This is a genomic window from Streptomyces sp. NPDC057002, assembly GCF_042673825.1.
Classification (GTDB): Bacteria; Actinomycetota; Actinomycetes; order Streptomycetales; family Streptomycetaceae; genus Streptomyces.
Genome location: NZ_JBHURZ010000001.1, coordinates 1,199,034 through 1,256,704 on the forward strand (window position 1 = coordinate 1,199,034; position 57,671 = coordinate 1,256,704).

Sequence of the window (57,671 nt, forward strand, 5' to 3'; positions counted from 1 at the left end):
GGCGTTGACCCATTTCTGAGCCTGAAGCACCATTTCGTCAGCCATTGCGGCAAGCAGCCCTTCGTCTTCTGTTACCGGTCGGTTTTTCCGGGGGGACGTCCTGGAGCCAGAACCGGTTGTACGCGGTCCAGCCCTTGTGCCCGCACCAACTGGCTCTGGCTGTCGGCGACCTGCCGGTTCTGGATCACCGACTCCACACCGGGGCACTCCTCATCACAGCTCCATCGACAGGTCACTGATGTGAAGGGATCTTCGCACCCCGGAGAGTGTCATGCCCATGAACTTTGCTTGATCTAGACCCGATGCCGTGTGGTCGGCGGCGGGTGTGCGTCAACTCCAGCCCCACGGAGCTCAATTTAGGTTAGGCTAAGCTAAATTTCTCGTGTTGGGTCCGGACCGCGTCGCGTGATCAGGGGGAGAGAATCACCATGGGCTTGCCGGCCGTCGGCTCCTATCCCATGCCGGATCGCTCCGCGATCCCCCGGTCGCACGTCTCCTGGCGGATCGACCCGGCACGGGCCGCGCTCCTGGTCCACGACATGCAGAACCACTTCGTCCGTGCCTTCCCCGCCGGCCGTGCCCCCGTGGTGGAACTCGTCGACAACATCGCGGCACTCAGGGAACTCGCCGACACCCTGGACATGCCGGTCGTGTTCAGCGCGGAGCCCGCCGGGCAGCCGCCCGCGCAGCGAGGGCTGGTCGGTGACATGTGGGGGCCGGGGATAGGGGACGAGCCGGATGCCGCGGCGATCATCGCGCCTCTCACACCCCGCCCCGGGGAGCACCTCCTGGCGAACGTGCGCCACAACGCCTTCCTGCGCAGCCATCTCGGCAGGCTGCTGCGCTCCCAGAACCGGGACCAGCTGATCATCTGCGGGGTGCACGCGCACCTCGGTGTCCTGCTGACCGCGGCGGACGCCTTCATGAACGACATCCAGCCGTTCGTCGTCGCCGACGCGGTGGCCGACTTCTCCGCCGAGGAGCACACCCTGGCACTCCGGTGGGCCGCGCGCACCGGAGTGGTCTGTACGACGGACGGTCTGCTGCGCGCCCTGCTCCTGCACCGGGAGCGGAGGAACGCGTGACGCCCGCGGCGCGGAGCACCGGTGCCTTCCTCGACAAACCTTGAATTGGAGTGACTCCGTGAGCGTGACCCAGGCCGACCCGGTCGCGACCCGTTTCCCGTCCCTTCCTCAGCCGCCAGGTGAGCTCCTGGGCAGCGCGGTCGTCGTCAAGTTCGGCGGCAACGCCATGGTGGACGCGAGTCTGCAACGGGCCTTCGCCCAGGACATGGTGGAGCTGTGGCACGCGGGTCTGCGCCCGGTCGTCGTGCACGGCGGCGGACCGCAGATCAGCGCGATGCTCGACCGGCTGGGCCTGGAGACCCGTTTCGAGGCCGGTCTCAGGGTCACCACCCCGGAGACCATGGACGTGGTGCGCATGGTGCTGACGGGCCGGGTCCAGCGGGAGCTGGTCGGCCACATCAACGCCCATGGGCCCTTCGCGGTGGGCCTGACCGGCGAGGACGCGCACACGATGACCGCCGTACGGCGACCGGCCCTGGTCGACGGCAAGCCGGTGGACATCGGGCTCGTCGGCGACATCGTGGACGTGAACCCGGCGATGGTGCGCGCCCTGCTGGAGCAGGGGCACATCCCGGTCGTCTCCCCCGTGGCACGCGGTGCGGACGGGCAGGTCTACAACGTCAACGCCGATCTCGCGGCGTCGGCTCTCGCCGTCGCCCTCGACGCCGAGCGGCTGGTGATGCTCACCGATGTCGAGGGGCTGTACGCGGACTGGCCACGCAGCACCGAGGTGATCGGACGGCTGACGGCCGGTGCGCTGGACGGGCTGCTGCCCGGGCTGGCGAGCGGGATGCTGCCGAAGATGGAGGGCTGTCTGCGGGCCGTCCGCGGCGGCGTGCGCAAGGCACACGTACTGGACGGCCGCGTGCCGCACGCGGTATTGCGCGGGGTTCTCGCCGAGACCAGCCCGGGAACGACCGTGGTTCCGGACGTGGTTCCCAAGGCGGTTCCCGACGTGGTTCCCGGCGCGGTCACCAAGTCCTGACCAGGACCCGTGCGTTGCGCCGCGGGTCCAGGGACTCCGCCCAGGCCCGCGGTGCCAGTCGGGCGGTCGTGGGCGTGAAGCCGTAGCGGAGGAACAGTCCGCCACCGCCGGTGGTCGCCGTGAACAGGGCGTCGAGTGATCGGGCGCGGGCCATGGCCAGCACCGCGCGCAGCAGCCCTGCTCCCGCTCCGCTCCCCTGCTGGTGCTCCGCCACGCAGAAGTTGTAGACGACGCCCGCTGGTCCGCCGTCTTCACCCCCTTCGGGATACGCCCGCATGCCCACGCACCCTTCCAGGGTGCCGTCCGGTGCCTCCAGCACGAGGAAGTCCGCGGCCTGGGCGGCGTAGAGGGAGACGGGGCGCTCGCGCAGCGCACCCGAGCGTACGAAGGGGAGGGACAGGGCGGCGAGCGCGGTGGCCTCGTCGGGGCGGGCGGTGCGCACCGAGAACGACGGCGTGAGAAGAGCGTGCGGCGGCGCGGCAGGGCGCGGCGTAGCCGTGGTCAAGGGATTCCTTCCTCGGTACCGGGCCCGGGCCCGGGATCAAACGCGCGGACGGCTCGGGCGGCCGTCGACATACGTCTCGACCACCTCGATGTCGCCTATGCGGGAGGTGTCGACGCGCCGGGGGTCGTCGCCGAGCACGACCAGGTCGGCGCGTTTGCCGGGGGTGAGACTCCCCAGGCTGTCCTCCCAGTGGCAGGCGTGGGCGCCGGCGACGGTGTACGCGTGCAGGGCCTCGTCGACGGTGATGCCCTCGTCCGGGCCGATGACCTGCCCCGAGGCAGAGGCACGCTCGACCATGAACTGGACGGCCCGCAGGGGCGATCCGTCCGCGACGGGACGGTCGGAGCTGCCCACCAGCGGAATGCCGTGGTCAAGGAACGCCCTGCCCCGGTACAGCCACGGTGCGCGCTCCACTCCCATGATCGACGCGTAGTCGTCGCCGAAGTACCGCAGGAAGTTGGGCTGGATCACCGCGCTGACGCCGAGTCGCGCGAAGCGCGGGAGCTGGTCGGGCCGGATCAGCCCGGCGTGTTCGATGCGATGGCGGGCCTCGGGCCGGGGCCGGAGGCGCTGGGCACGGTCGAGGGCGTCCAGGGCCACATCGGCCGCCCGGTCGCCGATCGCGTGCACGGCGAGCTGCCAGCCGGCGAGGTGGCCGTCCACGATGAGGTCCGTGAGCGCCTGCGGGTCGTCCTGCAACTGTCCGGTGTGGTCGAGCCCTTCGTACGGGTGGCTCAGCGCTGCCGTACGGGCCATCATGCCGCCGTCGGTGTAGATCTTCAGCGCGCCCACGGAGAGCCGGTCGTCGCCGAAGCCGGTGCGCAGGCCGAGGTCGAGGGCCCTGGGGATGCCGTCGGTCTCGTGTGCCGAGACCGGGCGCAGCCGGTCCCCGGACACCATGAGCTGCACGCGCAGCGGCAGCAGCCCCTTGTCCCGGGCGAGCTGGTAGGCGCCGAGTTCGACGGGGCTGTGGCCGAAGAGCGTGCCGCCGATGCCCGCTTCGGCGCAGGCGGTGACGCCCTCGGCGAGGCAGGTGCGGGCCGCCCGGCCGATCGCCTCGGCCAGGTCCTCCTGGGAGTGCGGCAGACGCAGGGCGCGGGCGGCGCCCATCGCCTGCTCGGCGAGGAAGCCGTTCTCGTGGGGGATGTCGGCGGGCAGCAGGTCCAGGACGGCCGTGTTGACGACGCAGCCGTGGCCGGAGTCGTGCAGCAGGAAGATCTTGCGTCCGTCGCTGACCTTGTCGAGGTCGGCGGCGGTCAGATGGCGGCCGAGAGCCCGCTGGTCGTAGCCGGCGATGCTCACCCAGTCGCCGGGCGCGCGGGTGCGGGTGACGGCTTCCGCCACGACCTCGAGCACGTCGTCGATCCGGGTGCGGCCGGCGATGCTCGGGGTGTTCTGTTTGAACCCGGTCCAGGCGAGGTGCACATGGGCGTCGATGAACCCGGGGAGCACGGTGGCGCCCTGCAGGTCGATCACCTCGCGGGCGGGCAGGGAGGTCACGGCCTCGTCGAGGCCCGCGATCCGGCCCTGCCAGATGCCCACGTCATGGGCGACCGGACGGTCCGGGTCCATGGTGAGGAAGCGGGCGTTGGTCAGCCTGGTGCACAGCATCGGTGAGGTCAGGCGTCCATCGTCGCGGCGAGGGACCGGGGGCGCAGGTCCGTCCAGTGGGTCTCGACGTACTCCAGGCACGCTTCCCGGGTGTTCTCGGCGAAGGCGATCGTCCATCCCCCGGGCACCTCGGCGAACGACGGCCAGAGTGAGTGCTGGCCCTCGTCGTTCACCAGGACCAGGAAACGGCCTTCGTTGTCGTCGAAGGGGTTGGTGCTCATGCTCGATGCCTCCTTGGAGGGCCAAGATTAGGTTAGGCTCGCCTAATTGACTGGAGCTTAGCCTTTGTCCCTTCCCTCTCACAAGGAGACGTTCATGCGCCTGGTCGCGGCCGATATGGAGGACGCCGACGCCTTCGCCGGGTTCGGGCTGCCCGGCGCACCCGGCACCGAGGAGTTCTGGGCCGCCGCGGGCGCGCCCGCCTCGAAACCCGCCGAGGGCGGTGGTTGGACGACCCTGTTCCTGTGGCGCGGGTCGGAGGCGAGGGTCGGCTTCGAGAGCTGGTCGGAGCCGGTCCCCCTGAGCCGTTGGGCCGACTCGGACTGCTGGTACGCCGAGGTGCGCATGCCCGAGCGGCTGCGGGTGACCTACCAGTTCCTGGTGGACGACGCGGCGTACGCCGACCCGTTCAACCCGGCAGGTGCGGGTGGTGACCGGTCCATCGCGGCGACGCCGGACGCCCCGGAGCAGCCGCACTGGCCGGTCGTCGGTGCCGACGAGGTGCTGCCCCTGCCGCGTACGCGGATTCGCTGGGCCAGTGAACGGCTCGGGGGGCGGCGGACCGTGCGGGTCCATCCGGTGGGTGGCGGCGGGCCTGTGGTGCTGCTGCTCGACGGGGACGACTGGCTGTATCTGCATCCGGCCATGACCGCGTTCGACTCGGCCGTGGCCGCGGGTGAGTTGCCGCCGGTGACGCTGGTCTTCTTGCCGGCCAAGGACCGGGCCGAGGAGTTCACGTGCCGGGCCGGGTTGTGGGAGGCGGTGCGGGACGAACTGCTGCCGTTGGTGGCGGAGTCGGGGGTGCGCGCCGATCTCGGTCGGCTGGTGGTCGCCGGGCAGAGCCTTGGTGGGCTGAGCGCGGTGTATGCGGCGCTGGAGTTTCCCGAGTTGGTGTCGCGGGTTGCTTGTCAGTCGGGGTCGTTCTGGTGGCAGCCGGGTGCCCTGCGGGCGGCTGATCCGTTGGGGGGTCCGGTCGGGGGTGTGATTGCCGAGCGGATGCGGGCGGGTGTTGATCTGTCGGGGCTGCGGGTTGCGTTCGATGTCGGGGAGCATGAGACGCGGATGTTGCCGCACTGTGAGGTGGTCGAGGCCTTGGTCGAACAGGGCGGGGCGGCTGTGCGGGTTTCTCGGGCGGCTTCCGGGCATGACCGGGCGGGGTGGCGGCACGCGTTGGTCAGGGATGTGGGCTGGGCCCTGGAGTAGTGGTTGTCTGCGGGCCGGTGGGGGCTGAGCGCGCAGTTCCCCGCGCCCCTGACGGGGGCGCGTTACCGCGCCACCGCCAGGCAGTACGCCTCGTCGTTGGCCAGCAGGTTCCGGTGGGTGTCCTCTGCTGTGATGACGCCGTCGGCCAGGACCAGAACGCGGTCGGCGGCGTCCAGGAAGGCCGGGCTGCTGGTGATCACTATCGTCGTGCGGCCCCGGCGCAGCTTCGCCACGTTGCGGGCGATGAGCTGTTCGGTGACCGCGTCGACGGCCGTCGTCGGGTCGTGCAGGACCAGGACGTCCGTGTCGGCCGCCAGCGCCCGGGCCAGGGACAGGCGTTGGCGCTGGCCTCCGGAGAGGTTGGCACCGCGGTCGCGGACGCCGTAGTCGAGGCCGTCGCGGTGCAGGGCGACGACGTCGGTCAGCATGGACGCCTCGACGGCCTCGGGGACCGAACCGCTGGTGCCCGAGGGGTCGATGTTGGTGCGCAGGGTGCCCGCGAAGATCTCCCCGTCGTACGGGTTCACGAGGATGTGCTCGCGGACCGCCTCGACCGACAGGTCGGCCAGCTCCTGCCCACCGACCCGGACGGCCCCCTCGTACGCGTCGGGCGGGACGTTCACGGCCAGGACGGCCGCCAGGTCGGCCGCGGCGCGCGGCTGGTAGGCGGCGATGGCGACGAACTCGCCGGCCGCCACCTGGAACCTCACCTTGTTCAGGGTCCCGTGGCGGACGCAGTCGATCTCCAGGTCCGTGCCCGGGGCCGGTCGCCCGGACCCCGGGGTCGTGACCGGCGGTGCCGACAGCACCAGCGCCATCCGCTCGGCCGACGCACGCGCGATCATCACGTACTTGGGCATCTCCGAGAACAGCTTGAGCGGTTCCATGATGAACTGCGCCAGGCCCACGGCCATGACGAGTTCCCCGATGGTGATCCGGCCGTCGAAGGCCAGCCAGCCCGCCGTCAGGGTCACGGCTCCGGCCAGGACCGCGTTGAGGGCCAGCGCGGTGCCCGCGTACACGCCGTTGACCTTGGCGACGACGACCGACTGGTGCCTCGCCTCGGTGCTGACCTTCCGGTAGGAGCCGAACGCCGCGTGGTTGCCGCCGAATCCGTGCAGCGGGCGCAGGCCGGTGATCAGGTCGGCGACCTTCGCGCCGGCCCGAGCCACCCTGGCCTGCTGTTCCTGGGTGCTGCTGCCGATCCGCCGGGACATCACGCTCAGGATCGACAGGATCGCGACGGTGCCCACGATCACCAGCAGGCCGAGCCGGATGTCGGCCAGGCCCAGCGCGACCGCCGCGACCAGCACCGCGACCAGCGAGCTGATCAGCAGCGGCACCACTTCGATGATGTCGGCGGTCTGGTCGGCGTCCTCGGTGGCGATGGTCAGGACCTCGCCGGACTTGAGGTCGACGTCCCTGGCCACCGGTTGCAGGCCGCAGGCCGCGACCTTCACCCGCCAGCGATGTGCCTCGGTCGTGTTGGCCTTCTGCAGGATCCGCATGCCGAACCGCCAGGACAGCGACACCGTCGTGATGATCACGGCCAGCGCGGCGATCGAAAGGGCGAGCGCGTCGAGGCTCCGGCCGTCCCGCATCGTGTGCTCGACGATCATGCCGAGCGCGATGGGGAAGGCCGTCTCGCCGGCCTGGTAGAGGCCCATGAGGAGGGTGCCGCCGGCCATGGCGCCGAGGTTGCGGCGCAGGGCCGTGCGGAGGATGGCGGCCCCGGGGCGGGGCCGCTGCGTGTCAGTTGTCATCGAGGTGGCGGGCAATCGCTTCGGGGGTTCGCAGGGTGAACAGGTCTCGGATGGTGATCACTGGGCCGAACTCGCGGCGGAGCAGCCCGACCAGGCGTACCGCCAGCATGGAGTGTCCCCCGAGGGACACGAAATCGCTCACCGCGCTCACCTCGTCGTCGTCCAGGTCCAGTGCCTCGGCGAAGTACTCGCAGACCACGGTCTCGGTCTCGGTCTCCGGGCCCCGCTCCCCCACCGTGGTCAGCGCGCCCAGCGGCTTGGCCTCGGGGAGCGCCTTGGTGTCAGCCTTCCCGTTCACCGTCAGCGGGATGCCGTCGACCTGGGCGTAGTGCGTCGGCCGCAGGAAGTCCGGCAGTCCGGCGCCCACGTCGGCGGCGACCGCCGCCAGATCTGCGCCGTCCAGCACGAGGTAGGCGGCCAGCCGGTAGGCGCCGTCGACCTGCGGGTCGGGCTGCGCGACGGCGGCGGCGAACCGGACCGCCGGGTGCGCGGCGAACACGGCCTCGACCTCGCCGAGTTCGACCCGGTGGCCCCGGATCTTGACCTGCTGGTCGGTGCGGCCCAGGTACATCAGGTTGCCGTCGGGCCGGCGGACCACCAGGTCCCCGGTGCGGTACATGCGCTCCCCGGGCTCGCCGAACGGGCAGGCGACGAATCGGTGCGCGCTCTGGGCGGGCTGCCCGAGATAGCCGCGCGCGATGCCGATGCCCGACACGTACAGCTCGCCCGGCACCCCGTCGGGCAGCGGCCGCAGCCACGGGTCCAGGACGTACACGTCCGTGTTGTCGATCGCGACGCCCACCACCGGGTCCTCGCACTCGAAGGTGCCGACGCCCAGGGTGTTGATGGTGTACTCGGTGGGTCCGTACAGGTTGTAGCCGACCGTGCCCTCGGTCTCCGCGAGCCGCTGCCACAGCGTCGGGGTGACCGCCTCGCCGCCCAGCAGCACCAGCGCCGGCCGGCGTTCCGGGTTGTCCAGCAGGCCCTCGGCCACCAGCTGCTGCGCGTAGGTCGGGGTCACGTTGATGACGTCGATCCCGTGCTCCAGGCAGTACTCCACCAGCGCGGGCGCGTCGCGGCGCAGCTCCTCGTCGCAGATGTGCACTTCATGGCCGTCGGCGAGCCACAGCAGTTCCTCCCACGACATGTCGAACGCGAACGACACGGTGTGCGCGATCCGGAAGATCCGGTGGCCGTGCTCCGCCAGCACCGGCTCGAAGATCCGGCGCTGATGGTTGATCAGCATGTTGGTGAGCCCGGCGTACTCGGTCACCACGCCCTTGGGCTTCCCGGTCGACCCGGAGGTGTAGATCGTGTACGCGGGGTGCCGCAGCCGGTCCGGGTCGTCCGGCGCGAACGTCACGTACGGCTCGGCCTCGGGAAGCGGCCGGTCCAGTTCGATGAGGTCGCCGGTCAGCCGGGGCGAGACGGCACTCACGGTGAGGATCACGTCCGGGCGGGCGTCGTCGACGATCGCGGCGATCCGCTCGTCCGGGTGGTCGAGCTCCAGCGGCACGTACGCGGCGCCGACCCGCAGGACGGCGAACAGCGCCGCGATCCAGTCGAGGGAGCGCGGGATCGCGAGACCCACGGTCGTCTCGGGTCCGATGCCGCGTCCGGCGAGCACACCCGCGATCGCGCGGCTGCGGTCACGGAGCTCGGCGAACGTCATCGTCGCGCCGTGGGCGACGAGCGCCACCCGCTGCGGTTCGCGGTCCGCGGCCTGGTCGAACCGGTCGACGACGGTGTCCGTACCGACGTCCGTACGATCCTCCCGCACGGGCTCGGGACCGAGCCCCCGCAGCGCGCCGACCGGCCCGGTCGACCGGGCCAGGTCCTGGAGCACGCCGAGGTAGTCGTCGAGGAGACGACGGGCATGGCCGGTGTCGCCGTCGCGGTACTCGAGCTTGACCGTGAGCCGGTCGCCGGGCGTGACGACCCAGGTGAACGGGTAGTGCGTGGAGTCGTCGGCCTTCACCGAGGTGATGCCGTGCCGGGCGTTCATCTCGGCGAACGCGTCCATGTCCAGGAAGTTCTGCAGCACGAACAGGTTGTCGAACAGCGTGTCGTGCCCGCTGGCCCGCTGGATCTCGCCGAGCCCCAGGTGCTCGTGCTCCATCGCCTCGACCCGTGCCGTCTGTACGGCCGACAGGTACTCGCGGACCGACTGCTCCGGCCGGGCCCGCGTCCAGGTGGGGACGGTGTTGAGCAGCACGCCGACGATGTCGTCCAGGCCCTCGCCGTCGCGGCCGGAGACGGTCACGCCGAACACGGCGTCGCTGCGGCCGGTGTGCGCGCCGAGCAGCAGGCCGAACGCGCCGGTCAGCACCGAGTTCAGCGTGACGCCGTGCACCCTGGCCGCTTCCCGCAGCGTCTCCGAGTGCTCGGCGGACAGCGTGTGCACGAGTGCGCGCGGCAGCTCGTCCGAGAGCGCCGGCGCCGGTCCGGCGAGCAGCGTCGGGCCGGGAAGGGCCGCCAGGTGCTCCGCCCAGAAGCGTTCCGATACGGCGGGGTCCTTGGCGTCGAGCGCCCGGGCGTACTCCTCGAAGCTCGGCGTGGCCGGCATCGGGTCGAGCGGCTCGCCCGCGAGGACGGCACGGTAGGCGTCGAACAGGTCCCGCAGGACGATCTCGCGGGACCAGCCGTCCCACAGCAGCAGATGGTAGCTGAGCAGCAGGCCGTCGCGGTCGTCGGGCAGCCGCACCACGGTCAGCCTGATCAGCGGCGGCTCCCCCGGGTCGAACCCGGTGTCGCGGTCCCGGGCGCGCAGGGCGTCGACCTCCGCGTCCGTCGACAGGGCGACCGTACGGACGTCGACCCGCCGGCCGGCCTTGAGGACCTGGACGGGGTTTCCGTCGTCGTCCGTGCCGAAGCCGGCGCCCACGACCGGGTGCCGTGCGATCACATGCGCCATCGCCTCGGCCAGCGCGTCGGTGTCCAGGCGCCGGTCGAAGGTGAACCAGCTCTGCGCGACGTAGTGTCCGGCCGTGCCCGCCAGCTGGGCCTGGAAGAACAGGCCGCGCTGGAGCGGGGTGACCGGCGCGGTGCGCTCGGCCGTCGTGGCGGCGTCGGCGATGTGCTCCAGCGCTCCGCGCCAGTGCCCGGTGATCTCGTCGGGTATGCCCTCGGCGAGGGTGAACTCGGCGAGCAGGCTGCCGGTCGCCTCGTCGGTCCAGGCGTTGACCTCGACGGCGTACGGGCTGCCCTGGTCGCCGGAGGTGAGGTGCAGTGCCTGGGACTCGCTGCCCCGGCCGAGGTAGTTGAACAGCACCTGCGGGCGGGCGGTGAGCAGCGGGGCCGTCTGCGGGTCGAGGTACCTGAGCTGACCGTAGGCGACGTGGGCGCGCTCGTCCGGCTGGCGTTCGGCGACCTCGCGGGCCGCGGCGACCGGGTCGGTGTGCGCGGTGAGCCGTACGGGGGCGATGGAGGTGAACCAGCCGACCGTACGGGTGTAGTCGTGCTGTTCGAGGACCGGGACCCGGCCGTGCCGCTCCATTTCGATCGCGAGATCGGTGGGCGAGGGCTGGACGCGGGTCAGCGCGGTGCGCAGGGCGCCGCACAGCAGCTCGGTGAGACCGACGCCGAGTGCGGCGGGGGCGGTACGCGTCAAGCGGTCGCTCACGTCGGGGGCGAGCACGACCGTGGTCTCGCGCAGTGCGCCGATCGTGGGCAGCAGTTCGGGGGCCTGGAGCGTGGTGGTCCAGTGGCCGAGGTCGTCGAGTGTGTGGGTGGAGTGGAGCGTCAGTGCGTCGGCGTACTCGGCGTACGACGTGGTCGGCGGGGCCAGGGACTCGCCGCGGAGGGCTGCGGTCAGGTCGTCGAGCAGGATCAGCCAGGAGACCGAGTCGACGGCGAGGTGGTGCACGGTGACCACGAGGGTGCGGGTGGCTTCCAGCCAGGCGAAGGCGATGACGTTTCCGGACTCGGGGTCGAGCCGTTCCGCGGCCGCGTTCGCCACGGCCGTGGCATCGGTGGTGTCCGGGCGAACGACGGTGACCTCGTGGGCCGGTTCGGTGCGCAGGGCCCATACGCCGTGCGTGGTGCGGAGGCGCAGTCGCAGGGTCGGGTGTGCTGCGACGACCGCGTTCGCGGCGCGCTGGGCGTCCGTGAAGGCGGTGCCTTCTGGGGCCTGGAGGGTTCTGGCCTGGGCGAATCGGGTGAGGGAGCCGCCGAGTTCGCGCTGGCGCAGGATGATCGGCGTCGCGGGCAGCGGGCCGTCCTCGCGGCGGGAGACGGCAGGGGCGGCTGCTTGCGGTGTGCTCGTCGACAGGTTGTCGGCCAGTGCGCGGGGGGTCTTGAGGAGGAAGACGTCCCGGGGTGAGATCTGCAGGCCGAGGGTTCGGGCCCTGTTCACGACCGAGATGGCGATGATGCTGTCGCCTCCGGCGTGGAAGAAGTCGGTGTCGGGGTCGACGGCTGTGCCGGGCAGGGTTTGAGTGAAGATCTCGACCAGTGCGGTGATGGCTGAGTTTTTGTCTGCGGGTGCGTTGGGGCTGGTCGCGCAGTTCCCCGCGCCCCCAAAGGTACGTTCGGTCAGGGTCTTTCGATCCAGCTTGCCGTTGACCGTCAGCGGTAGGGCGTCGGTCGTGAGGACCCGGCCCGGGACCATGTGCACCGGCAGCTTCGTGGACAACAGCTCGGTGAAATCAACCGGCACCCGGCCCACCACATGCGCGACCAGGTGATCGCCGCTGTCCGCCACCGTGACGGCCGCATCGATCACACCGTCGAGTTCCCGTACGGCGGACTCCACCTCGCCCAGCTCGATGCGGAAGCCCTTCAGCTGTACCTGGTCGTCGGCGCGGCCCGTGAACTCCAGCTCGCCGTCGAGGGTGCGGACGGCGAGGTCGCCCGTGTGGTACATGCGGGAGCCGTCGTTCGCGAACGGGTTCGCCACGAAGCGGCCGGCGGTGAGGCCGGGCCTGCCGAGGTAGCCGAGCGACACCTGGTCGCCCGCGACGTAGATGGCGCCGACCTTGCCGGGCGGCACCGGGCGGAGCCGGTCGTCGAGCAGATGGGTGACCAGGCCGGGGATCGGGCCGCCGATCGGGCTGACGTCGTCGCCGGGGCCGAAGTCCTCGTCGGTGAGCACCCGGTGGGTGACGTGGACGGTCGTCTCGGTGATGCCGTACATGTTGACCAGCTCGGGCACACCGGTGCCGTGCCGTTCGACCCAGCCGCGCAGCCGCCCGAGGTCCAGGGCCTCGCCGCCGAAGATGATCCGGCGCAGTGCGGGCAGCGGCCGGCCGGAGAGCCGGTCGGCCTCGATGAACTGGTAGAACGCCGACGGGGTCTGGTTGAGCACGGTGACTCCGCGCTCGCGGACGAGCCGGTGGAAGTCGACCGGGGAGCGCGTCAGCCCGTACTCGGGCACCAGCAGCTCACCGCCGTACGCCAGCGCGCCCCACAGCTCCCAGACCGCGAAGTCGAAGGAGAAGGAGTGGAACTGGACCCACACGTCCCGCGGGCCGAAGTCCATGTCGGGCTGGGTGTTGGCGAGCAGCGTCACCACGCTGGAGTGCGGCACCGCGACGCCCTTGGGCCTGCCGGTCGATCCGGACGTGTAGATCACGTACGCGGGGTTGTGCCAGCTCACCTCGGGCTCGGTGGCGTTGTCGCCCACCGGCGGCTCATCGCCCTGGACGAGCACCCGGGCCGGTACGTCCGCCCTGGCCAGCAGCTGTGTGAAGCGGTCGCGCTGCTCGCGGTCCACCAGGACGACCTGGGGGGCCGCGTCGGCGAGGATGTACTCCAGTCGGTCGTCCGGGTAGGCCAGGTCGAGCGGGACGTACGCGCCGCCCGCGCTGACGATCGCGACCAGGGCCACGACCTGCTCCAGGGAGCGCGGGACGGCTACGGCGACCCGCTTGCCCGGACCTACGCCTGCCGCGCGCAGGGCGGAGGCCAATTGGTCCTTGGTGTCGGCCAGTTCGCCGTAGGTCAGGGACCGGGTGCCGCCGTCGAGGCCGCACTGGGTGACGGCGGTGGCGGCGGGGTCGCGGCGCGCGGCGGCGTCGAACAGTTCGCCCAGCGTCGTGGGGGTGAGGGGGGCCGGGCGCCGCTCGCTCTCGGGTGCCAGGTCTCCGACCAGGGCGTCCGGCCGGGTGAGCAGGCCGGTGAGGGTGTGGGTGAACGTGTGCAGGACCGCCCGGGCGGTCGTCTCCCGCAGCAGTTCGGCGTCGTAGATCAGGTTGAAGCGCGGTCGTCCGTCGAGCGTACGCTCGACGACCAGCGTCAACGGGTAGTGCGGGGCGCCCTCGTTGACGAGGTCCGTGACGACCAGTGTGTCGTCGGGTCGTCGCAGGGCGGCGACGTCGGTCGCCACGTCGAACACCACGAGGGTGTCGAACAGAGAGCCCGCGCCGGCCTGGCGGCCGATCCTCGCCAGGGAGACGTGCTGGTGCGGCAGCACCGCGCTCTGGTGCTCGCGTACCGAGGCGAGCAGGTCGGAGGAGGTGGTTCCGTCGGCCCAACGGGCGCGCACGGGAATGGTGTTGATGAACAGGCCCACCATGTCCCCGATGCCGGGCACCTCGGCGTCACGGCCGGAGACGGTGGAGCCGAACACCACGTCGCTGCCGTGCAGGATGCCGCCGAGCGTCACGGCCCAGGCGCTGTGCACGGCCACGCTCAGCGGCACGCCGGCCTCGCGGACGGCGGCGTCGAGGTCGCCCTCCGGCTCCACGGCGATGTCGGTGAACCGGTCGGAGGGGGTGTGGTCCTCGGCGACCAGTGAGGGGCCGGTCAGGCCGGCGAGTTCGGCGTGCCAGACACGGTCGCTCTCGTCGTCGTCGCGTCCGGCGAGCCAGTGCACGTAGTCGGCGAAGCCGCCGATCGGGTAGACGGTCCCGGGGGCGTGGTACTCGGCCAGCAGTGCGCGGAGCATCGGCGGCACCGACCAGCCGTCGGCGATGATGTGGTGCACGGTCTGCACCAGGACGTTCCGGCCGGAGCCCGCGCGGACGAGCGTGAACCGCATCAGCGGGCCGGTGGCCAGGTCGAATCCGGCGCGGCGGTCCCGCTCTGCGAGGTCGCGTATCTCCTCGTCGGTGATGCCGGGACGGTCGACCGTGGTGAAGGGTGCCTCTACGCCGCTCTCCAGCACGGAGACCACGCGCCCGTCGGCGAGAGCGGTGAACCGGGCGGCCAGGTTCGGGAACAGGGTGAGCAGCCGGGTGGCCGCCGCGGCGAGCCGGTCGGCGTCCACCTCGCCGTCCAGGGTGAGGAGTTGCTGCTCGACGTAAGCGCCCGCCGAGTCGTCGTCGAAGACCGAGTGGAAGTACAGGCCTTCCTGGAGCGGGGTCAGGGGCAGGATGTCCCGCAGCTCCGGGCCGTCGAGGGCGTCGACGTCGGTCTGGGTGAGCGGCACCAGGGGGAAGTCGCTGGGCGTGTGGCCGCCCTGGTCGAGTGCGGCGAGGGAGGCCAGGGCCACCCGGAAGTGGTCGCCGATGGCCGTGATGTCGGCGTCGGTGAACATGCCGTCGGGCCAGGAGATGGTGGTGACCAGCTCGTAGTCGCCGGTGGAGGCGGCGGGTTCGGCGATCGCGTTGAACTCCAGGGCGCGCGGGAGGCGCATCTCCGGGTCGCGCTTCTCGCCCAACTGGCCGGTGGTGCCCGCGAGCTGCCAGTCGCCGGGGGCGCCGGCGGCGAAGCGGCCCAGGTAGTTGAAGAGCACCTGCGGTGCGGGGGTGTCGAACTCGCTGCCGGCGAGGTAGCGCAGGGCGCCGTAGGAGACGCCGTTGTCCGGCACCCGGGCGAGGTCTTCCTTGACCGCCTTGAGGGCGGCGGCCAGATACGCGGGGTTGGTGAGGTCGTCCGCCGTGCCGGGGTCGACGGTCACCGGGAAGAGGGTGGTGAACCAGCCGACGGTCCGGGACAGTTCCGGTTCGAAGCCGGCGGAGCCGGAGACGAACTGTCCCTCGCGGCCGTGGCCTTCGAGTTCGATGTGCGCGAACGTCTGGTCCTGGCCGAGGTCGCGGCGCCATCGGGCGAGGGCGACGGAGAGCGCGGTCAGCAGGACATCGTTGACGCCCGCGTGGAACTTCGCCGGGATCTCGCCCAGCAGCGCCGCCGTGATCTCAGGGCCGACCGAGACGGTCCGCAGCCGCTCGTGCGCGACGGTGTCGACCTCGGACAGGGCGCGCCTGCCGATCGGCTGGTCCTGTCCCGGCAGGGGGCGCCGGTAGTAGGCGCTGTCCGCGTCGAAGGCGGCGCGTTCCAGCAGCTGGGTCCAGCGCCGGAACGACGTGCCCACCGGGGGCAGTTCGATCGGCGTGCCGGAGGTGAACTGCCGCCAGGCGGTGGCGAGGTCCTCCATCAGGACGCGCCAGGACACGCCGTCGATCACCACATGGTGGGCGACCAGGACCAGTTGCCGTGCCGCGCGTCGCCAGACGGCGCGCAGCATGGCGCCGCCGTCGGGGTCCAGCCGCTCGGTGGCGAGCGCGACGCACCCCTCGACCGGCAGATCGCTCTCCTGCCAGGTCACGGACGCCCCGTCCGCGTCCGGGATGTCGAAGCTCCAGTCGACGCCGCGGACCAGCTTGGCGCGCAGCATGTCGTGGTGCCGGACGAGGGCCGAGAGGGTTTCGTCGAGGGCGTCCGCGGTCAGGTCCGCCGGGGTGTTGAGCACTACGGACTGGACGAAGCCGTCGACGGCGTCGGTGGTCTCGCCGAGCCACTGCACGATGGGCGATCCGACGACGGTTCCGGTGGCGATGTCGCCGTGGTCCGTGGTGGAGACGTCCTCGCGGCTCGCGACCGCCGCCAGTGCGCCCACGGTGGTGTGGGTGAAGATCTGCCGTGCCGTGACGTGGAGGCCCTCGTCGCGCAGGGCGCTCAGCAGGGAGATCGCCAGGATGCTGTCTCCGCCGAGCTGGAAGAAGTCCTGGTCGACACCGACCTCGTCGAGCCGCAGCACCTGCGCGACCGCGGCGCACACCGCGCGCTCGTCGTCGGTGGTGGGGCGGACGAGCGAGCCCGTGTCGATCGTGGGCTCGGGCAGGGCGTTGCGGTCGAGCTTGCCGTTGGCGGTGAGCGGGAACGCGTCCATCACGACGAGGTGGGTCGGCACCATGTACTCGACCATGTGCTCGGTCGCCCAGGTCTTGACCTCGTCGGCCCTCAGGTCCTCGCTGCCGGCGGCCGGGATGACGTAGCCGACGAGGTAGGTGCCGCCGGCCGTGTTCTTCTTCGCGACGACGCAGGTGTGCCGGACCCGGGGGTGTTCGGCGAGACCGGCCTCGACGTCCTCTATCTCCAGCCGCATGCCGCGGATCTTGATCTGGTTGTCGGCGCGGCCGAGGAAGTCCAGCGATCCGTCCGGGGCGAACCGCGCGAGGTCGCCGGTTCGGTACAGCCGGGAGCCGTCGGAGGCGAAGGGGTTGGCCACGAACCGGGAGGCGGTCAGGCCGGGGGCGTTGACGTAGCCGCGGCCCAGGAGGAAACCGCCCACGTACAGTTCGCCGCCGACCCCGACGGGGACCGGGCGCAACTCCTCGTCCAGGACGTAGAGCTGAGTGTTGGGGTTGGCCTTGCCGATCGACGTCGACAGGCGTTCCGCGGCGCCCCGGTAGATGACGTGCGAGACGCCGATCGTCGTCTCGGCGGGGCCGTAGCCGTGGTACATGGGGATGTCGAGCTTGGTGCGGAACCGCTCATACAGCTCGGGGGTGAGCACCTCGCCGCCGCACCAGACGTGCCGCAGGCTGTCCAGGCGGCCGGTGTCGCCGGCCATCTCCAGCAGCACGTCCAGCATGGACGACACCAGGTAGGTGAAGGTGACGCGCTGTTCGGCGATGACGCTCAGCAGATGGTGCGGGTCGCGTTCGCCGCCGGTGCGCAGGACCACCAGCCTGCCGCCGGAGACCAGGGGCAGGAAGATCTCGTTGATGGATATGTCGAAGGACAGCGGCGCCTTGAACAGGGACGCGTCGTCGTGGCCGAAGCCCAGGATCTCGTTGACCTGCCAGAGCAGCCGCTCACTGATCGCCTCGTGCCGGATCATCGCGCCCTTGGGCCGCCCGGTCGAACCGGACGTGAAGATGACATAGGCCAGGGCGTCGCCGAGGACGGTGACGCCGGTTCCCTCGGTGGGGCAGGAGGCGTACCCCCAGTCGCCGAGGTCGACGGCCACGGCCTCCGGTTCGGCCGGGTCGTGCTCGCCCGAGGCGTTGAGTTGCAGGACGACCCGGGCGTCCTCGATGACGACGGCCCGGCGCGCGGCGGGCCACTGCGGGTCGAGCGGCACGAAGGCGCACCCGGCCTGGAGTGCGGCGAGCAGCCCGATCACCATGTCGGCGGAGCGGGCCAGGGAGATACCGACGACCTGTTCGTGGCCCAGTCCGCGGGCGATGAGGTGGTGGGCCAGCTGGCTGGAGAGCTCGGCCGCCTGGCGGTAGGTCAGCGACCGGTGCTCGTCCACGATGGCGACGGCGTCCGGTCTGGTCCGCGCCTGCTCCCGGAACATCTCGACGACGGTCGGGCGGACCCGGTCGGCCTCGTTGTCGTTCCACTCGGCCAGGGTGCGGAGCCGGGCGGCCACACTGGACGGGCCGATGGTGCCGAGGGGCCGGTCGGGGAAGTCGGCCAGGTCGTCGAGCGCGAGCTGCGCGTCGGCCGGCGTGACGCCTTCCGGGACGGTGATGCTCCGGCCGTCCGGGCTCACGTCCCAACCGCCGGGCGCCGTCCCGCCGTTGTCGACCCATCCGAGGACATCGGCGAAGAGCGTGCCGGGGGTGAGGTCGATGCCGTCGGGGCTCTGCCCCGTCGCCCAGTACGACAGACCGATGGCGCAGGCTTCGGCGATGGTCCTGTCCGGGTAGTCACCTGTGCGCCGGCGGACATCTGCCAGGCGGGTGGGAGAAAGCAGTGCGAGACGAGCACGCGGTTCCATCATCGAAGACTCAGCGTCCCTTCCAGAATGTGGAGTTAGGCTAACCTAAATAAGGGTTGCCTAACTACCCTCTCGCCAGGCCCGCCACAGTCGTGCGTACCGGCCGCCCAGAGCCACGAGTTCCTCGTGTGTGCCCTGCTCGACGACGCGTCCCGCGTCCAGCACGGCGATCCGGTCGGCGGCCATCGCCTGGGTCAGCCGGTGCGCCACGAACAGCGTCGTCCGGCCCGCGCACGCGGCCAGTACGGCCCGCTCCAGCTCGGCGGCTCCCTCGCTGCCGGCCTCCGCGGTCGACTCGTCGAGCACCACCACCGGTGCCCGGCCCAGCACCAGCCGGGCCAGCGCGATCTGGGCGACCTTGGTGACGTCCAGGCGCTCACCGCCCTCGCCGACCAAGGTGTTCAGACCCTCGGGCAGCGCGTCGACCCAGCCGTCGGCGCCGACCGTGCGCAGGGCGTCCATCAGCTCGGCGTCGGTCGCCTGCGGCGCGGCCAGCCGCAGGTCCTCGGCGAGCGGACCGGAGAACACATGCGTCTCCTGCGTCAGGATGCTCACCAGGGCCCGCGCCCCGGCCTCGTCCAGGACGGCGAGATCGGTCGGCCCGACCCGCACGGACCCGGCCTGCGGGGTCCCTATGCCGGCGATCAGGGCGGCCAGGGTCGTCTTGCCCGCGCCCGTCGCCCCCACCAGGGCGAGCGAACCACCGGCGGGAATGGTCAGGTCGACGTCCCGCAGCACCGGATCCTCGGAGCCGGGATAACGGAACGTCAGCCCCCGTACCACCACCGGGTACGAGCCGGCCTCGGCCGCCGGGACGGACTCGTCGCCCACCAGCCGCTCCTCGGCGGCCTCCCCCAGCACCCCGACCAGACGGGTCAGGCTCGCGCCCGACTTCTGCGCCTCGTCGAAGGTGAACATGATGGCGCCCAGCGGGGTGAAGAGCCGGTGGAACAGCAGCGGAGCCGCCGACACCTCGCCCAGGCTGGCGGCGTCGGCCTCCAGCAGGGCGTACCCCACGACGAGGATCAGGACGAGCCCGATGAACTCGGCGCGGTTCTCGCGGCCGACGAACCGGCCGAAGAACCGGAACACCTCGATGCCGAGGTCGCGCACCCGCCACGACTCGCTGGTGACCTTCTCGCGGAAGGCGCCCTCGAGGCGGTACGCGCGGACCGTGTCGATGCCGTTCAGACCGCTGATGAACGCCTGCGCCCGGTCGGCCTGGGCCACCCGCTGCTTCTGGTAGAGCGGGGCGGACCGTGGCAGATACCAGCGCAGGGCCAGGGCGTACGCGGGCAGCGCGCCGGCGCCCGCCAGACCGAGCCGCCAGTCGAGACCGAACATGCCGAGGGTGGCGATGACGACCAGCACGCCCGCCGAGAACACGGTGGGCACGGCCGTGCGGATGCCCTTGGACAGCACGGCCACATCGTCACCGACCCGGGAGAGCACGTCTCCCCGGCCGACCTGTTCGATCCGGGCGCTCGGCATCCCGAGCACCGCCCGGACGGCGCCTTCGCGCAGCCGGGCGAGGAGATCCGCGCCCAGCCGTCCGATCAGATAGGTCGAGACCGCGGTGGCCGCCGCGCCGAGCAGCGCGGCGGCACCGATCAGTACCCCGATCGTGACCAGGATCGATCGTTCCTCGCCCCCGACGACCCCGTCGACCACCCGGCCGAGCAGGAGTACCGGGAGCACCTGGAGCGCCGCCCCCACGACCGTGGTGAGCACGGTGGCGGCCGTCAGCCAGGGCATCTCACGGCAGTGTGCCGTGATCCATCGGGTGGCCTCGCGTCCGGTCGTCGTGCGCAGGGTCGCCGGGGCGGGGCACGTTGCGGTGGTGCTCACTTACTGATCGACCGACTTGACGAGCTCGTCGATCGCGTACGGCATGGACAGCAGGGTGCCCTGGGAGATGGCCGCGCCGACCGCGGGTCCCTCGCTGTCGAGCAGGTACGACACGTTGCCCTTCTTCACGGCGTCCAGGTTGGCGAAGAGCTTGAACTTCTTCAGCGCCTCGGTGTCGGCCTTGTCGTTGATGACGAAGATGTGGTCGACGTCGACGAGGTCGACGCGCTCCGGCGAGAGCTGGGTGTAGAAGCTGCCGCCCGCGATCTTGTCGATCTCGGTCTGGTACTTGTAGCCGATGCCCGTGACGAGTCGTCCGCGCACGTCGGTGGAGGTGAACGGCGCCACCGAGTCCTTGTACCAGGACAGCGCGACGGCGGTTTCCTTCCCGAGCTCGGGGTGTTCCTTCTTGGCGGTGTCGAGCTGGCCCTGGATGTCCTGGACCATCTTCTCGCCCTCCTCGGCCTTGCCGAGGGCCTTGGCGATGTGGAGCGCGTTGTCCTGCCAGGGGGCGCTGAAGGGCTCCTTCTCGGCCTTGGTGCGCGCCACCGTCGGGGCGATCTTGGACAGCTTGTCGTAGGCGGCCTTGTCGATCTCGGAGTAGACCGCGACGATCAGGTCCGGGCGCAGGGCAGCGATCTTCTCGTAGTTGGGGCCGGAGTCGCCGTTCTTCATGACGACCTCGGGCTTGGTGTCGCCCCACTTGTCCTTCACCCAGGGCCACTGGGTGTTGATGTCAGGGCTCTTGCCCGGGGGGTTCGGGTACTGGTCGACCATGCCGACGGGCTTGATGCCGAACGCCAGGATGGTCTGGTCGTCGGTGTAGCCGACGGAGACGACCCGCTTGGGTGCCTTGTCGACGGTCGTGGATCCGAAGGCGTGCTCCACGGTCACCGGGAAGGCGCCGGCGGCCGCGGCCTGCGTGCCGTCGTTCTGCTGGTCCGTCTTGTCCGCCGAGTCGGAACCGCATCCCGCGAGGAGACCGACGCCGAGGGTGGCCGCGGTCAGTATCGCCGCCATGCGCCGCCAGGGCCTGCTGAGCGTCGTTCGGTGGAGGAGCATCCAAAACCCCTTGCTTTCGCGCTAGTTCGCTGCACCCTCGCCTAAGGGCAGGCAAACCTTACCGCGAGGAGTGAGGTGAGCCTAGCCTTACTTCTCCGTCTTTATCAGGATGTGTCCAACTGGACGTGTGTGCGACCGATCGGGACGATGAGCGGCCGGTCGCCCACCGGGTCGTCGATGACCCGGGCGCGCAGCCCGAACGCCTCGTGCAGCAGCTCGGCGGTGATCACATCGCGCGGGTGGCCCTGCGCCAGGACCGAGCCCTCCCGCATCACCACGAGGTTGTCGCTGTAGCGCGTGGCCAGGTTGAGGTCGTGCAGCACCATGACGACCGTGCAGCCCGACTCGTGCAGGTCGTCCACCAGGTCCAGGACGTCGATCGCGTGCGCCAGGTCCAGATAGGTCGTCGGCTCGTCCAGCAGCAGCAGATCGGTGCCCTGAGCCAGCGTCATGGAGATCCAGACGCGCTGGCGCTGCCCGCCGGACAGCGCGTCGACCGGGCGGTCCGCCAGATCGGACACGCCGGTCATGGCCAGCGCGCGCTCCACCACCTCGGCGTCGTCCGAGGACCACTGCCGCAGCCAGCTCTGGTGCGGATGGCGGCCCCTGGCGACCAGGTCGGCCACCGTCAGTCCCTCCGGGGCGACCGGCGCCTGCGGCAGCAGGCCGAGCTTCTTCGCCACGTCCCGGGTCCTGAGCCGGCCGATGTCCTCGCCGTCCAGGACGACGGAGCCCCCGGAGGGCTTGAGCAGCCGGGACAGCGTCTTCAACAGGGTCGACTTGCCGCAGCCGTTGGGGCCGATGATCGTGGTGATCACGCCCGGCGGTATCGCCACGTCGAGCTCGTCGATGACGACCCGGCCGCCGTACCCGACCGTGACGCCCCTGGCGGCAAGACGCGAGGCGTCGTCGACCCCGGTCTTCGTCCGGTTGATGGACTGTGCGACCACAAGCCCCCCTTACTTAGGTATGCCTGACTCTTGTACACCTATCTGAGGTTCGCCCGCACCAGCAGATAGACGAGGAAGGGGCCGCCGATCGCGGCGGTGACCACACCGACCGGGAGCGAGACCGGCAGCGCCGTGCGCGCGACCAGGTCCGAGCCGATCAGCAGCAACGAGCCCACGAGGCCCGAGGCCACCATCGGCGGTGTCGGGCACCGCGCCAGACGCATCGCCACCTGCGGCGCCACCAGCGCGACGAACGGGACCGGGCCCGCCGCGCTGACCGCCACACCGGCCAGCAGCACGGCGCACAGCAGCAGGACCGCTCGTACCGCCGCGTACCGGACACCCAGGCCGGCGGCGACCTCGTCGCCGAAGTGCATCGGCTTGAACTGGAACGCGACGAAGGACACCACGACGAAGAGGACGAGCGAGCACCACAGCGCCACCCACACCTCGCTCCACTCGCGGTCCTCCAGCGAACCGACGAGCCACGCCTGGGCCTTGGCCACGTCTCTGATGTCGGCCGTGACGAGCAGCCACGTCGTGATCGCCTCCATCACGGCGCTCACGGAGATGCCGATGAGGATGAGCCGGAAGCCGTCGACCCCGCGCCGCCAGGCCAGGAAGTACACCAGCAGGCCGGTGCCGAGCCCGCCGGCGAGCGCCGCCGCGGACAGGCCCATGGAGTCCACGACCGCGGCCGCGGTCCCCCCCGATACGGTCACGGCGAACACCGCGACCGCGCTGGCGCCCGGGATGATGCCCAGAACGTCCGGGCTGGCCAGGGGATTGCGGGCGATGGACTGCGTGATCGCCCCCGACACCCCCAGCGCGATGCCCACGACGAGCCCGGCCAGGGCACGCGGCATCCGCAGGTCCATGATCACGAACTGGTCGACCTGCTCGCCCCGCCCGAGGATCGTCGCGATCACCCGCGACAGGCTGATGGGGAAGTCCCCGACGCCGATGGACAGACAGAACACCAGGAAGGTCGCCGTCGCCAGCAGCAGCGTCACGCACAGGACCCAGGGCCGCCAGACGAACGACACCCGGCCGAGCCGTACGCCCGGCAGCACCGACGGCTTCACATCTGTCACGTTCATGCTTTCCTGAACTTTCCGCGCCACACCAGAACCGCGAAGAACGGGGCGCCGAGGAGCGCCACGAGGACGCCGGCGTCCAACTCGCCCGGCCGCACCACCAGTCGGCCCACGATGTCGCAGACCAGCAGGACGACCGCCCCGAGCAGACCGGCGTACGGCACCAGCCAGCGGTAGTCCGGTCCGGTCAGGTACCGGGCCACGTGGGCCACCATGAGCCCGAGGAAGGCGATGGGTCCGCAGGCCGCCGTCGCCGCGCCCGCCAGCAGGGTGATGGCGGCGATGCCGACGGTCCGGCTCAGCGCGATGTTCACGCCCAGTCCCCGCGCCACGTCGTCACCCAGGTTGAGCAGGTTGAGGGAGGGCAGCGTGGTCAGGGCCAGCACGAGACCGGCGGCGATGAAGGCGGTGACCGGCCAGATGACGTCGAATCCGACCCCGTTCAGGGAGCCCGAGTTCCAGAACCGCAGGGCGTTCAGGGCCTGCTGGTCCGAGAGCGAGACCGCCGTGGTCATCGCCGCCAGGAACACCGTGACCCCTTGTCCGGCCAGTGCGAGCGTCAGGGGGTTGCCGGCGCCCCGGCCGATGCTCGCCAGCCCGAACACGACGACTCCGGCGATCCCCGCCCCCAGGAAGGCGAACCAGACGTACTGGAACGGGTTGCCGAGCCCGAACACGGAGATCGCCACGACGACCGCGAACGAGGCTCCTGAGTTCACGCCCAGCAGGCCCGTGTCGGCGATCGGGTTGCGCGTGTACCCCTGGATCAACGCCCCGCCGACGCCCAGGGCGATGCCCGCCACGACTCCGAGAATCGTCCGGGGCACCCGCACGGTCTGCACGATGAGCCGGATCTCGGTGAGCCGCTGGTCGGACTCCGGGGCCGCGAACAGCCCGTGCCATACGTCGGTGGGGCTCAACGCGCGCGCCCCGACCGCCAGCGACAGCACCGCGGCGATCACCAGGAGCGCCACGAGAGTGCCCAAACCCACGACCCGCCGCCGACGGGCCTTCGACGAGCCCCTGGGCGCGGGGCGCTCCACTGCAGCAGTCGTGCCCATGTCGACGTACGTTATCCCTTGTGCGGTCGGCGACTTGACCTGGCGGCGCCTGTCCCTGCCCTGACGGGGCGCGGGGCCGTGTCGCCTAGCGGGCGGGGCTGCCGGTGTCGTCGGCGAGCGTCCGGGCCTCCTCGGCGGCGGGTCCGGAGCCACGGCCGAGGAGCGAGTCCAGTATCTCGCCCACCCTGATGGCCGTGTTGGAGAGCAGGGACGACGTGATGCCGTGCGTGTGCTCGGTGCCGCCCTGCAGGTAGATGCCGCACCGCAGGCCGGGGTCGGTGGCGATGCGGTAGTCGCGCTCGACGCGCACCCGGCCCTCGTCGTCGCGGGCGCAGCGGTCGGCGACCTCGCCGAGCAGGCCGGTCGGGTCGGCCTGGCTGTAGCCGGTGGCGAAGACCACGACGTCCGCGTCCAGGTCGGTCTCCTCGCCGGTGACGAGGGACGTCACGGTGGCGCGGGCGCCGGCCGGCGTCTCCTTGACCCCGGTGAGCCTGGAGACGTTGAGGAAGCGCAGGCGCTCGGTGCCCAGGACCTTCTCCTGGTACGACTGCCGGTAGAGGTCGTCGATGAGGTCGATGTCCACCACGGAGTAGTTGGTGTTGCCGTGGTAGTCCATCAGCCTGCGCTTGACGTCCTCGGGCGCCGAGAAGTACGCGTCGACCGCCTGGGGGTCGAAGATGCGGTTGGCGAAGGCGCTGTCGTCGGCGGGGCTGTAGCCGTAGCGGGAGAAGACGGCGCAGACCTCGGCCTCGGGGAAGCGCCGGTGCAGGTAGGCGACGTTCTCGGCGGCGCTCTGTCCGGCGCCCACGACGACGAACCGCTCGGGTGCCGTGCCCTCCAGTTCGTCGACCTTGGCGAGGAGTTCGGAGTTGTGCCAGACGCGGTCGCCGCGCTCGACGCCCTCGGGCATGAGGGGGCGCAGCCCGGTGCCGATGACGAGGTTGCGGGCCCGGTGGACCTCGAGCCCCTCCCCCGACCGGACGGTCACGTCGAGGTACTCCACGACGCCGTCACGGGTCACGGGCGCGACGCCGACGACCTCGTGGCCGTAGGAGACCATGTCGTCGACCTGGGCCGCCGCCCACTCGAAGTAGTCGTGGAACTCCACACGCAGCGGGAAGAGGTTCTTGTGGTTGATGAAGTCGATCAGCCGGCCCTTGCTCTGCAGGTAGCAGAGGAAGCTGTACTCGCTCGACGGGTTCCGCAGCGTCACCAGGTCCTTGAGGAAGGAGACCTGCATGGTGGCGTCGTCGATGAGCATGCCGCGGTGCCAGCCGAAGCGGGGCTGCTGCTCGAAGAAGTGAGCGGTGACTGCCTCCTGCCTGCCGACGCGCGCGTTGTGCTCGCGGAGCGCGATAGCCATGGCCACATTGGACGGTCCGAAGCCGATGCCAATGAGGTCGTGGACCGGTTGTGCGTCACCAGGAAGAACCTGCGACATGTCACTCCCATCGTGCGGGGCAGCCGCGTGTCAGGTGTGGAAGGAACGAAAGGCGGGCATGCCAACGGAGCGGCATGCCACGGAACTTAGGTGAGCCTAAGCTAAACCGGCGAAGGTGTCGACAGGACAAAACGGACTGCCGCCGGACGGGACCTCACCAACTGGGGCACCATGACCCCCCGTTGCAGACTAAGGTAAGCCTTGCTTTACTTGCCTCGGCCAAACCCTTGCTCTGAGGAGGAACCCCATGCGGGTCGTCATGTTCGGTTACCAGACCTGGGGGCATCGCACCCTGCAAGCCCTCCTGGAGTCCGAGCACGACGTCGTGCTGGTGGTGACGCACCCCAAGAGCGAGCACGCGTACGAGAAGATCTGGAGCGACTCGGTCGCCGATCTCGCCGAGGAGCACGGCGTCCCCGTGCTGATCCGCAACCGCCCGGACGACGACGAGCTGTTCGAGCGCCTCAAGGAGGCCGACGCGGACATCATCGTGGCCAACAACTGGCGGACGTGGATCCCCCCGCGCATCTTCGACCTCCCGCGCCACGGCACGCTGAACGTGCACGACTCGCTGCTGCCGAAGTACGCCGGCTTCTCCCCGCTGATCTGGGCGCTCATCAACGGCGAGCCCGAGGTGGGCGTCACGGCGCACATGATGAACGACGAGCTCGACGCCGGTGACATCGTCCGGCAGGAGGCGGTACCGGTCGGTCCGACGGACACCGCCACCGACCTCTTCCACAAGACCGTCGACCTCATCGCCCCGGTCACCATCGGTGCGCTCGGCCTCATCGCCTCCGGCCAGACCGAGTTCACCAAGCAGGACCGCTCCCAGGCGTCGTTCTTCCACAAGCGCGCCGACGAGGACAGCCGCATCGACTGGACCTGGCCGGCGGAGGACCTGGAGCGCCTGGTCCGCGCCCAGTCCGAGCCGTACCCCAGCGCCTACACCTTCCACCGCGGCAAGCGGCTCGACGTCCTGGCCGCCTTCGTGTCCGAGGGCCGCTACGGCGGCACTCCGGGCCGGATCTTCTACCGCGAGGGCGACGGCGTGGTGATCGTCGCCGGCGCCGACGCCCGCACCGGCCGCAACCAGGGCCTCGCCATCACCCGCGTACGGACCGAGGACGGCCGGGAGTTGCCCGCGGCCGAGTACTTCACCTCCATGGGCGGCTACCTCACCAACCGCCCCTGACGTGCCGGCCCCGGTACGGTCCCGGGGCCGGCCGCACATCGCCGCCGCGCGGACTCCGGTCCGTGCGGCGGCGATCGCGTGCTCGGAGGGAGCGGATCACGCCCGCCAGGAGTAGCCACGTTCCGGCCGCCCCGCGGCGCCGTAGCGCAAGGTCACCTCCGCGCTGCCCGTGCTGTGGAAATACTCCAGGTAGCGGCGGGCGCTCACGCGGGAGAGGCCGGTCAGGGTCGCACACTCGGTCGCGGACAGGGTGCCGTCCGTCGCGCGCAGGGCGCGCTCGACCAGTTCGGCGGTCTCCACGCTCATGCCCTTGGGCAGGGTGGGGGCGGGGGCGGGGACGATCGCGCCGGCCAGGACGCGGTCCACGTCGGCCTGGCCCCGTACGACCGTCGTCAGCAGGCGACCCCGCTGAGCGGCGTAGCGCTCCAGGCGGGGGCGCAGGTCCTCGAAGTCGAAGGGTTTGAGGAGGTAGTCGACGACGCCCCGGCGGACGGCGCCGCGTACCGTGCCGGCTTCCTGCGCGGCGCTGATGACCATGACGTCGCAGTCGTGTCCCGCGGTGCGCAGCCGGGGGATGACGTCGAGGCCGAAGAGGTCGGGGAGGTACAGGTCGAGGAGGACCAGGTCGGGGCGCAGTTCGTCCACGGCTTCGATCGCCTGCCGGCCGGTGTGGGCCACGCCGACGACACGGAAGGGCCGGACGCGTTCGACGAAGGTGCGGTGGACGCGGGCCACCATGAAGTCGTCGTCGACCACGAGGACGTAGATCGAGCCCGACGTGTCGCGCGCTCGGGAGGTCATGGGGCCGCTCCTTCCGCCGGTGTGCCGGTGAGCCGGCCGACGGTCACGCGTGCGGTGAACACCGCTCCGTCGGGGGTGTTGGCCACCGAGATCTCTCCCCCGTGCCGTTCGCAGACCAGCTTGGTCAGGGCCAGTCCGATGCCGCGCTCGCCCTCGCGCGCGGCCTTGGTGGTGAAGCCGTGGGAGAACACCTCGCGGGCCAGTTCGGGAGCCACGCCGGGACCGGAGTCGCGTACGACGATCTCCAGGCTGGAGGCGTCCTGGCGCAGCGCCACCTCGACCCACCGCTGCCCGTCGGGCGCGGCGGCGTCGACGGCGTTGTCGACCAGGTTGCCCACCACGGTCGCCACGTCGGCGGCGTCCTCCGGCGCCAGCCGTTCCAGCGCGGTGTCGTCGGAGATCCGCAGGCTGACCTTCCGTTCGGCCGCGAGGGACGCCTTCGCCATCAGCAGCGCGGCCACCGCCGTGTCCCGGACGCGGCGGCTGAGGGTGACGTCCAGGGACTGGCGGCGCTGGTTCAACGCGCGGATGTAGCGCACGACTTCGTCCTGCTCCCCGATCTGGATCAGCCCGGAGATGGTGTGCAGCTGGTTGGCGAACTCGTGCGCCTGCGCGCGCAGCAGCTCCGAGGAACTGCGGAAGGAGCCGATCTCCCGTTCCAGCCGGGCCAGTTCGGTGCGGTCGCGCAGGGTGGTGACGGAGCCGAGGAGCCGGCCGTCCTTGGTGACGGTCATCCGGTTCATCACCAGGACCCGGCCATGGCGGACGACGACCTCGTCCCGCCTGTCGGCGGCGGCGGTCACGGTTCCGGCCAACACGTCGCGCAGCCGTCCGTCGATGCCCAAGCCGTCCAGGCTCTGGCCGACGCAGTCCTCGGGCAGTTCGAGCAGGCGTCGGCCCATGTCGTTGACGAGGGTGAGCCGGTGCTGCGGGTCCAGGGCGATCACGCCCTCGGCGATCCCGTAGAGCATCGCCTCCCGGTGCTCGGCGAGCCCGGCGATCTCCCGTGGCTCCAGCCCGAGGGTCTGCCGTTTCACGCGCCGCGCGAGCAGCCAGGAGCCGGCCACGCCGAGCCCGCTGGCGATGCCCAGATAGGCGAGCAGGTACGAGGAGGCGCCGCTGAGCCGCTGCCACACCGTCGGATCGGCCTCGCCGATCATCACCGTGCCGAGGATCCGGCCGAGGTTCTCCTCACTCGCCCCGAGGACGGGGACCTGGGCGGCCAGCTCGCGGTTGCCGTCCAGGGTCAGCTGTCCCTCCCAGCCGCGCTCCCGGGTGGTGCCCGGCCCGAGCGGCAGCCGCTCGCCGACGACCGTGGGGTTGGTGGAACTGACGATCCGGCCGGCGGCGTCGGCCACCGTCACCGAGGTCACCCCGGACTGCGCCTGTGTGGAGTGCACCAGCGGGGCGAGCGTCTCCCCCGGTGCGGGACGCACCAGCTGGCTGCGCACCAGGGGGTTGGCGGCCAGCTGTTCGGCCAGCGCGCTCACCCGGCGTCCCTCGACCCGGGTGAAGGTGGCCTGCGACTGGGCGAGGGAGACCGCGGCGACGGCCAGCAGCACCACCACGACGATGGCGAGCTGGAGCACCAGCATCTCGCCCGCGAGCGAATGGCGACGAAAGGTGGCGACCACAACGAACTCAATCTTCTCTGCCGACACAAGCGGGGCGGCTCAGGTGCCGAGTCGGACAATCATGACGCCCACCAGCGGAAATCGAAAGGGAGGCGTCATGAGAGGCCCGGCGCGCGCCTTACCCGGCACTCTCGCCGTCCTGGTGCTGCTGGTGGTCTGCGCATGCGGGGCGTGGCCGGGCGGCGGGGACGCCGCGAACCTGCGGCTCATGGTGCCCAACACGCCCGGCGGCGGCTACGACACCACGGCCCGTACCGCGGCCCGGGTGCTGGAGGAGACCGGGATCGCCTCGGGCGTGCAGGTGTTCAACCTGCCGGGTGCCGGCGGCACGGTGGGGCTGCAGCGCGTCGTCGACGAGCGGGGCAACGGCGAGCTGGCGCTGCAGATGGGTCTCGGAGTGGTGGGCGCGTCACACGCGGCGGGTTCGAAGGTGTCCGTCACCGACACCACCCCGATCGCCCGCCTGATCGAGGAGGCCGGCGCGGTCGTCGTCCGCGAGGACTCGCCGTACCGCACGATCGGTGACCTGGTGGACGCCTGGCGCGAAAACCCCGGGCGGCTCAGGGTGGGGGGCGGTTCCTCCGCCGGCGGCCCGGACCATCTGCTGCCGATGGAGCTGGCCCGGGCGGTCGGCATCGACCCGCGGAAGGTCGCGTACGTCCCGTACGACGGCGGCGGCGATCTGCTGCCCGCACTGCTCGACGGCAGGGTCGACGTCGCCACCAGTGGGTTCGGCGAGTTCCTCGACCAGATACGCGGCGGCCGGCTGCGGGTCCTCGCCGTCACCGGTGAGCGGCCGGTCGGTGTGCTGGCCGGTGTCCCGACCCTGAAGTCTTCGGGGATCGACCTGGTGTTCAACAACTGGCGGGGCATCGTGGCCCCGCCGGGCATCAGCGACACCGAGCGGCGGCGCTGGGTGGACGCGCTGACCGAGCTGCACGGCTCCCGCCGGTGGCGGGCCGAACTCCGCCGGCACGGCTGGACCGACGTGTTCGCCACCGGCCGGACCTTCGAGACCTTCCTGGCCCGCCAGGACGCACAGGTCGCCGGACTCGTCCGCCGTCTGGTGCCGGAGTGACGTCAGGAGGGGTTCGCGGAGGGGCCGATGCCCTGCATCTCCTCGACCGTTCCGCCGAGTTTGGCGCGCAGGGACTCGTACATGCCGGGCTTGGCGCTGACCACCCAGCGCATGCCGACGAGGTACTTGCCCCCGTAGACGCGGGCCGACTCCAGCCAGGTCTCCTTGAGCTTCTCCTCGGGGAAGGTGGTGATGAGGAAGTCGCCCTTCTTGGTGTGGCACACGCCCTCGCGCAGTTCGTCCGCCTCGGTGCGGATCTTCGCCTTGCAGCCGGCCAGCCCGGCGATGACCTCGACCTTCGCCGGGGCGACGACACCGGCGGCGGGAGCGGCCGCCCCGCTGGGCGTCGCCGCCTTGCCGCTGCCGGCCGGCTTCTTGTCGTCACCGCCGCCGCATGCGGTGACCAGGGGAAGCGCGACCAGGGCGCCCACCGCCGCGGCGATGCGCAGCCGGTGGGCGCGGGACGGGGTCCGGCGGTTGGATGGTGCGTGCGGTTGCTGCTGGGACACGTCGCCTCTCCGGATGGGCGCTGTTCTGCCCTGTCGGGCAGGCGTGAGTACTCGCAAGAGGTACGGATGCGCGCCCGGAGCCGTTCACACGCTTTCGACGACCGTGCGCTCCGTCTCGCCGAACTGGGTGCGGTACAGCTCGGCGTACCGTGCGCCCGCCGCCAGCAGTTCCTCGTGCGTGCCCCGTTCCACGATCCGGCCGGCCTCGACGACCAGGATCTGGTCCGCCGACCGGACGGTGGACAGCCGGTGGGCGATCACGACCGCCGTCCTGCCTTCGAGGGCTTCGGTGAGGGCCTCCTGCACGGCGGCCTCGGAGGTGTTGTCGAGATGGGCGGTGGCCTCGTCGAGGATGACGACGCGCTGGCGGGCGAGCAGCAGCCGGGCGATGGTCATCCGCTGGCGTTCGCCGCCGGAGAGCCGGTACCCGCGTTCGCCGACCACGGTGTCGACGCCGTCGGGCAGGGACCGTACGAGGTCGTCGAGGCGGGCCCGGCGCAGGGCGTCCCACACCTCCTCCTCCGTCGCAGCGGGGCGGGCCAGCAGGAGGTTGGCGCGGACGGTGTCGTGGAAGAGGTGCCCGTCCTGGGTGACCATGCCGAGGGTCTCCCGCAGGGCCCGGGCACTCAGGTCGCGGACGTCGACGCCGCCGACGCGCACGGTGCCCCCGTCGGCGTCGTACAGGCGGGGCAGCAGTTGCGCGACGGTCGACTTGCCGGCGCCGGAGGACCCGACGAGCGCCACGGTCTGCCCCGGTTCGGCGCGGAAGGAGATGCCGTGTAGAACCTCGTCGCCGCCCCGCCGGTCGAGGGTCGCGACCTCCTCCAGGGAGGCCAGGGAGACCTTGTCGGCGGCGGGGTAGCCGAAGCGGACCTTCTCGAACTCGACCGCCACGGGCCCGTCGGGCACCCCGCGCGCGTCCGGCTTCTCCTCGATGAGCGGCCGGAGGTCGAGCACTTCGAAGACCCGCTCGAAGCTGACCAGTGCGCTCATCACCTCGACGCGGGCCCCGGCCAGCGCGGTCAGGGGCGCGTACAGCCGGGTCAGGAGCAGCGCCAGCGAGACGACCGCGCCCGGTTCCAGGGCGCCGCGCAGGGCGAACCAGCCGCCGAGGCCGTAGACCAGGGCCAGGGCGAGGGCGGAAACCAGGGTGAGGGCGGTGATGAAGGCGGCCTGGGCGGTGGCGGTCCGGACCCCGATGTCCGCGACGCGGCGGGCGCGTTCGGCGAACTCCTCCGATTCCTCCTCGGGCCTGCCGAAGAGCTTGACGAGGGTGGCGCCGGGTGCGGAGAAGCGCTCGGTCATACGGGTGCCCATCGCCGCGTTCAGGGTCGCCGCCTCCCGCTGCATCCGGGCCATCCGGCTGCCCATGCGCCGGGCCGGGATCACGAACACCGGCAGCAGCACCAGCGCCAGCAGGGTGATCTGCCAGGACAGGGTCAGCATCACGGCGAGGGTGAGCAGCAGCGTGACGAGGTTGCTGACCACGCCCGACAGGGTGTTGCTGAAGGCGCGCTGGGCGCCGATGACGTCGTTGTTGAGCCGCGAGACGAGGGCGCCCGTACGAGTGCGTGTGAAGAACGCCACCGGCATCCGCTGCACATGGTCGAAGACGGCGGTGCGCAGATCGAGGATGAGGTTCTCGCCGAGCGTCGCCGACAGCCTCCGGCCGAGGATGCCGAGTGCCGCCTCCGCCACCGCGATCAGCGCGATGAGCAGGGCCAGGCGTACGACTCTGCCCTCGTCGCCGGCCGAGACGATCACGTCGACGACGCTCCCGGCCAGGACGGGGGTCGCCACGGCGAGCAGGGCGGTCGCCACGCCGAGCAGGACGAAGAGGGCGATGCGGCGCCGGTGCGGGCGGGCGAACGCGCCGATGCGGCGCAGGGTCGCCAGGGCGAAGGGGCGGCGTTCCTGCTCGGCGTTCATGACGCTGTGCAGCTGTGTCCACGCTGTGGTCTCCATGCTCATGGCATTGAACGTAGAACCTCAAGCAATCTTGAGGTCAAGGCGCTCGCGCATCGGCCCCGACATCCCGCACAATCAGCCCGATCCCCCTCTTCCCGTCCCCGCCCGTTCCCCGCGCGAAGGCCTCTATGACGATCTCCTCCCAGCCGCTCCCCGCACGTAAGCCGCAGGCCCCGCTTCCGCAACCCGCCGTTGGCACGGCATGGGAAGCCTCTGCGGATGTGACAGCGGTACAACTCCCCGAAATCCGCCCGGGACGACTCCCCCGTCGCGTCCCGGTCCGCCGCCTGCGTCAGATCCTGTGTCTGCTTCCGCTCCTGCTCGTCACCGTGGTCGCGGTGCGGCACCGGTCGGTGCTGGCCGAGGGCTTCGCACACCTGGGCACCGCCGAGTGGCCGTGGCTACTGGCCGCGGTCGGCGCGACCTGTCTGACCTGGGTCGCGGCCGCCTGCACCCGGCAGGGCGCGGTCGTCGAACCGCTGCCCAAACGGCGGCTCCTCGCGACCCAGTTCGCGGCGGGCGCGGCCAACCACCTGCTGCCGACCGGGCTCGGCGCGAGCGCGGTCAATCTGCGGTTCATGACGGTGTGCGGGCTGCCGCTGGCCCGCTCCTCGGCCGCCCTCGCGCTGTACCTGCTGGCGGAGAGCATCGGCCGGGTGGCCCTGCTGGGTGCCCTCTTCTTCGTCTTCCCCGACGCGTTGCGGCTGAGCACCCTGGTCCCGGAGACGGCGTTCGGCCCGCTGCTGGCCGGTGCCGGCGTGGTGCTCGTGGTCGCGGCGGCAGTGGTCACCCTCGTCCGGCGGGTGCGCTCGGCCCTGGTCTCCTTCCTGCGTACGGCGTTCGGTGAGGCGCGCTCGGTGCACACCCGCCCGGCGCGGGCCCTGGCCCTGTGGGGCGGGTCCTTCGCCTTCCCGGCGTTGCAGGCCTCCGTGCTGGTGCTGGTGGGGCAGTCGCTCGGTCTTGACGTGCCGCCCGCGCACATGGCGGTGGCCTACCTGGCGGCGACGGTCGCCGTCGCGCTGGTGCCCACCCCGGGCGGGATCGGCTCGGTGGAGGCGGCGCTGGTCGTGGCGCTGGTGGCGGCGGGCGGCCCGGCCGCGGTGGCCACGGCCGTGGTCCTGGCCTTCCGGGTCGTCACCGTCTGGCTGCCGCTGCTGCCGGGCGCGGTGACTCTGGGGGCACTGGTGCGGCTGAAGGTGATCTGACCCGGGTAGCGTGCCGACTCCGTCGCGCAGAAGGGACTTCACCATGCCGGTGCGGATCGAGCGTCAGGGACATGTGACCACGGTCGTCCTCTCCCGCCCGGAGGCACGCAACGCCGTGGACGGCCCCACGGCCGCCGAACTCGCCGCGGCCTTCCGGGAGTTCGAGGCGGACGAGGAGGCCAGGGTGGCGGTGCTGTGGGGCGAGGGCGGCACGTTCTGTGCGGGCGCCGACCTCAAGGCGCTGGGCACCGGCCGCGGCAACCGGGCCGAGCCGGACGGCGACGGCCCCATGGGACCGACCCGGATGCGGCTGTCCAAGCCGGTGATCGCCGCGGTCGCCGGGCACGCCGTGGCCGGAGGTCTGGAACTGGCCCTCTGGTGCGACCTGCGGGTCGCCGAGGAGGACGCCGTGTTCGGCGTGTTCTGCCGCCGCTGGGGCGTGCCGCTGATCGACGGCGGCACCGTACGGCTTCCCCGGCTGATCGGCACCGGCCGCGCCCTCGACCTGATCCTCACGGGACGGCCCGTCCCGGCCGCCGAGGCCCACGATATGGGGCTCGTCAACCGTGTCGTCCCGCCCGGCCGCGCCCGTGCCGAGGCCGAGGAACTGGCCGCCGCGATCGCCGGGTTCCCGCAGTCCTGCCTGCGCGCCGACCGCGCCTCCGTCCTCGACCAGGAGGGCCTGGACGAGCCGGCCGCGCTCAGCACCGAGTTCCGGCACGGCGCGGGTGTGCTGGCCGAGAGTGTCGAGGGCGCCGCCCGCTTCGCCTCCGGCGCGGGTCGGCACGGATCGTTCACGGATCTGTGAGCGAAGCGGATGTGCGCGAGGCGGATCCGGCGCGCGCGACGGTACGTCATGTGCAGTAACTCACCCCCCGCTCACCCCCGTCTCCGGTACGAAACCCCTTACGGGATGCGGCAGGATGAACGATTGTGCCGACCCCGGGTCAGGGTGGTCGGGCGCGATCGGACTTCCCCGAAAACGAGCAGGTGACTACGTGACGAGACTTCACATCCGGCCGTCGACGACGGCGTTCGCCGCTGTTCTTGACCCCGGAGGTGACCGGTGAACCGGGCGCTCACAGTGGACGATCTGGTCTTCGCGGGCATCGCCCTGGCCTCGGGCCTGCTGGCGGCGTTCGCGCTGCGCATCCTGCTGCGCTGGCTGGGCGGGCACGCCGACCGCACCCGGTGGAGCGGGGACGACGTCATCGTGCACGCGCTGCGGGCCGTGGTGCCGTGGGCCGCGGTCGTGGGCGGCGCGGCGGGCGCGGCGGCGGTACTGCCGCTGACCCGGACGGTGCAGCATCACACCAACCAGGTGCTGACCGTGCTGCTCATCTTCGTCGCGACGGTGTCGGCGGCCCGGGTGGTGGCCGGCCTGGTGCGCACGGTCACCCAGTCCCGTTCCGGGGTCGCCGGATCGGCCACGATCTTCGTCAACATCACCCGGATCCTGGTCCTCGCGATCGGCTTCCTGGTGGTGCTCCAGACCCTGGGCATCTCCATAGCCCCGATGCTCACGGCCCTGGGCGTCGGCGGTCTGGCGGTCGCGCTGGCGCTTCAGGACACGCTCGCCAACCTCTTCGCGGGCATCCACATCCTCGCCTCCAAGACCGTCCAGCCCGGTGACTACATCAAGCTCAGCAGCGGCGAGGAAGGCTACGTCGAGGACATCAACTGGCGGCAGACGACGATCCGCAACCTGTCGAACAACCTCATCGTGCTCCCCAACGGTCAGCTCGCGCAGGCGAACATGACCAACTTCATGCGCCCCGAGGAGCAGCTGACCATCCTGGTGCAGGTCGGGGTGGCCTACGACAGCGACCTGGAGCACGTGGAGCGGGTGACCAACGAGGTCATCGCGGAGACGATGACCGAGGTGGACGGTGCCGTGCCGGACCACGAGCCCATCATCCGGTTCCACACCTTCGGCGACTCCCGCATCGGTTTCACCGTCATCCTGGGCGTCGGCGAGTTCAGCGACCAGTACCGGATCAAGCACGAGTTCATCAAGCGCCTGCACAAGCGCTACCGCGCGGAGGGCATCCGCATTCCCGCCCCGGCCCGCACGGTGGCGCTCCAGCAGGGCGCGGCCGTCATCCCGCAGCAGCGGACCGGTGAGTTCGAGCCGGGCGACATGACGGCCGCCCGGCTCGACTGAAGCCGCCTCTCCGAGGCGTTACAGCGTCGCGGAGTTGTCGTGGTGGTGGCTGTCCCTGCGGCTGCGCGGTGCCGCGAGGGACGGCTGCACGGGCGTCACGGTCCAGTCCGGGTGGCCCGGCATCCTGGGCGTCTTCGTCCCGTACAGCCAGTCCCGCAGGAAGCCGGTGAGGTCCTGTCCGGAGACCTCGGAGGCGACCGCGATGTAGTCCTCCGTGGAGGCCGCGGCGTCGCGGTACCGCTCCAGGAACGCGCGCTCGACGGCGCTGAAGGCCGCCTCGCCGATCTGCTGCCGCAGCGCGTACAGGACGAGCACGCCGCCGAGGTAGCGCTGGCTGTCGAACAGGTTGACCGCGTTGGGCGCCGCGACCGGCCCGGAGGTGTGGCGCCACTGGTCGCCGAGGGCGTAGGTGTCCTTCATCCGGGCTTCCATGGTGGTCATGCCCTTGGAGTCGGGCCAGCCGCGTTCGTAGCGGTACAGCAGCCCGTAGAAGTCGGCGTGGCCCTCGTTCAGCCACAGGTCGGCCCAGGTGGCGGGGCTGACGCTGTTGCCGAAGTAGGAGTGGACCAGCTCGTGCATCATGTGCGAGCCGATCTTGCTCTCCTCCTGGAGGAGGTAGTTCGGCTTGTAGATGGTGAGGGTCTGCGTCTCCAGGCCGGTGAAGTCGAAGGCGTTCGGGTCGTCCGAGTTGCACGGGAGCAGGCCGTACGTCTCGAAGGGGTACGCCCCGAGCCGCCGCTCGACCCAGTCCACCAGGGCCGGGGTGAGCGCCAGGGCGGGTTCCAGGGCGGTGGCGCGGGCGGTGGGGACGACGTCCCGCAGCGGCAGGCCGTGCGGGCCCTGCCGGTCCTTGATCACATAGTCGCCGACGGTGATCTGCACCACCTCGGTGGCGATCGGCGAGCGGGAGCGGTATGTGTACGCCGTCCGGTCGCCGGTCAGCCGCTCGGTACGCACGAGCCGGCCGCTGGCGACGCCCCGCAGTCCCCCGGGCACCGTGAGACGGAAGGTGAAGTCGGCCTTGTCGGAGGGGTGGTCGTTGCAGGGGAAGACGGTGTGCGCCAGGTCCGGCTGGCAGCACACCGCGAATCCGTCCGGGGTGGCCACCCAGCCGCCGGCGGGCGGCGGGGTCCGGCGCGGGTCGGCGCCGTAGGCCACGCACACGGTGACCCGGGCCTTCGCCGCGAGCTCACGGGCGGGGGTGATCCGCAGCTTTTCGGCCACCTGCTCGAAGGCGGCCGTGCGGCCGCCGACCCGGACAGAGCGTATGTCCAGGCCGCGCGCGTCCAGGGAGAAGCGGCTCAGAGCCTGGGTGGTGCGGATGGTCAGGGTCGCGGTGGCCTCGACGAGCCTGGTCGTGGCGTCGTACGCGAAGTCGAGGTGGTAGGCCGAGACGCGGTAGCCGTCGTTGCCGAGGGCGGGGAAGACGGGGTCGCCGAGGGTCTCGGGGCCCGGGGAGGCGTCCGTGCGCGCGGACTCCTTCGAGGTGGCCGCCTGGGCCGGGACCCCCGTGGTCAGAGCCGCCGCCGTGCCGATCAGGGCGGCCGCGGGGGCCGTCACTCTGGTGCGATATCTCATGGTCCGCTTTCGCTCGGACGGCCGGGTGGTCAGGTCCGGCCGTGGCATGGAGTGAGTGATCTCTCTCCATGACAAAGGAGCGGGCCGATCGGTTGCCCGAAACTGGCGGCGGACCCCTGTCGAGACGAGGCCGGTCACGAGATATCTTGATGTCGAGCAATGTTGCAGACGTGGAGCGGAGCACCCGGTGACTGACTCGACCATCATCTATACGCACACTGACGAGGCCCCCGCACTGGCGACGTATTCCTTCCTGCCGGTGGTCCGGGCGTACGCCTCGCAGGCGGGTGTCGCCGTGGAGACCCGCGACATCTCGCTGGCCGGCCGCATCATCGCCGTGTTCCCGGAGTACCTCACCGAGGACCAGCGCATCCCGGACGCCCTCGCGGAGCTCGGCGAGCTGGCCAAGACGCCCGCCGCCAACATCATCAAGCTTCCGAACATCTCGGCGTCCATCCCGCAGCTCAAGGCCGCGATCGCCGAGCTGCAGGGCCAGGGCTACGCGCTGCCGGACTACCCGGACGACCCGAAGACCGACGAGGAGCGCGAGATCGGCGCCCGCTACGACAAGATCAAGGGCTCCGCAGTGAACCCGGTCCTGCGTGAGGGCAACTCCGACCGGCGCGCCCCCGCCTCGGTGAAGAACTACGCCAAGTCGCACCCGCACCGCATGGGCGCCTGGACCTCCGAGTCCAAGACGAACGTGGCGACCATGGGCCAGAACGACTTCCGCTCCACCGAGAAGTCCGTGGTGATCGCCGAGGACGGCGCGCTGCGCATCGAGCTCGTCGGCGACGACGGCTCCACCACCGTGCTGCGCGAGTCCGTACCGGTGCTCGCCGGTGAGGTCGTCGACGCCTCCGTGATGCGGGTCGCCGCGCTGCGCGAGTTCCTGACCGCGCAGGTCGCCGAGGCCAAGGCCCAGGGCGTGCTGTTCTCGGTGCACCTGAAGGCGACGATGATGAAGGTCTCCGACCCGATCGTCTTCGGCCACGTGGTGCGCGCCTTCTTCCCGAAGACCTTCGCGCAGTACGGCGACAAGCTCGCCGCGGCCGGCCTGACCCCGAACGACGGTCTGGGCGGCATCTACAAGGGCCTGGAGGGCCTGCCCGAGGGTGCCGAGATCAAGGCGTCCTTCGACGCCGAGCTCGCCGAGGGCCCGGAGCTGGCGATGGTCGACTCCGACAAGGGCATCTCGAACCTGCACGTCCCCTCGGACGTCATCGTCGACGCCTCCATGCCGGCCATGATCCGCACCTCCGGCCACATGTGGGGCCCGGACGGCGAGGAGGCCGACACCCTCGCGGTCCTGCCGGACTCCTCCTACGCGGGCGTCTACCAGGCCGTGATCGAGGACTGCCGGGCCAACGGCGCCTACGACCCGTCCACCATGGGCTCGGTGCCGAACGTCGGCCTGATGGCGCAGAAGGCCGAGGAGTACGGCTCCCACGACAAGACCTTCGAGGTCCCGGTCACGGGCACGGTCCGGCTGGTCGACCAGAACGGCACCGCGCTGATCGAGCAGACCGTCTCGGCCGGTGACATCTTCCGCGCCTGCCAGACCAAGGACGCGCCGATCAAGGACTGGGTGAAGCTGGCTGTCACCCGTGCCCGCGCCACCGGTGACCCGGCGGTGTTCTGGCTGGACGAGACCCGTGCGCACGACGCCAACCTGATCGCCAAGGTCCACGCCTACCTCGCGGAGCACGACACCGAGGGCCTGGACATCCGGATCCTGTCCCCCGTCGAGGCGACGAAGCTGTCGGTGGAGCGCATCCGCCGCGGCGAGAACACGATCTCGGTGACGGGCAACGTCCTGCGTGACTACCTCACCGACCTGTTCCCGATCCTGGAGCTGGGCACCAGCGCCAAGATGCTGTCGGTCGTCCCGCTGATGGCGGGCGGCGGCCTCTTCGAGACGGGCGCCGGCGGCTCCGCCCCGAAGCACGTCCAGCAGCTGGTCAGGGAGAACTACCTGCGCTGGGACAGCCTGGGTGAGTTCTTCGCCCTGGTGCCGTCCCTGGAGCAGTTCGCGAAGGTCACGGGCAACGCCCGCGCCCAGATCCTGGCCGACACGCTCGACCGCGCCACGGCGACCTTCCTCAACGAGGACAAGTCCCCGACCCGGCGCGTGGGCGGCATCGACAACCGCGGCAGCCACTTCTTCCTGTCCCTGTACTGGGCGCAGGAGCTGGCCAAGCAGACCGACGACGCGGACCTGGCGAAGGCCTTCGCCCCGCTCGCCGAGACGCTCACGGCCAACGAGCAGAAGATCGTCGACGAGCTGATCGCCGCCCAGGGCAAGCCGGTCGAGATCGGCGGCTACTACCAGCCCGACCCGGCGAAGGCCGCCCAGGCCATGCGCCCGTCCACCACGTGGAACGAGACCCTGGCGTCCCTGGCCTGACGTCCGGACCCTCGTAGATCCACTGACTCCGCCCCGACCGGCACACTGCCCGGCCGGGGCGGAGTTCTGCATGGGTGACCTTGCCGCACGCCACTCACCAGGCCCTTGGAGCCGCTCCATGACCGACGCCCCGCACTCCTTCGAGCTGCCGGCCGGGGACGGCCGCTCTCCCGTGATCCTGCATGTCCCGCACTCCGCGCGGGAGATACCCGATGACGTACGCGCGGGCATCGTGCTCGGTGACGAGGAGCTGGAGCGGGAGCTCGACCACATCACCGACGCGCACACGGCGGAGATCGCCGGGGTGGCGGCCGGGCTCGCGGAGGTGACGCCCTGGCGGTTCGTCAACCGGCTGTCGCGGCTGGTCGTCGACCCCGAGCGGTTTCCGGACGAGCGGGAGGAGATGCGGGCCGTCGGAATGGGAGCGGTGTACACGCGGACCACGCACGGCGGGGTACTGCGCCCCGGGGACATCGATCCCGAGCCGCTCGTGGAGCGGTACTTCCGGCCGTACGCGCGGGCGATGACACAGGCCGTGGCGGACCGGCTGGCGGCCACCGGGCGGGCCGTGATCATCGACGTGCACTCCTACCCCAGCCGGAGGCTGCCGTACGAACTGCACGGGGACGGACCCCGGCCGGCGGTGTGCCTCGGCACCGACCCGTTCCACACATCGCCCGGCCTGCTGGACGCCGCCCGGGAGGCGTTCGGGGAGACCGGGCTCGACAGCCCGTTCAGCGGGACCTACGTCCCCCTGGAGTTCTACGGGAAGCGGCCCGAGGTCGGCGCGCTCATGGTGGAGATCCGCCGCGACACCTATATGACCGAGCCGGGCGGTCCCGCCGGGGCCGGACTGGAGCGGCCGGCCCGCGCGCTGGCCCGTCTCGTCGACGCCGTGTCCCGCTGAACACCGGACGTCACCGGCTGGAGCACTCCCGCGCGACAAGCGGCGGGGGCGCGACGAGGGTGGGTGCATGACGGAGGAGACCACCACGCTGACCGGCCAGGAACCGCCGCCCGTACGGGACTGGCCCGCCCTCGACCTGGACGGAACGGAGTTCGACCCGGTCCTCGCGGAGCTGATGCGCGAGGGGCCGCTGACCCGGATCCGGCTGCCGTTCGGCGAGGGCTGGGCGTGGCTGGCCACCCGCCATGACGACGTGAAGCTGATCACCAACGATCCGCGGTTCAGCCGCGCGGAGGTGACCGGACGTCAAGTGACGCGGATGGCCCCGCACTTCAAGCCGCGGCCCGGTTCGCTGGCCTTCGCCGACCAGCCCGACCACAACCGGCTGCGCAAGGCGGTCGCCGGGGCCTTCACCGTCAGTGCGATGAAGCGGCTGCGGCCCCGCGCGCAGGAGATGCTCGACGAGCTGGTGGAAGGGGTCGTACGGGACGGGCCGCCGGCAGAGCTGATCGAGCGGGTGCTCGAACCGTTCCCGATCGCCCTGGTCAGCGAGGTGATGGGCGTACCCGCCACCGACCGGGAACGGGTGCACACCTGGACCCGGCAGATCATCTCCACCTCGGGCGGGGCCGAGGCCGCCGACCGGGCCAAGAACAGTCTGTACGGATGGATCACGGAGACGATCCACGCCCGCGCGGACAGCGCGGGCGAGGACGTGTACTCCCTGCTGGGCGCCGCCGTGGCGCGTGGCGACCTCAGCGAGACGGAGGCGATCGGCCTCGCCGGTCCGCTGCAGATCGGCGGCGAGGCCGTCACCCACAACTGCGGGCAGATGCTCTGTCTGCTGCTCACCCGGCCCGAGTTGCGGCAGTGGTGGCAAGAGCGGCCCGAGGGACGCGACGCGCTGCTGGACGAGCTGCTGCGCTGGATCCCGCACCGCAGCTCCGTGGGCCTGGCGCGGATCGCCCTGGAAAACGTCGACCTGCGCGGACACCGCATCCGCGCGGGCGACCCGGTGTACGTCTCCTACCTCGCGGCCAACCGCGACCCGGACGTCTTCCCCGAGCCGGACCGGATCGACCCCGGCCGCGCCCCCAACCCGCACCTGGCCCTCGGCAACGGACCGCACTACTGCACCGGCGCCGTCCTGGCCCGCCTCCAGACCGAACTCCTGCTCGGCACCCTGCTGGACCGGCTCCCCGGCCTGCGCCTCGCGGTCCCCGCCGACCGGATCGAGTGGCGGCGCAGGACGATGATCCGGGGACCGCGGACGCTGCCGTGCGCCTGGTGACCGGGCAGGCCCGCAGCCGGGTGGCCGGGCCCTAGGCCCGCAGCCACTCCGTCACCACCACGTCCCCGCCGGTCCGCAGCCGTAGCGCGAACGGGCCGGAGAGCGGTGCGTCGCCGGTGAAGCGGCCCAGGTCGTCGGCCATGAGCGGGGCGCCGGGGCGGGGGCCGCCCAGGACCTCGATCCGGGCCGGCTGCGGTGGCAGCACCTGTCCCAGCAGTCCGTGCGTGGTCACCTCGACGTCGACGGTCACCTCGCCCGCCCGGAAGGTCAGCATCCGGGGCGCGTCGGTGACGCCCCGGACCGGGAGGGCGTCGACCAGCGAGTCGAAGGTCAGCTCGGCGATCCGGGCGTCGAGGTCGTGCAGCGCGTACGCGTCGACGGCGATCTGCTGGAGCTCGGCGGGCACCGGGTCCAGGACGGCCGCGGCCTGCCGCAGCTCCTCCTCCAGCAGCCCGGCGTCGAACTCCTCGTCCTCCCAGCCGTCCTCGTCGAACGCGTCGTCGTCGTTCATGCCGTTCATGCCGTTCAGGTCGCTCATATCGCCCCCCGCGCCTCGAGCCGGGCCCGCAGCCGCCGCAGACAGCGCTGGCGCAGCGGCCCGATGCTGCCCACCGCGATGCCGAGCGCGGCGGACACGTCCTGATAGCTGGGCGGCGGCGTGGCCATCAGCACGCGCAGCAACTGCCTGCACCGCTCGCCCAGTTCCTCGAACTCCTGCCACAGCCGCCGTACGCGTTCGCTCTGGGCGGCGGCCTCCTCGGAGTCGAGCAGCGACTGTTCCGGCGTGCCCTCCTCGCTGACCCGGTCCAGGAGTTGTGGATCGTCCGTCAGGGTCAGCCGTTGCGAACTCCGGATGACCTTGAGGCACTCGTTGCGCGCCGTGCTCGCCAGCCAGGCGCCCGCCTTGCCGGGTTCGCGGATCCGCCCGAGGTGCTGGGCGAAGCGGAACCACGCGGTCTGGTACACCTCGTGGGCGTCCGCGTCGGAGAGCCGGTGGGCCCGCACCACGGACCACACCAGCGGGCTCAGCCCCTCCACGAGCGCCTTCCAGGCCGCCGCGTCGCCGTCGGCGGCTGCCTGGACGAGCGCGCCGGCATCAGTACGGTCCACGGCAGCCCCACCCCTCGAGTACGGCAGGTCATGGTACGCCGTGGAGGGGGCGGCTTCGGCCCTCACGAGCCGGGGACCAGGCGCACGACCGGGACCGGGCGCCAGGTGGGCGGACGCAGCGCGGGAACGTGCGCCCCGCGCACTTCGGCGAGCCCGGTGTTGGCGGCGAGCAGTTGCCGCCGGGCCGCGCGCGGGTCGGTCTCCTTGTGCGCCGTCATATGGGCGGCGACCATGCCCGCGGTCACGGGGGTGGCGAAGGAGGTGCCGCTCCACTGCGCGTACCCCTCGAACATCACCTGGTCCGGCTTCGCGGCGGCGTTCTCGTCGCTCAGCACTCCGGTGTGGCGGGGGTGCCGGCAGGTGCAGCCGTAGCGGAATCCGTAGCGGCAGGAGTCGTACGTGGAGTGCTGGTACACGTACGGGACGGGTGTCTTGAAGCCGGTGAGGGCGCTGGTGAGGCGCTCGCCGGGGGCGTAGACCCGTACCCAGGGGCCGTGGTTGGTGAAGCAGGCGCCGAACTCGCCGTCGCTGCGCAGGGCTCCGACCGACAGCACGGAGTCCTCCCAGCCGGGCAGGTCGGCGTAGGCGGCGGGCCAGAAGGGCGTGGCGCTGCCGTTGTTGCCCGCGGCGGCGACCAGCAGGGTGCGCTGCTCGCGCAGTTCCCGCATGAAGTTCTCCACGCCGAGCAGGCCGTCGGTGCGGCCGTTGGAGGTGCCGGCGGAGAGGCTGAGGACATCGGGCCAGCCGCCGGCGTCGACGGCCTCGAAGAGCTTCTCGCCGAACTCGGATTCCAGGATGGCGCCCGCGTCGTTGAGGCTGCCGCGCACGGTGATGTCGGTGTTGGGCGCGACGGCGGCGACGAGCCCGGCGATGAACGTGCCGTGGCCGACGTACTGCTGGAGGATGCCCCGGTCGTCGCACTCCTGGACCTGGGCGTCGCCGCCGGTGTGGGACAGCAGGCCGCAGGAGCGGTAGTCGTTCATCAGCCCGGTGTCGACGACGAGGACGCCGACGGCGGTGTCCGTGTCGTACGCCGTCTCGGCGGGCGCCGGGTTGAGCGGCTCGCTGAGCGGGACGGGGACCGGCTCGTCGCCGGGGCAGGCGTTGACCGCGATGTGGACGACATGGTTGCGGGCGGCCATCCGGTGCCCGGCCCGGTCCTCCCTCTCGCGCACGGACCGCAGCGCCTGCGCGACGGTGCGGTCGGCTTCCCGGCCGCCCTCGCCGGGGTTGCCGACCCGGATCCGGGTGATGCCGCTGCGGTTGGTCCGCGGGCCGGCCCGGCGGACCTGGTCCTGGTCGAGGTCGGGTGCCGCGGTGAAGTGCGCCCGTACGGTGTCCTCGACGATGCCGGCCTCCTCGCCGTCGCGGACGAGGACGACGCCCTTCTCGTACATGAACTCGGCCGAGTCGTCCGGGCCCATCGCGAGGGGGACGTCCGGCATGGAGCGCTGGATCTGGTCGAACTGCTCGTGGAATCGCTGAGGTGCCATGGCGGGTCCTCCCACTGGGCGACGGCGTCGGTCGGTGCGGCGGAGCGGTCGTCGGTTCGCGCCGATCCTCCTCGACATGAGCCGCGAGGCGGTCATTTGATACAGCGCCGAACCTGTGTGGTGTGGTCGGGGACCACTACCATCCGAGGAGTGACAGCGGGAAACGACTCGGTGGCGGCACTGCTGCCGATGGTGTTCGCCGATCCGGGCGAGGCTCTCGCGAGGGCCCGGGCGCTGCTCGACGCCGATCCCGACCCGCTGCACGCCTCCGTCGCCCATCAGGTGATCGGCATCTGGCAGCGGGACTTCGGCGATCTGCGGCTCGCGCTGAACCATCTGCGGCGCTCCCGGGACTTCGCGGCGCGCGCGGACTCGGCCGACCGGGAGGCGGATGTGCTGGCCACGCTGGGCGTGGCGCTGGTGCACGCGGGCCGGACCCGGGAGGGCCTGGCGGCGTTCGAGCGGGGGGTCGCACGGGGCGGCGGGCACACGCGGGCACGGGTGCTGTACCGGCGGGCGTACGTGTGGTGGGTGCTCGGCCGGCATCGCGAGGCTCTGGACGACGTACGCCGGGCGGTTCCCGTGCTGCGGCAGGCGGAGGACGTGATCTGGACGGCGCGGGCGCTGACCCTGCGGGCGACCGTGCATCTGGCGCTGGGGGCGGTGGAGCGGGCCGAGGCGGACTTCACCGCGGCCGAGGCGCTGTGGGACACCACCGGCCAGGAGCACGACAAGGCCGACGCGGTGGAGAGCCGGGGGCTCGCCGCGTTCCGGTCGGGTGACGTGCCGGTGGCGCTGCGGCTGCTCGACGAGGCGGAGGAGCGGTACGCCCGGCTCGGCACGCCGACGTTCATGCTGAACATCCGGCGCTGCGAGGTGCTGATGGCGGCCGGGCTCGCTCCCGAGGCGCTGGCCGAGGCGGACGCGGCGATCAGGAAGCTCGACGGGATCGGCGGGCAGTCCACGCGCAAGGCGGAGCTGCTGCTGGCCGCCGCGCGGTCCGCCCGGCTGGCCGGGGATCCGCACACCGCGATCGCCCGTGCCGCTCTCGCCGTACGGCTGTTCGCCGGGCAGCGGCGCACCTGGTGGGAGACGCACGCCCGGCTGGTGCTGATCGAGGCGCGGCACGCGGCCGGGCGCGGTTCGGGCCGGCTGGTCGCCGACGCCGCCGCGGTGGCGGAGAAACTGGCCTCGTTCGGGGCGCCGGCCGCGCCGGAGGCGTCGCTGCTGGCGGGCCGGATCGCGCTGGGCCTTGGCTGGACGGCGGACGCGGAGCGGCATCTGGCCGTCGCCGCCCGCAGCAGGCGGGGCGGGCCGCCGCTGGCGCGGATGACGGGCTGGGCGGCGCAGGCGCTGCGGGCGCGGTCCGCCGGGTCGGCCCGGGGTGTGCTGGAGGCGTGCCGACGGGGTCTGGACGTGCTGGACGACCACCGGATGACGCTGGGCGCCTCCGAGCTCAGGGCGCGCGCCACCGAGCAGGGCGCGGAGCTGGCCGCGCTCGCCCAGCGGGCCAGTCTGGTCTCGGGCGGGCCGCGGCGGCTGCTGGTGTGGAGCGAGCGCTGGCGGGCCACCGTGCTGTCGACGGCGCCGACCCGGCCGCCCGCCGATCCGGAACTGCTCAGCGGCATGACCGCGTTCCGCGAGATCGCCTCCCGTGCGGAGGCCGCCAGGATGGAGGGCCGGCCGGTACCGGCGCTGGAGCGTGAACAGCGCCGCCTGGAGCGGGAGATCCGGTCCCGGACCCTGCACATACGGGGTGAGGCGCCCGGGGGCGGGGACCGTTTCGACGTCGGCCGGCTGCTGGAGCGGCTGGGCGACGAGGTACGGCTGGTGGAGCTCGCCGTGCTCGACGGGCGAGTGCAGGTGCTGCTGTGCGGGCAGGGGCGGGTGCGCAGGTTCGAGGCCGGGCTGCTGGCCGAGGCGGTGACGGAGGCGGAGCACGTGCAGGCCGGGCTGCGGCGGCTGGCGCATCCCGGGGCCGAGGCGCGTCTTGCGGTCGTGGAGGCGGCCGGGCGGCGGCTGGAGGAGCTGCTGCTCGGCCCGGCGGCGGCGCAGCTGGGCGGCGGCCCGGTGGTGATCGTGCCGCCGGGGCGGCTGCACCGGGTGCCGTGGGCGCTGCTGCCGTCGCTGCGGGAGCGGGTACTCAGTGTGTCGCCGTCGGCGGGCAGTTGGCTGCGTGCCGGGGAGACCGCGCCGCCGCCGGACGGCTGCCATGTGCTGGTACGCGGCCCGGGCCTGGCGACCGGCGGCGCCGAGGTGCCCGAGCTGGCCGGCCGCTACGGCTGCGCGACGGTCCTGGAGGGCGGCGAGGCGCGGGTGCCACGGGTGCTGGAGGAGCTGGACGGGGCGGCGCTGGCCCATATCGCCGCGCACGGCACGTTCCGCGCGGACAGCCCGCTGTTCTCCTCCCTGCGGATGGCCGACGGGCCGATCGTCGTGCACGACTTCGAGCGTCTGGCCCGCAGCCCGTACCGGATCATCCTGTCCTGCTGCGACACCGCCCGCCTCGCGTCCGTCGGTGCCGACGAACTGCTCGGCCTGGTCACCGCGTTGCTGCCGCTGGGCACGGCCGGGGTGGTGGCGTGCAGCGCGCCCGTCAACGACGCCGCGGTGGTGCCGCTGATGCTGGCGCTGCACAAGGGCCTCGACGCCGGCCTGTCACTGGCGGAGGCGCTGCGCGACGCCCGGGCCGCCCTGCCGGGCGACGCGCTGCACCAGGCCACGGGGTGGGCGTTCTCGGCGTTCGGGGCGGCCTGAGGGGCGGCCTGACCCGTCCCCTGTGCGGGTCAGGCCGCCGGTCTCGGGGTGCGGCTCAGGCCGGCTGGGCCTCCGGCTCCTCGGTCAGCCACGGCAGGGCGCCGCGGTCGCTCGCGCCGAGCCGTGTGTAGGCGCTGTACAGGTGATTGCCGACGGTGCGGATCGACAGGGTGAGCCGCTCGGCGATCTGCCGGTTGCTCAGGCCCGCCGCCGCGAGGGTGACGATCTGCCGCTGCCGGGCGGTGAGTTCGCCGAGGACCAGCCCGGACAGGGCCGGCGTGCGGGCGCCCTGGCAGCGCCGGGCCAGGGCCACGGCCCGGGTGCGGGAGTGCCGGGCGGCACGCGGATCGCGGTGTGTCCCCACGGCCTGGGCGTGCGCCTCGGCGGCGAACAGCGTGAAGCCGCGCCGCTCCAGTTCCTCGGCGACCTCGTCCAGGGCCGGGCCGTCGGCGCGGGTGAGCGCGTCGGCGTGCCGGGCGAACACACCGGTGAGCCGGTCGATGACCTTCTCGGGGGCGCCGAGGCGGACGGCGTCGTAGGGGTCGGCGAGGTTTGCGAGGACGGTGTCGAGGTCGCCCCCGATGTCGACCGGAGGTTCGCCCGACAGGGCGGAGGCACGGTCGAGTTCGTCCTGGCACGACGCGTCCGAGGGTGCGCCGCGCAGCCCCTCCCTCGCCCAGGCCGCCGCCTCCCGCGACTCCCCGCGCAGCCGGGCGAACCGGGCGCGTACGGCGGCGTACCCGCACGGCAGCGGGCCGCCCTCGGCGACCAGCCACTCCCCCACCGGCGTGGCCAACGGCCGTACGTCGTCCCGGTCGATCCGGTGCGCGAGTGCGGCCGACTCGGCGTCGAGGGCGGCGGCGCACACGTCCGGTGTCCGGGCCAGCCGGCGCGCCCGCAGCCGGCCGGCCGCGGCCCTGAGCACCGGGCCGTGCAGGGGGTGCGCGAGGCGGACGGTGCCCGCGTCGTCGACGCGGATCAGGCCGTCGGACTCCAGGACTTCGAGGGCCCCGATGTCCGCGTCGTCCGGACGCAGCGGCAGGGGTTCGGCGAAGGCGAGGCGGTCCAGGGTCTCGCGTTCGCGAGGGCAGGTGCGGCCGAGGACGGGGGCGGTGCGCTCACGCACGGCCGTGGTCAGCGGCACCGGGCCCCGCCACGCGCGTTCCCCGGTGCCCGGGACCTGGGTGAGCCGCCCCCGCACCGCGCCCAGCAGGTCGCGCAGCAGCCGCAGATCGCCCTGGCTCAGCCGGTGCAGCCGGCCGGCGGTGAGCGGGTCGAGGGGGCCGGCGCCGGCCGTGAGGAGCTGCGCGATCTCCTCCTGGGCCGGCGGCTCCAGGGTGAGACGCGGCAGGAGCTCCCCGGTCCACAGCCGGGAGATCGCGCCGGGTACCCGGGTACCGTCCGTGGCGACGACCAGCAGACGGGTGCGGCCGTGCACGGCGAGTTGGTGGACCAGGGCGGCGGAGGCGTCGTCGAGGAGGTGCGCGTCGTCCACGACCAGCGTACGGACGCCGGCCAGGAGCTGGACCGCGCGGTGCAGGGTGACCGTCTCGGGCAGCAGATGGGCGAACGCGGCGAAGGGAAGGGCGCGGCTCTCGGGCGTACCGGCCGCCCGGGCGCAGTCGGTGCCGCGGACCGCCTCGGTGACCAGGCGGGTCTTGCCGCAGCCCGCCGGGCCCGTCACCGCGATGCCGCGGCGTCCGCCGGTCAGGGACCTGCGGACCAGCTCCAGTTCGTCCTCCCGCCCGGCGAACGGCCAGGGCAGCTCCAGGGGCGTCGCGTCCCGCTCGTAAGTCGTCACACAGATATGAGCGCGGCTACTCACTTCTGATACAGGGCGACTTGAGTAGCCCCCGACTCAGGCGCCCGGGACGGCCCGCGGGGCAGGCTGTGGCCATGACCGCACGCTACTGCTCGCTGGCTCAGGCGCCGGCGCCCGCCTTCGCACCGGGGCTGGCGGCCGAGCGGCTGAGCGCGCTCGTGAGCGGGCGGCGGATGTGGGTCAACGGCACTGTTCTGCACTACTGGTTCTTCGACGGCGACAGCGACGCGTCCGTCATCCCCGTGCCGGGGACGGGGATGACGCGACGCGTGTCGTGGGCCGGCGCCGAGGAGCAGCGGGACGTGGTGCGCGCATGCTTCCAGGAGTGGCAGGACCTCGGCGCCGGGATCTCCTTCGCCGAGGTCGACGACCGCTCGGAGGCCGAACTGCGCATCGGGTTCCAGCTCGGTGACGGCTCCTGGTCGGCCGTGGGCCGTGACGCGCTCCTGGCGGGCCGGCACGAGCGCACCATGAACTTCGGCTGGGACCTGACCGCGCCCGGGGAGCGCGGGACGGCCCTGCACGAGATCGGGCACGCGCTCGGCATGCTGCACGAGCACCAGAGCCCGTTCGCCGGCATCCACTGGGACGACGAGGCGGTGTACGCCGAACTGGCGGGCCCGCCCCACCACTGGAGCAGGGAGAGGACGCACTACAACGTTCTGCGCAAGCTCGACCCGGACGAGGTCAACGGCTCCGTCTGGGACCCGCAGTCGATCATGGAGTTTCCGTTCGCGTCGGGGCTGGTCCTGGAGCCGGAGCAGTACCGCGCCGGTCTGAACCCGCCCGGCACGCTGTCCGCCGCCGACAAGGAGTTCGTGCTCCGCTGGTATCCGCCGGCGGATCCTGAGGGACCGTCCGAACTGGTGCCGTTCCGTTCGGCACCGCTCGGCCTCGGCCCGGGCGAGCAGGCCGGCTTCGTCGTCGACCCGCCGGAGACCCGCACCTACACGCTCGGCACCTTCGGCGACAGCGATGCCGTCGTCGTGGTCTTCGAGGAGCGGGACGGGGAGCCCCGCTACCTCGCCGGGCAGGACGACGGAGGGACCGCGCAGAACGCCACGATCAGCGCCCGGCTCGTCAAGGGCCGCCGCTACCACGTCCGCGTACGCCTGTACTCCGCCTGGGGTTCCGGCGAGACGGCGGTGATGTGCTGGTGACAGCACAGGCGCGCCGCGCGGACACCTGAGCCACAGTCCGGCACCGGGGGAGCGGTCGAGGACGTCGCCCATGGGGGTGGGTGACGTCCTCGACCACGCCATGTCCTGGTTCACGGCCGGGGCGGGGGCGCACGGCCGACGGACGCGGTGCCGTCGAGGGCCTCGCCGAGGGCGGCGGGGCGGACGCGGGGCGCACCGGCGCCGGCGCCGTGGCTCCGCCCCAGGGGTGAAGAGCGTTCACCGGCGGCCGACATGGGGCATCGTGCAAGGGAACGGCTGGCAATGGCGTTACGCCGTCCGAGTATGGATGCCTACGCTTGATTGCTCTCGCGGCTGCACGTCCGTACCGGAAGGCCCACGAGGTGCCGGCGGCCCGACTACGCTCGCGGCGTAACACCGGGGGATGGGGGGAGCGGGTGGAGACGTCCCGACGCGACCGTGCCCGGCGGCGTAAGGCGCCGGCGGCGGTTCCGGCCGTGCTGCTCCGGGCGCTGGGCGCTCTGGTTCTGGGCATTCTGATCGGTCTGGCGGCGGACCCGTCGCGCCTGGTCGGCACCACCGGGTACGTCTTCGCCACCGGACTGCTGCTGGCCGTGGGCCTGTACGGCAGCACGTACGGCATCGACCTCGCCGATCTGCGCCGTGATCTGCGCGGTGTGGTGGCGGCGGTCACGCTGGGAGTCGTCCTCAAGGCGGCGATCGTCTCGGGCGTCATGGTCTGGGCCTTCGACCGCCCGGAGTATCTGATCCTCGGCATCGTCGTCGCGCAGATCGACCCGCTGTCGGTGGCCGCCCTCGGCAGGGACGGGCACATGTCGCAGCGCGCCCGGTCGCTGCTCACGGCGTGGGCCTCCTTCGACGATCCGATGACGGTCCTGCTGACGCTGTACGTCGCCGGGTACGCCTACACGGCCGCGGGGCACCCGGGCACGCCGTCGGTGGTGGGCGGCGGAGCCCGCGGCTACGCCCTCGGACTGGCGTTCAACGCGCTGCTCCTGGCCGGTGCCCTGCTGCTGTGGTGGGCGGGCGGCAGGCTGTGGCCGGCACGACGGGCACGCAAAGGGTCCGCGGCGTCCGCCGAGTCTCCGGAGCCCGGGGATCTCGAGCGCCCCCGGCGTCCCGTGACGCCGCTCGGCGCCCTGCTGGTCGTCTCCATGATCGTGCTCGCCGCGGCGAACATGCTGATGCTCGCCGTGGCGGTGGCCGGACTGTTCCTCCGCACGCGGGCGTTCGCCCGTCCGCTCGCACGGGCGGTCACGAGCGCCTTCCTGCTCGCGACCACCCTGCTGGGCCTGTTCGCCGCCCAGGGGGTGTCGCCGGGCCCGGGGGTGGTGCTCGGCCTCTCGGCGTTCGGCGCACAGGCGGTGGTGGCCGTGCTGCTGATGCCCCTCTTCGTGCGCGGACTGTCCCGGAGGGACCGGGTCCTGCTGGGGATCGGCCAGCAGAACGGTCTCACGGCCGTGCTGCTCGCCCTCACCCTCGAACGGGACTTCCCGAAGACGGTCGGCATCGTCGCCCCGGCCGTGGTGACCGTCAACCTGCTGCACTACGGGGCACAGATCGCGTTCGGCTGCTGGTCGCGCCGCCGTTCCGGCGGGAACCGGCAACCCGCGGGCGGGCAGCGGCGTCTCCCCCGGCATCCGGCGGCCGACGACGGCGGGGCGGGCGAGGCACCGACGGCGGCCGACGGACTGCGGTCCTCCGCGTAGCCGAATGATGTGCGGCGGCCCGGACGGGTCGCCGCCAGGGGAACGGGGAGGCCGGATGGGTGAGCGCAGAGGGAGCCGTGCCGGGCGTCCCCGCACGGGACCGCGCTGGACGCCCGTCCTGCTGCTCGGCACGCTGCCGCTCCTCACCATGACCGCCGGACAGGCCGCCGCCGACACGGGCAGGAGCGATGTCCGGCTGGTGTACTGCCTCGCCGACGAGCACCGGGGCGAGCTGGGGGACGCGGCTCTGCGGCTCGGTGTGGTGCGGCGGGCTCCGGGGCCGGTCGGCGGTGCGGACGCCGTACGGGTGCCCGGCCGCAAGGGCGGTGTGATGTCGCTCGACGACTGGGCCGCCGAGCGCCCGGGCGACTTCGCACGGGTCTGCGACGCGGTCATGGCCGCAGCGGGCGAGCCGCCGGGGGCGCCCGCGGACCAGGGCGGCGGTGGGCCGGGCGGGTTCGCCGACGGAGCGCTCCTGCTGGCGACCGGCGCCGTGCTCACCGTACTCGGACAGAAGACGGAACGGATCTCGGCGGAGCGGCGCACGCACAGCCGGCAACTCACGGCGGCCGTGCTGGAATTCCGGAGGATCGCATGGCTGTATCTCGCGGAGTACGAGCAGGTGGCCGAGACGGACCACGCCGAGGCGGCGCGGGCGAGGGCGACGCTCACCGGCCTCCTCGCCCTGGTGCCCGGCCCGTCCGCACGCCGGGCGGCGGCCCGGGCGCTGGCCGACTCCCTGCCCCTTGCGGACAGACTGCCGCGCAGCCGGGACGGGCAACTCCTGCAACCGCACGACAGAAAGACCGAGGCGGACGCCGTGCGCACCACCCTGGACCGGCAGACGCGGGAGGTGGGGGATCTGCTGCGCCCCGCACCTGTCCGGTGGCTGCGCGGATCACGACACAGCGGCCGTCCCACAAGCGCCGGAGGGCAACACGGATGACCAACTCCGACTGGGCGAACCCCTACGGAGTGCGCAAACCGTACGGATCGAACGGCGCGGGCAACGGCGACGGCCGTGACAACCGCGCGAACGGTTCCGCCACGCTCAGCGCCGACCACCCCCTGGTGCCGTGGAAGCAGCCGGACCACATGCACCAGTGGGTCGACGTCGACCACTCCCGTGACGAACTGGACCGCTTCGAGGAGCACTGGCCCGACCTCGGCGAACTCCTCGACTCGAGCTCGGGGCACGGCCGGGTGGTGGTCGTCAGCGGACCGCCCGGCATGGGCAAGACGTCGCTCATCCACCGGTGCATCCACGAGGCGCGCCGGCGTGTGACGGCGGCGGCGCCGGCGGCCGGGAACCCGCTCGTGCTGTTCGCCCCGACCGCGGGGCTCGACAACGACGGCCGCCGGATCAGTGTCGACCCCGACGGCCGGTCGTTCGCGCCGACCCGGCTGATCAACGCCCGCATACGCCGCGAGATCGCCAAGAAGCTGCTGCTGCACCAGTTCTCCGAGTCCCGGGTGCAGGCGATCATCGCGGAGGAGGACCCGTTCCAGGCCTACAGCGAGATGAGCGACCTGCTCATCCAGCACAACGCGCTGCTCTTCGTCGTGATCCCGCACATCCGGTGGAACGACGCCCAGCTCCGGGCGGCGTTTCTGCGCACCTGTCTGAGCCCCGCGCACCCCAGGATCGTACTTTTCGTCGAAGTGAGCCACGGCGCGGCGGAGACGACGCGGGAAGTGGCCGCCGCCATCGGCGGATCGGCGGCGGTCACCCATCTCGCGCTGCGCGAGCTGGACTCCGAGGACATCTGGAGGTTCAGTCACAGCGCCCGCACCGCCGGTGGCGGACCGCACGGCCTGGTCGAGCCCGACAGGAGTTCCCTGATGGCGGCATACGACGAATGGAAACCCTCCGACGTACGCGAACTGCGGAAGGTCTTCCACTCGGCGGCGAACGCCCTGCGCAGCGCACCGCACCCCTGGCCGATCGACGCCGACGCGCTCAGACCCCACTGGGAGAACCGGCGGGCCCGCCGTGACGCCCTGCTCCGTGAGCCGATCCTGCCCCGCCCCGGCGGCTGATGCCCGCCGCCACCCCGACCGCGCCTCTCCGGACCCGCAAGGAGTGCCATCGTGGCCGCAAGCAGCGCAGACACCTGGTACAGCAACCCCTTCCCCCTGGTGCCGGTCGTGCGGCTCGGCCCGTCGGCAGACCTGGGTGAGGCACCGGTCGAGGCCGCCGACTCGGGCAACGCCCATGTCTCCACCCAGTTCCTCGGGGACCTCGAGGAACTGGTGCGCGACTACCTCCGGGACCGGCCCCGGGGCGGCCGGCGCGGCCGGGCGATCGCCGTGGTGGGAGAGTTCGGCCTGGGCAAGAGCCACGCGGCCCGCGAGGTCTGCAACGGGCTCGCCCGTCCGGACGGCCCGGCCATGTGGATCGTCGACGAACCGGTGCAGGACTTCGGCCGTATGTACCGCGACCGGCTGCGCGGCCCCGCCGACACCCCGGAGGGCAAGGCCGCGTTCGAGGAGCTCGTCCGCGACTACTACGCCTATGTGACGGCGGCCCGGGTCGGCGAGCAGAGCTCCGAGACACGGCCGGGCCGGCCGGACGACATCCCGCTCGGTGACATCGCCCTGGACGACATCGCCACCGGGCTGCGCGACCGCGTCCTGGACCCCGACAAGGTGGTCTCCGCCCTGCGCTACGACCCCGAGGTGATGCACGCCGATCTGCGGGTCACCCTCGGCGAGGTCACGGAGCACAGGAGGTTCGCCACCGCGTTCGCCCTGCTGCAGGACCCCCGGTTCACCTCGATGGTCTGGGCGTGGCTGACCGGTGACGAGCCCGCCCCGCAGCTGAGGGAACGCGGCATCAGGGACGCCGTCACGGGCATCGACCCGGTCTTCGACGCGCTGGCCGTCCAGGGCTTCCTGCACGGCCGGGTCGGCAAGCCGTACGTCCTGCTGATCGACTCGCTGGAGAAGGTGCTGGACTGGCCGGAGGACTCCCGGCGTACGTTCGTCGACGCCTTCGAGCGCCTCGTCAACGTGTATGTGAGCCGGGGCGGGCTGCTGGTGTTCTGCACCTCGCCGAGCGGGCTCAACGCGTTCCGCCCGAGCCTGCACGAGCGGGTGGTGCAGCTGTGGCCGAACCGGTTCACGGCGGAACTGACGGCGGATCTCGTCGCCGAGTACGTCGGTTCGGGCGCCCGTCCGGGCTCCGCCGAGGGCGCGGTCGAGCGGTGGCCCGCGCCCTTCGGTTCCGAGTCGGTGGCGATCCTTCAGGAGCTCACCGGCGGGGTGCCCCGGGAGATCCTCAAGACCTGCCATCACGCCTGGCAGCTGAGCGAGGACGGCGGCGGAGCGGTCCGGGAGGTGACCGCCGCGACCGTGCTGCGGGCCGTGCGCGATCTGCACGACAACGTCTCCGAGGACCAGGTGCTCTCCACGATCCATGACGCGCTGGCCCTGGGGCAGTGGCGCATCGCCTCGGTCGACCCGGTCCCGGCGCGGGGGCCCGCCGCCGACGGGCCGCTGCTGGTGGCGTACTGGCTGGAGCCCTTCGAGAACGCCTACATCGCGATCGTGGTCACCTCGTCGGTGCTGGTCGCGGACGACCAGGAACGCATCACCGCGCGCGTCCGGGCGCTGCGCCGCGCACTCGAACCGGCCCGGGCCGAGGTGCTGCTGGTGGTCAACGGCCATGTGTCGCGGACGATGCGGGACCGGCTGGCGCGCTCGCTCGGCTCACAGCCCCTGCTGTACCGCCCGGGTGACTTCGAGCGGTCCGTGAACGAGGCCCTGGACCGGCTGCGCGCCCGGCTCACGGATCTCCGTCAGGAGGCCGATCTCGCGGAGCTGACCAACGAGTTGCGCGGTGCGCTGGGCGAGCACAGTTCCCAACTGGGGCGGCTGCGCCGGACGGTGAGCGATCTGGCCCGGCGGGATCTGGTCGCGGCGGCGCCCGGCCCGGCGCGCACGGCACTGCCGGAGCCCGTCGAGGGCCGGTTCGAGGAGGTGTTCTCGCTCCTCGACTCGGCCGTGGAACGGCTGGCCGGCCGTTCGTCCGGCGGTGGTACGGAGGGGAGCCCGCCGCTGCGGGCGGGGCGGGCCGATCTGACGGCGCTGGGCTGCGCCACCCTGGTCCGGCAGCTGACGGAGAGGTTCCGCACGGGCGCCGACGCCTGGTTCCGTGCCGCCTCGCCGGGCGCGTCCGAGGAGCAGTGGGCGGGGCTGCGCCGGGTCTGCCGGGAGTACGAGACGGCGGTCGAGGTGCTGCCCGTGCAGTCCCTCGGCGGTTCAGGACCGGCCCATCGGCCGACAGCGGCGCGCGCGGTGGAGGCGCTCGCCGACGAGGTCTGGGGCGGGCTGGTCAGTGCGGTCCGGGCTCCGTGACCTCGCGCAGCGCGCCCGCCAGCTGGTGCAGCCGGCTCTCCGCGTGGGCGACCTGACGCTGGTCCAGTGTCACCCCGAGGACGTAGTCCCGCGGCGACAGCCAGGTCACGTACACGGCACCCTCCTGGACATCCAGGACCAGGCGGTCGGCGGGCGGCTGCACCACCAGCCGCAGCGCGTCGGTCAGCCGGGCGAGATGCCCGCGCAGGCCCTGGGCGAGGTCGCGGTACCCGGTGCGGCGTGAGCGCACGCTGGTCTCGAGGAAGCGCGGGCCGAGCTCGGCGTTCTCGAAGACATCGCCCGCGCAGACGAGTTTCCAGTCCCGGTAGAAGGCCGCGTAGTGCAGGTCGATGGTGTTGACGTGACCGCCCCACAGGGCCCGCAGCCGCATTTCGGACAGGTTCTCGTGCTCGGCCGCCGCCGTCCCGAAGTCGATGCGCAGCTTCTCCTTGTGCTCCGGCAGCGGGACCGGAGGGTCCGTCAGGCCACCGGGCAGTTCGTCGGGCAGGTGGTGCACCCGGGTCCGGATGGCGGAGACGAGGGCGTTCATGGCCGCGTCGGCGGCGGACATCCCGCCGGGCGTGTCGGTGAGCGCGGCCAGATACTCCCCCGGCTTGACGCGACCGCCCCACAGGCCGCCGCGTGCGTTGGCGACCACGACGCGCATCAGCTCACCGGTCCCCAGGGGCCGCATCAGCGCGTTCAGGTCCTGGGTGCACAGCAGGAGCCGGCTGCCGGGCAGGGCCTCGTTGGCGATGTCCTCGCCGCCCACGGTGACCAGGCTGGACAGCGGGGCGCTG

At 72.1% G+C, this 57,671-nt stretch carries 39 protein-coding genes (2 of these 39 cut by a window edge); 17 read left to right on the plus strand and 22 right to left on the minus strand.

Annotated elements, in window-relative coordinates; genetic code table 11:
• Nucleotides 1-45, minus strand: partial view of a glycoside hydrolase domain-containing protein gene (locus ACFT32_RS05435; RefSeq protein ID WP_382486083.1) — the 5' end (the start) only. Its footprint begins 2,334 nt before the window's first position; 45 of the gene's 2,379 nt are visible here — the first part of the coding sequence; the start codon lies at nucleotides 43-45; its stop codon lies beyond the left edge, outside the window.
• 383 nt (nucleotides 46-428) lie between these two features.
• Between ACFT32_RS05435 and ACFT32_RS05440 the strand changes: the two genes are divergently transcribed.
• Entirely contained in the window at nucleotides 429-1,085 is a 657-nt protein-coding gene (locus tag ACFT32_RS05440) for an isochorismatase family protein (protein ID WP_382486085.1), read from the plus strand.
• Nucleotides 1,086-1,212: 127 nt separating this feature from the next.
• A complete protein-coding gene (gene argB / locus ACFT32_RS05445; RefSeq protein ID WP_382487050.1) occupies nucleotides 1,213-2,070 on the plus strand; it encodes an acetylglutamate kinase in 858 nt (285 codons plus the stop codon).
• Here the strand turns inward: argB and ACFT32_RS05450 are convergent.
• The 3 genes from ACFT32_RS05450 to ACFT32_RS05460 are packed head-to-tail and all read right to left on the minus strand — an operon-like array spanning nucleotide 2,057 to nucleotide 4,407.
• On the minus strand, nucleotides 2,057-2,575 hold the full coding sequence (locus ACFT32_RS05450; RefSeq protein WP_382486087.1) for a GNAT family N-acetyltransferase: 519 nt from the start codon (nucleotides 2,573-2,575) through the stop codon (nucleotides 2,057-2,059). The two genes, argB and ACFT32_RS05450, sit on opposite strands and share 14 nt — an antisense overlap.
• A 36-nt stretch (nucleotides 2,576-2,611) precedes the next feature.
• Nucleotides 2,612-4,186 (minus strand): amidohydrolase, encoded by a 1,575-nt coding sequence (locus ACFT32_RS05455; RefSeq protein ID WP_382486089.1) that lies wholly within the window; start codon nucleotides 4,184-4,186, stop codon nucleotides 2,612-2,614.
• Between the two features lie 8 nt (nucleotides 4,187-4,194).
• On the minus strand, nucleotides 4,195-4,407 hold the full coding sequence (locus ACFT32_RS05460) for an MbtH family protein (RefSeq protein WP_382486091.1): 213 nt from the start codon (nucleotides 4,405-4,407) through the stop codon (nucleotides 4,195-4,197).
• A gap of 94 nt (nucleotides 4,408-4,501) precedes the next feature.
• Between ACFT32_RS05460 and ACFT32_RS05465 the strand changes: the two genes are divergently transcribed.
• Nucleotides 4,502-5,608, plus strand: a complete 1,107-nt coding sequence (locus ACFT32_RS05465) for an alpha/beta hydrolase-fold protein (RefSeq protein ID WP_382486093.1) — start codon at nucleotides 4,502-4,504, stop codon at nucleotides 5,606-5,608.
• A 62-nt stretch (nucleotides 5,609-5,670) separates the two neighbouring features.
• Here the strand turns inward: ACFT32_RS05465 and ACFT32_RS05470 are convergent, their stop codons facing one another.
• The 8 genes from ACFT32_RS05470 to ACFT32_RS05505 all read right to left on the minus strand — a co-directional run bounded on the left by ACFT32_RS05470 (nucleotide 5,671) and on the right by ACFT32_RS05505 (nucleotide 25,724).
• Nucleotides 5,671-7,371: an ABC transporter ATP-binding protein gene (locus tag ACFT32_RS05470; RefSeq protein ID WP_382486095.1), complete on the minus strand. Its 1,701-nt coding sequence runs from the start codon at nucleotides 7,369-7,371 to the stop codon at nucleotides 5,671-5,673.
• On the minus strand, nucleotides 7,361-18,268 hold the full coding sequence (locus ACFT32_RS05475) for an amino acid adenylation domain-containing protein (RefSeq protein ID WP_382486097.1): 10,908 nt from the start codon (nucleotides 18,266-18,268) through the stop codon (nucleotides 7,361-7,363). Before ACFT32_RS05475 ends, ACFT32_RS05470 begins: the two co-directional genes overlap by 11 nt.
• A 57-nt stretch (nucleotides 18,269-18,325) precedes the next feature.
• Complete coding sequence (locus ACFT32_RS05480; RefSeq protein WP_382486099.1) at nucleotides 18,326-20,113, minus strand: ABC transporter ATP-binding protein; 1,788 nt, start codon at nucleotides 20,111-20,113, stop codon at nucleotides 18,326-18,328.
• Nucleotides 20,114-21,175 carry an iron-siderophore ABC transporter substrate-binding protein gene (locus ACFT32_RS05485; RefSeq protein WP_382486101.1) on the minus strand — a complete coding sequence of 354 codons (1,062 nt, stop codon included), beginning with the start codon at nucleotides 21,173-21,175 and terminating at the stop codon, nucleotides 20,114-20,116.
• A gap of 104 nt (nucleotides 21,176-21,279) precedes the next feature.
• Nucleotides 21,280-22,125: an ABC transporter ATP-binding protein gene (locus tag ACFT32_RS05490; RefSeq protein ID WP_382486103.1), complete on the minus strand. Its 846-nt coding sequence runs from the start codon at nucleotides 22,123-22,125 to the stop codon at nucleotides 21,280-21,282.
• A 38-nt stretch (nucleotides 22,126-22,163) separates the two neighbouring features.
• Nucleotides 22,164-23,225, minus strand: coding sequence for a FecCD family ABC transporter permease (locus ACFT32_RS05495; protein WP_382486105.1), 1,062 nt, complete (start codon nucleotides 23,223-23,225; stop codon nucleotides 22,164-22,166).
• Entirely contained in the window at nucleotides 23,222-24,283 is a 1,062-nt protein-coding gene (locus ACFT32_RS05500) for a FecCD family ABC transporter permease (protein WP_382486106.1), read from the minus strand. Before ACFT32_RS05500 ends, ACFT32_RS05495 begins: the two co-directional genes overlap by 4 nt.
• 85 nt (nucleotides 24,284-24,368) lie before the next feature.
• Nucleotides 24,369-25,724 carry a lysine N(6)-hydroxylase/L-ornithine N(5)-oxygenase family protein gene (locus ACFT32_RS05505; protein WP_382486108.1) on the minus strand — a complete coding sequence of 452 codons (1,356 nt, stop codon included), beginning with the start codon at nucleotides 25,722-25,724 and terminating at the stop codon, nucleotides 24,369-24,371.
• Nucleotides 25,725-25,971: 247 nt separating this feature from the next.
• Between ACFT32_RS05505 and ACFT32_RS05510 the strand changes: the two genes are divergently transcribed.
• Complete coding sequence (locus tag ACFT32_RS05510; protein ID WP_382486110.1) at nucleotides 25,972-26,919, plus strand: methionyl-tRNA formyltransferase; 948 nt, start codon at nucleotides 25,972-25,974, stop codon at nucleotides 26,917-26,919.
• 96 nt (nucleotides 26,920-27,015) lie between these two features.
• Here ACFT32_RS05510 and ACFT32_RS05515 read toward each other — a convergent pair whose 3' ends face one another.
• On the minus strand, nucleotides 27,016-27,720 hold the full coding sequence (locus ACFT32_RS05515) for a response regulator (RefSeq protein WP_382486112.1): 705 nt from the start codon (nucleotides 27,718-27,720) through the stop codon (nucleotides 27,016-27,018).
• Nucleotides 27,717-29,354 carry an ATP-binding protein gene (locus tag ACFT32_RS05520; protein WP_382486113.1) on the minus strand — a complete coding sequence of 546 codons (1,638 nt, stop codon included), beginning with the start codon at nucleotides 29,352-29,354 and terminating at the stop codon, nucleotides 27,717-27,719. Before ACFT32_RS05520 ends, ACFT32_RS05515 begins: the two co-directional genes overlap by 4 nt.
• Nucleotides 29,355-29,451: 97 nt before the next feature.
• Here ACFT32_RS05520 and ACFT32_RS05525 point away from each other — a divergent pair, with 97 nt between their 5' ends.
• Nucleotides 29,452-30,432, plus strand: coding sequence for a Bug family tripartite tricarboxylate transporter substrate binding protein (locus tag ACFT32_RS05525; protein WP_382486115.1), 981 nt, complete (start codon nucleotides 29,452-29,454; stop codon nucleotides 30,430-30,432).
• Between the two features lie 2 nt (nucleotides 30,433-30,434).
• Here the strand turns inward: ACFT32_RS05525 and ACFT32_RS05530 are convergent, their stop codons facing one another.
• Nucleotides 30,435-30,941 carry a hypothetical protein gene (locus ACFT32_RS05530; RefSeq protein ID WP_382486117.1) on the minus strand — a complete coding sequence of 169 codons (507 nt, stop codon included), beginning with the start codon at nucleotides 30,939-30,941 and terminating at the stop codon, nucleotides 30,435-30,437.
• Between the two features lie 84 nt (nucleotides 30,942-31,025).
• Nucleotides 31,026-32,906: an ABC transporter ATP-binding protein gene (locus ACFT32_RS05535; protein ID WP_382487052.1), complete on the minus strand. Its 1,881-nt coding sequence runs from the start codon at nucleotides 32,904-32,906 to the stop codon at nucleotides 31,026-31,028.
• 224 nt (nucleotides 32,907-33,130) lie between these two features.
• On the opposite strand from ACFT32_RS05535, the gene ACFT32_RS05540 reads away from it, so the two are divergent.
• The 3 genes from ACFT32_RS05540 to ACFT32_RS05550 all read left to right on the plus strand — a co-directional run bounded on the left by ACFT32_RS05540 (nucleotide 33,131) and on the right by ACFT32_RS05550 (nucleotide 36,278).
• Nucleotides 33,131-34,114, plus strand: coding sequence for a YbhN family protein (locus tag ACFT32_RS05540; protein WP_382486119.1), 984 nt, complete (start codon nucleotides 33,131-33,133; stop codon nucleotides 34,112-34,114).
• Nucleotides 34,115-34,157: 43 nt separating this feature from the next.
• Nucleotides 34,158-34,922: a crotonase/enoyl-CoA hydratase family protein gene (locus ACFT32_RS05545; RefSeq protein ID WP_382486121.1), complete on the plus strand. Its 765-nt coding sequence runs from the start codon at nucleotides 34,158-34,160 to the stop codon at nucleotides 34,920-34,922.
• Nucleotides 34,923-35,180: 258 nt separating this feature from the next.
• Entirely contained in the window at nucleotides 35,181-36,278 is a 1,098-nt protein-coding gene (locus ACFT32_RS05550) for a mechanosensitive ion channel family protein (RefSeq protein ID WP_382486122.1), read from the plus strand.
• An 18-nt stretch (nucleotides 36,279-36,296) separates the two neighbouring features.
• Here ACFT32_RS05550 and ACFT32_RS05555 read toward each other — a convergent pair whose 3' ends face one another.
• Nucleotides 36,297-37,856, minus strand: a complete 1,560-nt coding sequence (locus tag ACFT32_RS05555) for a M1 family metallopeptidase (protein WP_382486124.1) — start codon at nucleotides 37,854-37,856, stop codon at nucleotides 36,297-36,299.
• Between the two features lie 187 nt (nucleotides 37,857-38,043).
• Here ACFT32_RS05555 and ACFT32_RS05560 point away from each other — a divergent pair, with 187 nt between their 5' ends.
• The 3 genes from ACFT32_RS05560 (at nucleotide 38,044) to ACFT32_RS05570 (ending at nucleotide 42,461) form a co-directional block, all read left to right on the plus strand.
• Nucleotides 38,044-40,263 (plus strand): NADP-dependent isocitrate dehydrogenase, encoded by a 2,220-nt coding sequence (locus ACFT32_RS05560; protein WP_382486126.1) that lies wholly within the window; start codon nucleotides 38,044-38,046, stop codon nucleotides 40,261-40,263.
• 118 nt (nucleotides 40,264-40,381) lie between these two features.
• On the plus strand, nucleotides 40,382-41,170 hold the full coding sequence (locus ACFT32_RS05565; protein ID WP_382486127.1) for an N-formylglutamate amidohydrolase: 789 nt from the start codon (nucleotides 40,382-40,384) through the stop codon (nucleotides 41,168-41,170).
• 67 nt (nucleotides 41,171-41,237) lie between these two features.
• Nucleotides 41,238-42,461: a cytochrome P450 gene (locus ACFT32_RS05570; protein WP_382486129.1), complete on the plus strand. Its 1,224-nt coding sequence runs from the start codon at nucleotides 41,238-41,240 to the stop codon at nucleotides 42,459-42,461.
• Between the two features lie 31 nt (nucleotides 42,462-42,492).
• On the opposite strand, the gene ACFT32_RS05575 is transcribed toward ACFT32_RS05570, so the two are convergent.
• The 3 genes from ACFT32_RS05575 to ACFT32_RS05585 all read right to left on the minus strand — a co-directional run bounded on the left by ACFT32_RS05575 (nucleotide 42,493) and on the right by ACFT32_RS05585 (nucleotide 45,064).
• On the minus strand, nucleotides 42,493-42,999 hold the full coding sequence (locus ACFT32_RS05575; RefSeq protein ID WP_382486131.1) for a hypothetical protein: 507 nt from the start codon (nucleotides 42,997-42,999) through the stop codon (nucleotides 42,493-42,495).
• Entirely contained in the window at nucleotides 42,996-43,571 is a 576-nt protein-coding gene (locus tag ACFT32_RS05580) for an RNA polymerase sigma factor (protein WP_382486133.1), read from the minus strand. The genes ACFT32_RS05575 and ACFT32_RS05580 overlap by 4 nt, the downstream gene beginning before the upstream one ends.
• 62 nt (nucleotides 43,572-43,633) lie before the next feature.
• A complete protein-coding gene (locus ACFT32_RS05585; protein ID WP_382486135.1) occupies nucleotides 43,634-45,064 on the minus strand; it encodes a S8/S53 family peptidase in 1,431 nt (476 codons plus the stop codon).
• A 189-nt stretch (nucleotides 45,065-45,253) separates the two neighbouring features.
• Between ACFT32_RS05585 and ACFT32_RS05590 the strand changes: the two genes are divergently transcribed.
• On the plus strand, nucleotides 45,254-47,821 hold the full coding sequence (locus ACFT32_RS05590) for a CHAT domain-containing protein (protein ID WP_382487054.1): 2,568 nt from the start codon (nucleotides 45,254-45,256) through the stop codon (nucleotides 47,819-47,821).
• A gap of 55 nt (nucleotides 47,822-47,876) precedes the next feature.
• On the opposite strand, the gene ACFT32_RS05595 is transcribed toward ACFT32_RS05590, so the two are convergent.
• Nucleotides 47,877-49,622, minus strand: coding sequence for a LuxR C-terminal-related transcriptional regulator (locus ACFT32_RS05595; protein ID WP_382486137.1), 1,746 nt, complete (start codon nucleotides 49,620-49,622; stop codon nucleotides 47,877-47,879).
• A 95-nt stretch (nucleotides 49,623-49,717) separates the two neighbouring features.
• Here ACFT32_RS05595 and ACFT32_RS05600 point away from each other — a divergent pair, with 95 nt between their 5' ends.
• From ACFT32_RS05600 to ACFT32_RS05620, 5 genes are all read left to right on the plus strand, one after another.
• The gene (locus ACFT32_RS05600) at nucleotides 49,718-50,803 is read left to right on the plus strand and encodes a M12 family metallopeptidase (RefSeq protein ID WP_382486139.1); all 1,086 of its coding nucleotides are present in this window, start codon (nucleotides 49,718-49,720) and stop codon (nucleotides 50,801-50,803) included.
• Nucleotides 50,804-51,219: 416 nt separating this feature from the next.
• Nucleotides 51,220-52,512 (plus strand): hypothetical protein, encoded by a 1,293-nt coding sequence (locus ACFT32_RS05605; RefSeq protein WP_382486140.1) that lies wholly within the window; start codon nucleotides 51,220-51,222, stop codon nucleotides 52,510-52,512.
• A gap of 55 nt (nucleotides 52,513-52,567) precedes the next feature.
• Entirely contained in the window at nucleotides 52,568-53,458 is an 891-nt protein-coding gene (locus ACFT32_RS05610; RefSeq protein WP_382486142.1) for a hypothetical protein, read from the plus strand.
• A complete protein-coding gene (locus tag ACFT32_RS05615) occupies nucleotides 53,455-54,552 on the plus strand; it encodes an ATP-binding protein (protein WP_382486144.1) in 1,098 nt (365 codons plus the stop codon). The genes ACFT32_RS05610 and ACFT32_RS05615 overlap by 4 nt, the downstream gene beginning before the upstream one ends.
• A 51-nt stretch (nucleotides 54,553-54,603) precedes the next feature.
• Nucleotides 54,604-56,871, plus strand: a complete 2,268-nt coding sequence (locus ACFT32_RS05620; protein WP_382486146.1) for a hypothetical protein — start codon at nucleotides 54,604-54,606, stop codon at nucleotides 56,869-56,871.
• On the opposite strand, the gene ACFT32_RS05625 is transcribed toward ACFT32_RS05620, so the two are convergent.
• Nucleotides 56,849-57,671, minus strand: partial view of a hypothetical protein gene (locus tag ACFT32_RS05625; protein WP_382486148.1) — the 3' portion only. Its footprint extends 50 nt past the window's final position; 823 of the gene's 873 nt are visible here — the last part of the coding sequence; its start codon lies beyond the right edge, outside the window; it ends in the stop codon at nucleotides 56,849-56,851. The two genes, ACFT32_RS05620 and ACFT32_RS05625, sit on opposite strands and share 23 nt — an antisense overlap.

Excerpts from the sequence above, each read along its gene's own strand:
- ACFT32_RS05555 (WP_382486124.1), bottom strand. The coding sequence starts at position 37,856 with ATGAGATATCGCACCAGAGTGACGGCCCCCGCGGCCGCCCTGATCGGC.
- ACFT32_RS05585 (WP_382486135.1), bottom strand. The coding sequence starts at position 45,064 with ATGGCACCTCAGCGATTCCACGAGCAGTTCGACCAGATCCAGCGCTCC.
- ACFT32_RS05465 (WP_382486093.1), top strand. The coding sequence starts at position 4,502 with ATGCGCCTGGTCGCGGCCGATATGGAGGACGCCGACGCCTTCGCCGGG.
- ACFT32_RS05575 (WP_382486131.1), bottom strand. The coding sequence starts at position 42,999 with ATGAGCGACCTGAACGGCATGAACGGCATGAACGACGACGACGCGTTC.
- ACFT32_RS05440 (WP_382486085.1), top strand. The coding sequence starts at position 429 with ATGGGCTTGCCGGCCGTCGGCTCCTATCCCATGCCGGATCGCTCCGCG.
- ACFT32_RS05545 (WP_382486121.1), top strand. The coding sequence starts at position 34,158 with ATGCCGGTGCGGATCGAGCGTCAGGGACATGTGACCACGGTCGTCCTC.
- ACFT32_RS05515 (WP_382486112.1), bottom strand. The coding sequence starts at position 27,720 with ATGACCTCCCGAGCGCGCGACACGTCGGGCTCGATCTACGTCCTCGTG.
- ACFT32_RS05510 (WP_382486110.1), top strand. The coding sequence starts at position 25,972 with ATGCGGGTCGTCATGTTCGGTTACCAGACCTGGGGGCATCGCACCCTG.
- ACFT32_RS05600 (WP_382486139.1), top strand. The coding sequence starts at position 49,718 with ATGACCGCACGCTACTGCTCGCTGGCTCAGGCGCCGGCGCCCGCCTTC.
- ACFT32_RS05495 (WP_382486105.1), bottom strand. The coding sequence starts at position 23,225 with ATGAACGTGACAGATGTGAAGCCGTCGGTGCTGCCGGGCGTACGGCTC.
- ACFT32_RS05525 (WP_382486115.1), top strand. The coding sequence starts at position 29,452 with ATGAGAGGCCCGGCGCGCGCCTTACCCGGCACTCTCGCCGTCCTGGTG.
- ACFT32_RS05615 (WP_382486144.1), top strand. The coding sequence starts at position 53,455 with ATGACCAACTCCGACTGGGCGAACCCCTACGGAGTGCGCAAACCGTAC.
- ACFT32_RS05475 (WP_382486097.1), bottom strand. The coding sequence starts at position 18,268 with ATGATGGAACCGCGTGCTCGTCTCGCACTGCTTTCTCCCACCCGCCTG.
- ACFT32_RS05485 (WP_382486101.1), bottom strand. The coding sequence starts at position 21,175 with ATGCTCCTCCACCGAACGACGCTCAGCAGGCCCTGGCGGCGCATGGCG.
- ACFT32_RS05505 (WP_382486108.1), bottom strand. The coding sequence starts at position 25,724 with ATGTCGCAGGTTCTTCCTGGTGACGCACAACCGGTCCACGACCTCATT.
- ACFT32_RS05570 (WP_382486129.1), top strand. The coding sequence starts at position 41,238 with ATGACGGAGGAGACCACCACGCTGACCGGCCAGGAACCGCCGCCCGTA.
- ACFT32_RS05455 (WP_382486089.1), bottom strand. The coding sequence starts at position 4,186 with ATGCTGTGCACCAGGCTGACCAACGCCCGCTTCCTCACCATGGACCCG.
- ACFT32_RS05565 (WP_382486127.1), top strand. The coding sequence starts at position 40,382 with ATGACCGACGCCCCGCACTCCTTCGAGCTGCCGGCCGGGGACGGCCGC.
- ACFT32_RS05460 (WP_382486091.1), bottom strand. The coding sequence starts at position 4,407 with ATGAGCACCAACCCCTTCGACGACAACGAAGGCCGTTTCCTGGTCCTG.
- ACFT32_RS05610 (WP_382486142.1), top strand. The coding sequence starts at position 52,568 with ATGGGTGAGCGCAGAGGGAGCCGTGCCGGGCGTCCCCGCACGGGACCG.
- ACFT32_RS05535 (WP_382487052.1), bottom strand. The coding sequence starts at position 32,906 with ATGGAGACCACAGCGTGGACACAGCTGCACAGCGTCATGAACGCCGAG.
- ACFT32_RS05500 (WP_382486106.1), bottom strand. The coding sequence starts at position 24,283 with ATGGGCACGACTGCTGCAGTGGAGCGCCCCGCGCCCAGGGGCTCGTCG.
- ACFT32_RS05590 (WP_382487054.1), top strand. The coding sequence starts at position 45,254 with ATGGTGTTCGCCGATCCGGGCGAGGCTCTCGCGAGGGCCCGGGCGCTG.
- ACFT32_RS05470 (WP_382486095.1), bottom strand. The coding sequence starts at position 7,371 with ATGACAACTGACACGCAGCGGCCCCGCCCCGGGGCCGCCATCCTCCGC.